General features: G+C 71.8%; 51 protein-coding genes, 3 pseudogenes and 1 riboswitch (1 of these 55 running past the window's edge). Of the genes and pseudogenes, 25 read left to right on the forward strand and 29 right to left on the reverse strand.

Annotated features, from left to right (window positions below; translation table 11 throughout):
* Positions 1–899: the 3' portion of a methyltransferase gene (locus ACF073_RS22730; RefSeq protein WP_392072696.1), read on the forward strand. Its footprint begins 127 nt before the window's first position; the window shows 899 of its 1,026 coding nt (coding positions 128–1,026); its start codon lies beyond the left edge, outside the window; the stop codon is at positions 897–899.
* A 66-nt stretch (positions 900–965) separates the two neighbouring features.
* Here ACF073_RS22730 and ACF073_RS22735 read toward each other — a convergent pair whose 3' ends face one another.
* Positions 966–1,817, reverse strand: coding sequence for a LysR family transcriptional regulator (locus ACF073_RS22735; RefSeq protein WP_392072698.1), 852 nt, complete (start codon positions 1,815–1,817; stop codon positions 966–968).
* Positions 1,818–1,912: 95 nt separating this feature from the next.
* On the opposite strand from ACF073_RS22735, the gene ACF073_RS22740 reads away from it, so the two are divergent.
* On the forward strand, positions 1,913–2,644 hold the full coding sequence (locus tag ACF073_RS22740) for an SDR family oxidoreductase (protein WP_392072700.1): 732 nt from the start codon (positions 1,913–1,915) through the stop codon (positions 2,642–2,644).
* Between the two features lie 184 nt (positions 2,645–2,828).
* Here the strand turns inward: ACF073_RS22740 and ACF073_RS22745 are convergent, their stop codons facing one another.
* Both ACF073_RS22745 and ACF073_RS22750 read right to left on the reverse strand, forming a co-directional pair.
* A complete protein-coding gene (locus ACF073_RS22745; RefSeq protein ID WP_392072702.1) occupies positions 2,829–3,914 on the reverse strand; it encodes an LLM class flavin-dependent oxidoreductase in 1,086 nt (361 codons plus the stop codon).
* Between the two features lie 100 nt (positions 3,915–4,014).
* A complete protein-coding gene (locus tag ACF073_RS22750; RefSeq protein WP_392072704.1) occupies positions 4,015–4,386 on the reverse strand; it encodes an ArsR/SmtB family transcription factor in 372 nt (123 codons plus the stop codon).
* Between the two features lie 330 nt (positions 4,387–4,716).
* Here ACF073_RS22750 and ACF073_RS22755 point away from each other — a divergent pair, with 330 nt between their 5' ends.
* From ACF073_RS22755 to ACF073_RS22775, 5 genes are all read left to right on the forward strand, one after another.
* Complete coding sequence (locus tag ACF073_RS22755) at positions 4,717–6,189, forward strand: MFS transporter (RefSeq protein WP_392072705.1); 1,473 nt, start codon at positions 4,717–4,719, stop codon at positions 6,187–6,189.
* Between the two features lie 876 nt (positions 6,190–7,065).
* Positions 7,066–8,592 carry a methionine--tRNA ligase gene (locus ACF073_RS22760; protein WP_392072707.1) on the forward strand — a complete coding sequence of 509 codons (1,527 nt, stop codon included), beginning with the start codon at positions 7,066–7,068 and terminating at the stop codon, positions 8,590–8,592.
* Positions 8,593–8,888: 296 nt separating this feature from the next.
* Positions 8,889–10,448 (forward strand): sodium:solute symporter, encoded by a 1,560-nt coding sequence (locus ACF073_RS22765; protein WP_392072709.1) that lies wholly within the window; start codon positions 8,889–8,891, stop codon positions 10,446–10,448.
* A gap of 109 nt (positions 10,449–10,557) precedes the next feature.
* Positions 10,558–11,727: an anhydro-N-acetylmuramic acid kinase gene (locus tag ACF073_RS22770; RefSeq protein ID WP_392072711.1), complete on the forward strand. Its 1,170-nt coding sequence runs from the start codon at positions 10,558–10,560 to the stop codon at positions 11,725–11,727.
* Between the two features lie 161 nt (positions 11,728–11,888).
* Complete coding sequence (locus tag ACF073_RS22775) at positions 11,889–13,520, forward strand: phosphodiester glycosidase family protein (protein WP_392072713.1); 1,632 nt, start codon at positions 11,889–11,891, stop codon at positions 13,518–13,520.
* Between the two features lie 340 nt (positions 13,521–13,860).
* Here the strand turns inward: ACF073_RS22775 and ACF073_RS22780 are convergent, their stop codons facing one another.
* The 3 genes from ACF073_RS22780 to ACF073_RS22790 form a co-directional block, all read right to left on the reverse strand.
* Positions 13,861–15,372: a carboxylesterase/lipase family protein gene (locus ACF073_RS22780; protein WP_392072715.1), complete on the reverse strand. Its 1,512-nt coding sequence runs from the start codon at positions 15,370–15,372 to the stop codon at positions 13,861–13,863.
* Positions 15,373–15,543: 171 nt separating this feature from the next.
* Complete coding sequence (locus ACF073_RS22785) at positions 15,544–16,065, reverse strand: SixA phosphatase family protein (protein WP_392072717.1); 522 nt, start codon at positions 16,063–16,065, stop codon at positions 15,544–15,546.
* Positions 16,066–16,161: 96 nt separating this feature from the next.
* Complete coding sequence (locus ACF073_RS22790) at positions 16,162–16,380, reverse strand: hypothetical protein (RefSeq protein WP_392072719.1); 219 nt, start codon at positions 16,378–16,380, stop codon at positions 16,162–16,164.
* Positions 16,381–16,831: 451 nt separating this feature from the next.
* Between ACF073_RS22790 and ACF073_RS22795 the strand changes: the two genes are divergently transcribed.
* Positions 16,832–18,970, forward strand: a complete 2,139-nt coding sequence (locus ACF073_RS22795) for a trehalose-6-phosphate synthase (RefSeq protein ID WP_392072721.1) — start codon at positions 16,832–16,834, stop codon at positions 18,968–18,970.
* Positions 18,971–19,024: 54 nt separating this feature from the next.
* Here the strand turns inward: ACF073_RS22795 and ACF073_RS22800 are convergent, their stop codons facing one another.
* Positions 19,025–20,239, reverse strand: coding sequence for a cytochrome P450 (locus tag ACF073_RS22800; RefSeq protein WP_392072723.1), 1,215 nt, complete (start codon positions 20,237–20,239; stop codon positions 19,025–19,027).
* A 201-nt stretch (positions 20,240–20,440) separates the two neighbouring features.
* Between ACF073_RS22800 and ACF073_RS22805 the strand changes: the two are divergent.
* A pseudogene (locus ACF073_RS22805) lies at positions 20,441–20,814 on the forward strand (metalloregulator ArsR/SmtB family transcription factor); the annotation flags it as partial.
* Positions 20,815–20,997: 183 nt separating this feature from the next.
* On the opposite strand, the gene ACF073_RS22810 reads toward ACF073_RS22805, so the two are convergent.
* Positions 20,998–22,425, reverse strand: a complete 1,428-nt coding sequence (locus ACF073_RS22810) for an alkaline phosphatase family protein (RefSeq protein WP_392072725.1) — start codon at positions 22,423–22,425, stop codon at positions 20,998–21,000.
* A gap of 271 nt (positions 22,426–22,696) precedes the next feature.
* Positions 22,697–23,680 carry a phosphotransferase family protein gene (locus ACF073_RS22815; protein ID WP_392072727.1) on the reverse strand — a complete coding sequence of 328 codons (984 nt, stop codon included), beginning with the start codon at positions 23,678–23,680 and terminating at the stop codon, positions 22,697–22,699.
* A 110-nt stretch (positions 23,681–23,790) separates the two neighbouring features.
* On the opposite strand from ACF073_RS22815, the pseudogene ACF073_RS22820 reads away from it, so the two are divergent.
* Positions 23,791–24,030 (forward strand): annotated as a pseudogene (locus tag ACF073_RS22820) (TetR/AcrR family transcriptional regulator); the annotation flags it as partial.
* Between the two features lie 35 nt (positions 24,031–24,065).
* The gene (locus ACF073_RS22825) at positions 24,066–24,461 is read left to right on the forward strand and encodes a contact-dependent growth inhibition system immunity protein (protein WP_392072729.1); all 396 of its coding nucleotides are present in this window, start codon (positions 24,066–24,068) and stop codon (positions 24,459–24,461) included.
* Positions 24,462–24,473: 12 nt separating this feature from the next.
* Here the strand turns inward: ACF073_RS22825 and ACF073_RS22830 are convergent, their stop codons facing one another.
* The 3 genes from ACF073_RS22830 to ACF073_RS22840 form a co-directional block, all read right to left on the reverse strand.
* Positions 24,474–24,863: a VOC family protein gene (locus ACF073_RS22830; protein ID WP_392072731.1), complete on the reverse strand. Its 390-nt coding sequence runs from the start codon at positions 24,861–24,863 to the stop codon at positions 24,474–24,476.
* Positions 24,860–25,153 carry an ArsR/SmtB family transcription factor gene (locus tag ACF073_RS22835; RefSeq protein ID WP_392072733.1) on the reverse strand — a complete coding sequence of 98 codons (294 nt, stop codon included), beginning with the start codon at positions 25,151–25,153 and terminating at the stop codon, positions 24,860–24,862. Before ACF073_RS22835 ends, ACF073_RS22830 begins: the two co-directional genes overlap by 4 nt.
* A gap of 78 nt (positions 25,154–25,231) precedes the next feature.
* Entirely contained in the window at positions 25,232–25,546 is a 315-nt protein-coding gene (locus ACF073_RS22840) for a hypothetical protein (RefSeq protein ID WP_392072735.1), read from the reverse strand.
* 366 nt (positions 25,547–25,912) lie between these two features.
* Here ACF073_RS22840 and ACF073_RS22845 point away from each other — a divergent pair, with 366 nt between their 5' ends.
* From ACF073_RS22845 to ACF073_RS22855, 3 genes and pseudogenes are all read left to right on the forward strand, one after another.
* A complete protein-coding gene (locus tag ACF073_RS22845) occupies positions 25,913–27,118 on the forward strand; it encodes an acyl-CoA dehydrogenase family protein (protein WP_392072737.1) in 1,206 nt (401 codons plus the stop codon).
* A gap of 172 nt (positions 27,119–27,290) precedes the next feature.
* Positions 27,291–28,391 (forward strand): annotated as a pseudogene (locus ACF073_RS22850) (hypothetical protein); the annotation flags it as partial.
* Positions 28,392–28,708: 317 nt separating this feature from the next.
* A riboswitch (TPP riboswitch) is annotated at positions 28,709–28,804 on the forward strand.
* Positions 28,794–30,194 carry a purine-cytosine permease family protein gene (locus tag ACF073_RS22855; protein WP_392072739.1) on the forward strand — a complete coding sequence of 467 codons (1,401 nt, stop codon included), beginning with the start codon at positions 28,794–28,796 and terminating at the stop codon, positions 30,192–30,194. It overlaps the preceding riboswitch by 11 nt.
* Positions 30,195–30,378: 184 nt before the next feature.
* Here ACF073_RS22855 and ACF073_RS22860 read toward each other — a convergent pair whose 3' ends face one another.
* The 5 genes from ACF073_RS22860 to ACF073_RS22880 all read right to left on the reverse strand — a co-directional run bounded on the left by ACF073_RS22860 (position 30,379) and on the right by ACF073_RS22880 (position 35,243).
* On the reverse strand, positions 30,379–31,701 hold the full coding sequence (locus ACF073_RS22860) for a phosphatase PAP2 family protein (RefSeq protein WP_392073155.1): 1,323 nt from the start codon (positions 31,699–31,701) through the stop codon (positions 30,379–30,381).
* Positions 31,702–32,031: 330 nt separating this feature from the next.
* The gene (locus ACF073_RS22865; RefSeq protein ID WP_392072741.1) at positions 32,032–32,676 is read right to left on the reverse strand and encodes a CatB-related O-acetyltransferase; all 645 of its coding nucleotides are present in this window, start codon (positions 32,674–32,676) and stop codon (positions 32,032–32,034) included.
* A 192-nt stretch (positions 32,677–32,868) separates the two neighbouring features.
* Complete coding sequence (locus ACF073_RS22870) at positions 32,869–33,342, reverse strand: hypothetical protein (RefSeq protein ID WP_392072743.1); 474 nt, start codon at positions 33,340–33,342, stop codon at positions 32,869–32,871.
* A gap of 49 nt (positions 33,343–33,391) precedes the next feature.
* Positions 33,392–34,732: an MFS transporter gene (locus ACF073_RS22875; RefSeq protein ID WP_392073158.1), complete on the reverse strand. Its 1,341-nt coding sequence runs from the start codon at positions 34,730–34,732 to the stop codon at positions 33,392–33,394.
* Between the two features lie 64 nt (positions 34,733–34,796).
* Entirely contained in the window at positions 34,797–35,243 is a 447-nt protein-coding gene (locus tag ACF073_RS22880; protein ID WP_392072745.1) for a MarR family winged helix-turn-helix transcriptional regulator, read from the reverse strand.
* A 278-nt stretch (positions 35,244–35,521) separates the two neighbouring features.
* Between ACF073_RS22880 and ACF073_RS22885 the strand changes: the two genes are divergently transcribed.
* The 4 genes from ACF073_RS22885 (at position 35,522) to ACF073_RS22900 (ending at position 38,079) form a co-directional block, all read left to right on the forward strand.
* The gene (locus ACF073_RS22885; RefSeq protein ID WP_392072746.1) at positions 35,522–36,418 is read left to right on the forward strand and encodes an amidohydrolase family protein; all 897 of its coding nucleotides are present in this window, start codon (positions 35,522–35,524) and stop codon (positions 36,416–36,418) included.
* Between the two features lie 63 nt (positions 36,419–36,481).
* A complete protein-coding gene (locus ACF073_RS22890; RefSeq protein ID WP_392072748.1) occupies positions 36,482–37,051 on the forward strand; it encodes a GNAT family N-acetyltransferase in 570 nt (189 codons plus the stop codon).
* A gap of 33 nt (positions 37,052–37,084) precedes the next feature.
* A complete protein-coding gene (locus tag ACF073_RS22895; protein WP_392072750.1) occupies positions 37,085–37,591 on the forward strand; it encodes an N-acetyltransferase in 507 nt (168 codons plus the stop codon).
* A gap of 200 nt (positions 37,592–37,791) precedes the next feature.
* Positions 37,792–38,079, forward strand: coding sequence for a hypothetical protein (locus ACF073_RS22900; RefSeq protein ID WP_392072752.1), 288 nt, complete (start codon positions 37,792–37,794; stop codon positions 38,077–38,079).
* 42 nt (positions 38,080–38,121) lie between these two features.
* Here ACF073_RS22900 and ACF073_RS22905 read toward each other — a convergent pair whose 3' ends face one another.
* On the reverse strand, positions 38,122–38,586 hold the full coding sequence (locus tag ACF073_RS22905) for an SRPBCC family protein (protein WP_392072754.1): 465 nt from the start codon (positions 38,584–38,586) through the stop codon (positions 38,122–38,124).
* A gap of 46 nt (positions 38,587–38,632) precedes the next feature.
* On the opposite strand from ACF073_RS22905, the gene ACF073_RS22910 reads away from it, so the two are divergent.
* Positions 38,633–39,250, forward strand: coding sequence for a TetR family transcriptional regulator (locus ACF073_RS22910; protein WP_392072756.1), 618 nt, complete (start codon positions 38,633–38,635; stop codon positions 39,248–39,250).
* 59 nt (positions 39,251–39,309) lie between these two features.
* Here ACF073_RS22910 and ACF073_RS22915 read toward each other — a convergent pair whose 3' ends face one another.
* Positions 39,310–40,977 (reverse strand): TlrC/CarA/OleB/SrmB family ABC-F type ribosomal protection protein, encoded by a 1,668-nt coding sequence (locus ACF073_RS22915; RefSeq protein ID WP_392072758.1) that lies wholly within the window; start codon positions 40,975–40,977, stop codon positions 39,310–39,312.
* 286 nt (positions 40,978–41,263) lie between these two features.
* Between ACF073_RS22915 and ACF073_RS22920 the strand changes: the two genes are divergently transcribed.
* Positions 41,264–41,680, forward strand: coding sequence for a hypothetical protein (locus tag ACF073_RS22920; protein WP_392072760.1), 417 nt, complete (start codon positions 41,264–41,266; stop codon positions 41,678–41,680).
* A gap of 222 nt (positions 41,681–41,902) precedes the next feature.
* A complete protein-coding gene (locus tag ACF073_RS22925; RefSeq protein ID WP_392072762.1) occupies positions 41,903–42,046 on the forward strand; it encodes a hypothetical protein in 144 nt (47 codons plus the stop codon).
* 186 nt (positions 42,047–42,232) lie between these two features.
* Here the strand turns inward: ACF073_RS22925 and ACF073_RS22930 are convergent, their stop codons facing one another.
* Positions 42,233–43,021 (reverse strand): SAM-dependent methyltransferase, encoded by a 789-nt coding sequence (locus ACF073_RS22930; RefSeq protein ID WP_392072764.1) that lies wholly within the window; start codon positions 43,019–43,021, stop codon positions 42,233–42,235.
* A gap of 347 nt (positions 43,022–43,368) precedes the next feature.
* Between ACF073_RS22930 and ACF073_RS22935 the strand changes: the two genes are divergently transcribed.
* A complete protein-coding gene (locus ACF073_RS22935; protein ID WP_392072766.1) occupies positions 43,369–44,073 on the forward strand; it encodes a DUF2470 domain-containing protein in 705 nt (234 codons plus the stop codon).
* A 114-nt stretch (positions 44,074–44,187) separates the two neighbouring features.
* On the opposite strand, the gene ACF073_RS22940 is transcribed toward ACF073_RS22935, so the two are convergent.
* The gene (locus tag ACF073_RS22940) at positions 44,188–44,616 is read right to left on the reverse strand and encodes a VOC family protein (RefSeq protein ID WP_392072768.1); all 429 of its coding nucleotides are present in this window, start codon (positions 44,614–44,616) and stop codon (positions 44,188–44,190) included.
* Positions 44,617–44,855: 239 nt separating this feature from the next.
* Positions 44,856–46,373 carry a hypothetical protein gene (locus ACF073_RS22945; protein ID WP_392072770.1) on the reverse strand — a complete coding sequence of 506 codons (1,518 nt, stop codon included), beginning with the start codon at positions 46,371–46,373 and terminating at the stop codon, positions 44,856–44,858.
* 348 nt (positions 46,374–46,721) lie between these two features.
* On the opposite strand from ACF073_RS22945, the gene ACF073_RS22950 reads away from it, so the two are divergent.
* A complete protein-coding gene (locus tag ACF073_RS22950; protein WP_392072772.1) occupies positions 46,722–47,852 on the forward strand; it encodes an FAD-dependent oxidoreductase in 1,131 nt (376 codons plus the stop codon).
* Between the two features lie 117 nt (positions 47,853–47,969).
* Positions 47,970–48,173, forward strand: a complete 204-nt coding sequence (locus ACF073_RS22955) for a cold-shock protein (RefSeq protein WP_392072774.1) — start codon at positions 47,970–47,972, stop codon at positions 48,171–48,173.
* A 115-nt stretch (positions 48,174–48,288) separates the two neighbouring features.
* Here ACF073_RS22955 and ACF073_RS22960 read toward each other — a convergent pair whose 3' ends face one another.
* Both ACF073_RS22960 and ACF073_RS22965 read right to left on the reverse strand, forming a co-directional pair.
* Complete coding sequence (locus ACF073_RS22960; protein ID WP_392072776.1) at positions 48,289–49,737, reverse strand: catalase; 1,449 nt, start codon at positions 49,735–49,737, stop codon at positions 48,289–48,291.
* Between the two features lie 229 nt (positions 49,738–49,966).
* The gene (locus ACF073_RS22965; RefSeq protein ID WP_392072778.1) at positions 49,967–50,566 is read right to left on the reverse strand and encodes a TetR/AcrR family transcriptional regulator; all 600 of its coding nucleotides are present in this window, start codon (positions 50,564–50,566) and stop codon (positions 49,967–49,969) included.
* Positions 50,567–50,660: 94 nt separating this feature from the next.
* Between ACF073_RS22965 and ACF073_RS22970 the strand changes: the two genes are divergently transcribed.
* A complete protein-coding gene (locus ACF073_RS22970) occupies positions 50,661–51,074 on the forward strand; it encodes a DUF4345 domain-containing protein (protein ID WP_392072780.1) in 414 nt (137 codons plus the stop codon).
* 180 nt (positions 51,075–51,254) lie between these two features.
* Here the strand turns inward: ACF073_RS22970 and ACF073_RS22975 are convergent, their stop codons facing one another.
* The 5 genes from ACF073_RS22975 to ACF073_RS22995 all read right to left on the reverse strand — a co-directional run bounded on the left by ACF073_RS22975 (position 51,255) and on the right by ACF073_RS22995 (position 55,983).
* Entirely contained in the window at positions 51,255–52,184 is a 930-nt protein-coding gene (locus tag ACF073_RS22975) for a DUF4232 domain-containing protein (protein WP_392072782.1), read from the reverse strand.
* Positions 52,185–52,376: 192 nt separating this feature from the next.
* A complete protein-coding gene (locus ACF073_RS22980; RefSeq protein WP_392072784.1) occupies positions 52,377–53,609 on the reverse strand; it encodes a CaiB/BaiF CoA transferase family protein in 1,233 nt (410 codons plus the stop codon).
* A 6-nt stretch (positions 53,610–53,615) separates the two neighbouring features.
* Complete coding sequence (locus ACF073_RS22985) at positions 53,616–54,842, reverse strand: acyl-CoA dehydrogenase family protein (protein WP_392072786.1); 1,227 nt, start codon at positions 54,840–54,842, stop codon at positions 53,616–53,618.
* Positions 54,843–55,124: 282 nt separating this feature from the next.
* A complete protein-coding gene (locus ACF073_RS22990) occupies positions 55,125–55,592 on the reverse strand; it encodes a GNAT family N-acetyltransferase (RefSeq protein WP_392072788.1) in 468 nt (155 codons plus the stop codon).
* Between the two features lie 127 nt (positions 55,593–55,719).
* Positions 55,720–55,983, reverse strand: a complete 264-nt coding sequence (locus tag ACF073_RS22995) for a GlsB/YeaQ/YmgE family stress response membrane protein (RefSeq protein WP_392072790.1) — start codon at positions 55,981–55,983, stop codon at positions 55,720–55,722.
* Positions 55,984–56,163 lie beyond the last annotated feature (180 nt).

Consider the following 56,163-nt stretch of genomic DNA (forward strand, 5'->3'; position numbering starts at 1 on the left):
TCGCGGGCTTCGCCGCACGGCACGGGACAGCCGAGCGTCCCGCGGAGCTGCTGCTGACCGCGCTCGTCTCCCTCGACCTGCTGCGCCTGGACGACGACGGTGCGTACCACAACACCCCGTTGTCCGAGGAGTTCCTGGTCAAGGGGAAGCCGCGGTACTTCGGCGGCTGGGTGACGCTGGTCGACAAGCACGAGTACCCCGCCTACATCAAGATGCTCGACTCGCTGCGCGGCAACCGCCCCCACACCTGGGACGTGGAGAACCAGAAGTCGCTGTTCCAGTCGGACGACCCGGTGGTCAAGGAGCACTTCTGGGACGCCATGCACTCGCTGTCGGCGTACACCGCGGGCCAGCTCGGCGAGCACTTCGACTTCACCTCGGTCAAGACGCTGCTGGACGTGGGCGGCGGCGGTGCCGCGTACGACATCGAGCTGTGCAACCGCTATCCGCACCTCAAGGCGACCGTCTTCGACCTGCCGTTCGTGTGCGAGCTGACCGAGCCGCGGGTCGCCAAGGCAGGCCTCGCGGACCGGATCTCCTTCGCCTCCGGCGACTTCTTCGAGGTCGGCGGTGTGCCGAGCGGCTACGACGCGATCCTGCTCTCCAACATCCTGCACGACTGGGGCGTTCAGGACGCGCGCAAGATCCTGCGGTCCTGTGCGGAGGCGCTGCCCTCCGGCGGCGTCCTGCTCATCACGGAGTCCTTCGTCGGCGACGACAAGCGCGGTCCCGCGCCCGCGGCGCTGATGAGCCTGAACATGCTCGTGGAGACATGGGGGCGGAACTACACCGCCGCCGAGTACTCGGCCTGGATGGAGGAGTTCGGCCTCAAGCCGGAAGGCGTCACGCCGTTCGAGGGCCAGGGAGCCAACGGGGTGCTGGTCGCCCGCAAGCCCTGACCGGCCTCCGGCACATCTGCCGCACCGCACCACCGGCCCGATCGGCGCCGGCCGGGCGGGTGGGAGCTACCGGAGACGTGTCGCCGTCCGGATGAGGTCGGCGACGGCTCTGGAGCGGCTGTGCGGCGGCCAGGCGATCACCGTGGTGACTGCCGGCGCGTCCAGCACGGGCACGGCGGCGAGGTCACCGTGCAGTTGGGCTCGGCACGACTCCGGTGAGACCGCACAGGCACGGCCGAGCGCGACGAGCTGCAACAACTGTGCGTGGTCACGGACCCGCGGGCCGGGACCGGGCGGGTAGGTGCCGTCGGGGTCGGGCCAGCGGGGGAGGGGCAGGCCCGGCAGCCCGGTGATGTCGGCCATGCGCACATGGGCCCGGGCGGTGAGCGGATGCCCGGCCGGCAGCACCACGACCTGACTCTCCGTGCTGAGCTCTTCGGTGTGGAATCCGGCCGTCGAGTCGAACGGCCGGTGCAGCAGCGCCACGTCGGCCCGGCCCTCGCGCAGGAGTCGTTCCTGCTCGGCCGGACCGCACAGGAGGACGTCGACGGGGACCGCGCCTGGTTCGGCGGCGTAGGCGTCGAGCAGTCTCGCCAGCAGTTCTCTGGACGCGCTGGCCTTCGTGACCAGGACCAGGCCGGGGCGGCCGGTCACGGAGCGGGCGGCGCGGCGGGTGCGACGCTCCGCGGCCTCGACCGCGTCGAGCGCCGCCCGGCCCTCGACCAAGAGCACCGATCCGGCCTCGGTCAGCGTGACCGTGCGACTGGTCCGGTCCAACAGCACCGCCCCCAGCCGGCGTTCGAGCCGCTGGATCGCCCGTGACAACGGCGGCTGCGCCATCCCGAGCCGCTGCGCGGCACGCCCGAAGTGCAGCTCTTCGGCGACAGCGACGAAATACCGCAGTTCCCGGGTCTCCATCCGGCCACGCTATCCCGGATCGATACCCTCACGGTATCGCCGCGCACTCGATCGGTCTTGGACCCCGGCCGAGGCCCCCAGGCAGCATCGTCCCCATGACTGAACGGACGATCGCGCTGGTCACCGGCGCGAACAAGGGAATCGGCTACGAGATCGCCGCGGGCCTCGGTGCCCTCGGCTGGAGCGTCGGTGTCGGCGCCCGCGACGACCGGCGCCGAAGCGCCGCGGTGGAGAAACTGCGCGCCGCCGGCATCGACGCGTTCGCCGTACCGCTGGACGTGACCGACGACGCGAGCGCGACCGCCGCCGCACGGCTGATCGACGAACGGGCCGGACGCCTCGATGTGCTCGTCAACAACGCCGCCATCGCAGGCGACATGCCGCAGGAGCCCACCCGGATCGACCCCGCGACCATCCACACGGTCATGGACACCAACGTGATCGGCGTCGTCCGCGTCACCAACGCGATGCTGCCGCTGCTGCGCCGCTCCGCCGCACCGCGGATCGTGAACATGTCCAGCAGCGTCGGCTCCCTCACCCGGCAGTCAGGACCCGACGCCGAGCAGACGGCAGGCCCGGTGTCCGCGGCGTACGCGCCGTCGAAGACGTTCCTGAACGCCGTCACCCTCCAGTACGCCCGGGAGCTGAGCGGCACGAACATCCTGATCAACTCCGGCTGCCCCGGCTACGTCGCCACCGACCTCAACGGCTTCCGCGGCGTGCGCACCCCCGAAGAGGGCGCGGCGATCGCCGTCGAACTCGCGACCCTGCCCGACGACGGCCCCACCGGACAGTTCTTCGACGACGCCGGCGTAGTGCCCTGGTGACGCGCGCGGCGGCCCTCACCCGCCAGGCTGATGCCGCTGCGCCCACGCAAGGCCGCTGACCTGATCGCTCAGGTCAGCGGCCTCCTCGCAACAGACACCCTGCTGTGGGCCGACACCGCTGGGGCGGCCGGCCCGTCATGCGCTCGCCGGCCGCCCATGACCACTGGCCCTTCGCACCCTTCGCCTAGTCGGCGGGGCGCTCCCGGGCCCGTGCCGCGACGGCGGGGTGCACCGGGGGCTCGGCGACCCCGGCGGGCCGCTGGTTGGCGAACTCCTTGCGCAGCACCTGAACCACCTCACCGAGCATGTCCAGTTGCTCCAGCACGGTCTTGAGCGGCAGTCCGGCGTGGTCCATGTTGAACATCTGCCGTTGGTAGTCGCCGAAGTACTCACGGAAGCGCAGGGTCTTCTCGATCACCTGCTGCGGACTGCCCACGGACAGCGGAGTGATCTCCATGAAGTCCTCGAGGGACGGCCCGTGCCCGTACACCGGCGCGTTGTCGAAGTACGGCCGGAACTCCCTGATGGCGTCCTGTGACTTCTTGCGTATGAAGGCCTGCCCGCCGAGCCCGACGACGGCCTGGTCGGGGCGGCCGTGCCCGCTCTGCGCGTAGTGGTGCCGGTAGATGTGGATCAGGTCCTGGAAGTGTTCCTTCGGCCAGAGGATGTTGCTGGCGAAGAACCCGTCGCCGTAGTGGCCGGCCTGCACGGCGATCTCGGGGCTGCGGATCGAGCCGTGCCAGACGAACGGGGGTACGCCGTCCAGCGGCCGCGGCGTGGCGGTGAACTGGGTCAGCGGGGTACGGAACTTGCCGTGCCAGTCGACCACGTCCTCGCGCCAGAGCCGGTGCAGCAGCGCGTAGTTCTCCAGGGCGAGGGGGATGCCGAGCCGGATGTCCTGGCCGAACCACGGGTAGACGGGGGCGGTGTTGCCCCGGCCGAGCACCAGGTCGACGCGTCCGTCGGCCAGGTGCTGTAGGAACGCGTAGTCCTCCGCGATCTTCACCGGGTCGTTCGTGGTGATCAGGGTGACCGCGGTGGAGAGGATGATCCGCTCCGTGCGCGCGGCGACGTACCCGAGCAGGGTGGTCGGCGACGAGGGCACATGGGGCGGGTTGTGGTGCTCGCCGGTGGCGAAGACGTCGAGCCCGACCTCCTCCGCCTTGACCGCGACCCGGACCATGGCCTTGATCCGCTCGTGTTCGGTCGGCACCCGCCCGGTGGTCGGGTCCGGGGTGACATCGCCGACGCTGTAGATCCCGAATTGCATGGTGCGGCTCCTCACAGGTGTGGCGGTGACGACGGGTCGTGATGCCGCGCACCGGCTGTGGGGGAGGCGTGAGCCATGCCGATCCCGGATGATGCGCAGGTCAGGTGATGGAACGGGCCTGTCCGCCGGCGGGCGTGGAACGCGTGGCCTTCTCGAGCACCTCGTCGTCCACGGCCCCCGCCAGGATGGCGTCCAGCAGCCCCGGGTAGCGCGCGTCGAGATCCTCGCGCCGCAGTGACAGCAGGTTCTCCCTGCCGGAGGGGTGCTGCCAGATGACACCGCTCTCGCGCAGCACGCGCCAGTGATGCGTCATCGTCGACTTGGCTGTGATCCCCAGGATTCCCAGTACGCTGCCGCAGTTGTGCTCTCCGCCCGCGTCGAGCACACGGACGACGGCGAGTCGTACGGGACTGCCCAGCGCGGACAGCACGCTCTCGATCCGAATCTGGTCGCGGTCTGGATGGCGGCTCATATTCCCACAGTACCGCTACATACATACTTTCCATCCCCGGGTGGCGGCCGGGCCGGTCCCTGCCTTCTCTCCGGGTGCCGGAGCCATGGCGTAACACGCCCGTCCACGCCCCCGGGAGGCTTGTCGCCTGCATGAATCCCCTCTCGGTGCACCCGCGCCGGGCCGGATCGGCCGACGCGGCCCAATGGTTCGACTGTACTAAGGTTGCCGAACTAAGCAACGTACGTAAGAATACGAACAGTCGTAACGAAGCGGCGGCGTTCCGCGGTTGCCGGATATCCGCTCAAGCTCCGAGAACCACACCACCGGATCCCGAAGGGGCGCTCTGTCATGTCCTCTACATCCGCGCTGCACCGGGGGAGCACGGGCGGCGTCCCGCGTCACCTGGGCTGGACCTTGGCGCTGCTGGCCCTGGCACAGCTGCTGTACGGCCTCGATCTGAACATCGTGTTCGTGGCGCTGCCCGAGATCGGCAAGGATCTCGGCTTCCCCGGGCAGACCCAGCAACTGGTGGTCAGTGCCTACGTCGTCTTCGCCGGCGGCTTCCTGCTGTTCGGCGGGCGTGCGGCCGACCTGCTGGGCCGGCGCAGGATGTTCGTCCTCGCCCTGTCCCTGTACGCGGTGTCGTCGCTGGCCGGTGGCCTCGCGCCCAGCCCCGAGATCATCGTCGTGGCCCGCGCCGTCCAGGGCATCGCGGGCGCCCTGCTGCTGCCGTCCACGCTCTCGCTGATCAACACGCTCTTCGAGGAAGGTCCCAAGCGGAACCGGGCCCTCGCGGTCTGGGGCGGCGCCGGCGCCAGCGGTCTGACCATCGGCGCGCTCCTGGGCGGCATCCTGACGGAGAACTTCGGCTGGCCCGCGGTCTTCTACGTCAATGTGCCCTTCGGCGGCCTCGTCGCTCTCGCCGCGCTGTTCGTCATCCCGCGCGACCCCGCCCGCACCGAGCGCCGCAAGTTCGACCTCCCGGGCTCCCTCAGTGTCACCGGCGGTGCGACGCTGCTGGTGTTCGGCCTCGTCGAGGGCCCCGAACGGGGCTGGGGCGACGGTCTCGTGGTGGGCGCGTTCATCGTCTCCGCGCTGCTGCTGGCGCTCTTCGCCGTGGTCGAGAACCGCAGTTCCGATCCGCTGATGCCGTTCCGGCTCTTCCACAACCGCAACCTCACCGTGGGCATGCTCGTCACCTTCCTCTACATGGCGACCTTCGGCGTCCTGCCGTACTTCCTCACGGTCCTGATGCAGAGCGTGCACGGATACAGCGCCCTGCAGACCGGCCTTGGCTTCCTGATCCCGTCGCTCGCCATCGCCACCGGCACCCAGCTCGGGGAGCGGTTCGCCAGCCGGATCGGCACCCGCACCACCCTGATCATCGGCTTCGTCGTCGGCCTGATCGGCACGGTCGCCCTCGCTTTCGGGTTCGACGCCGACGCGAACTACGGTCTGCTGGTGCCCGGCCTGATCATCTCCGGTGTCGGCCAGGGCATCGTCTGGACCGCGATGTGGATCGCCGCCGCGACCGGCACCGCGCCGCAGGAGCAGGGCGTGGCCAACGGCATCGCCTCCACCGCCCTCAACATCGGCAACGCCATCGGCCTCGCGGTCTTCACCGTGATCGCCGAGGTCGGCACGGAGGGCAAGGCCGGCCAGGCGCTGAAGGCGGCCAAGGCGGACGGTGAGTTCCTGGTGGTGATGCTCACCGCGGCGGGCATGGTCGCCGGCCTGCTCGTCACGCTCGTCCTGAGGCGGCAGCAGGCGCCCGCGCCCGCCCCCGCACCCGGTGGCGAAGAGGCCCTCGCGGCCCGCTGATCTCCGGACGGCGGGTCCCCCGGGGGCCGGTAATCCCCCGCCCGGCTCCCACCCGCCGTCCGGTTCCCTTCCCTCCCTGCACTCGGTGCAGCGGCCCGGCACGTTTCCGGCCGCGGCGAGGTCTGCGCCTGCCGCCGCCTGATGTGCCGGGCCGCTGCCGGCATGTGCGGGGCTCGGGCGCATCACCAGGGAACCGCCCTGCCGCCGCGCCGCCGAACTCGGCTGCGCCCTGACCGCCGCCGTCCTCGAAGCCGCCGCAACGCAGGAGTAGAAGCGCGTGGCGGCGGACCCTCTCGGCCTCGTCGGCCAGACCTACGGCCGGACAGCGCGCGCCGAGCTGGAGCCCCTGCTGGCGGGCCTGTCATGAGCGACGGGCGGCGCCCGATGCGGCGGTCCCCGGCATCAGGCCCCGGACCCGCACACCGCAAGAGCGGATCGGCTGACACCTCCGGCTCACGGTGCCGCGACGGCGTGTTCGGTCTCGATGACGGTCGCGCCCGCCACCCGCCGGTGCAGGTGGCCGGCGCGCTCGGCCAGGTTCCGCTCCATCCTGGCCGCAGTTCGGTCTCGTCGGCGAAGGCGATCCGCGCAGGGCTCACGAGGACGGACCCCGTCACGGCGGCGCACCGTCCCTCTCGGATTCTCCGGCCGCCGTGCGACGGATCCGTACGGCCCGGACGTCGCCCGTGCCACGGAAACGGCGGTGCGATGTGCGCGCCGCGCCGCTACGCTGGCACACATGATCACGCTTTCGCCCCAGCACCCGATGATGCCCCGCCGACGGGGCTGCTGAGCACGGACGCGTACCGAATCCGAGGCCCCGGGACGGGGCCTCGGCTGTGTGCGATCAGGCCTCGCCACCCGGTGGGAGGACCGATGACCGCACGACGCCACTACATCACCACGACCATCCCGTACGTCAACGCCCGCCCGCACCTGGGCTTCGCCCTGGAACTCGTCCAGGCGGACACCCTGGCCCGCCACCACCGCCGGCGGGGCGAGCGGGTACGGCTGGTCAGCGGAACCGACGACAACTCCCTGAAGAACGTGCTGGCCGCCGAGGCGGCCGGCGTCGACGTGCAGACGTTCGTCGACCGCAACGCCGACGCGTTCGCCGCGCTGCGCGGCCCGCTGGCGCTCTCGCTCGACGACTTCATCCGCACCAGCAGCGACCCGCGCCACCGCGTGGGGGTCGAACGCCTGTGGCGCCGCTGCGCCGCCTCCGGCGACCTGTATCGCAGAGCGTACGAGGGTCTGTACTGCGTGGGCTGCGAGCAGTTCTACACCCCCGGCGAACTGGTCGACGGACGGTGCGCCGAGCACGGCACCGAACCGCAGCCCGTCGCGGAGGAGAACTGGTTCTTCCGGCTGTCCCGCTACGCCGACCGCCTGCACCGGCTGATCTCGGACGGCGAGTTGCGCATCGAGCCCGCCGCCCGCCGCAACGAGGTCCTCGCCCTGATCGAGGGCGGCCTGCGCGACTTCTCCGTCTCCCGCTCCCGCAGCCGCGCCCGAGGCTGGGGCATCCCCGTGCCCGGCGACCCCGGCCAGGTCGTCTACGTGTGGTGGGACGCCCTGGGCAACTACGTCACCAGCCTGGGATACGGCACCGGTGACACCGCCTACGACCAGTGGTGGGCGACCAGCGAGCGCCGCGTCCACCTGGCCGGCAAGGGCGTCGTACGCTTCCACGCCGTGTACTGGCCGGCCATCCTGCTGTCGGCCGGGCTCCCGCTGCCCACCGACATCCTGGTTCACGGCTACCTCACCGTCGACGGGCGCAAGATCAGCAAGTCCGCCGGCACCACCGTGGACCCGGTCGCACTGGCCGACACCCACGGCACCGACGCGGTGCGCTGGTGGCTCCTGCGCGAGGTGCCCCGGGTCGGGGACGCCGACTTCACCGTCGACCGTCTGACCGCGCGCGCCGACGCCGACTTCGCCGGCGGACCGGGCAACCTCGTCCACCGCATCGTGACCATGGTCCACCGCTTCCGCGGCGGTACGGTGCCCGCCGCCCCGCCGCCCTCCGGCGAGCCGGCGCTGGCGGACGTCTGCCGCAAGGTGCCGGGCCTGGTCGACGCGGCCCTGGCCGACTACGACTTCCGGGCCGCGATCCGTGCCGTCTGGAACGTCGTGGAGGAGGCCAACCGCTGTATCGACACCACCCGGCCCTGGGAACTGGCCCGGCGGGAGCGGCAGGGCGACAGGGAAGCGGCGGAGCGGCTCGACACCGTCCTGGCCGCCCTCGTCACCGCGTGCCGAGTGCTGGCCGGGGAACTCCACCCCTTCGTCCCCGATGCCGCCACACGGATCACCGCACAGCTGACCCCGGTCGAGGGCCGGCTGCCGGCGGCACGGCCGCTCTTCCGGCGGCTGCGGGAGGATGCGCGGCCGGGATGACAGCCGCCCGAGCCGGGGGCGCGAGGGGGTGCCCCCGGTCCGCGCGGGGGGAGGCGGCGGACGGGGCGTCAAGTCCGTTCCGGAGCAGCCGCTCCAGGGCGATCGGCGCCCGATGGCGCGCTCAGTGTGCGGCTGCCGGTGTGCGCCTGGCCGGGTGGTTGACGCCGACGGGGCGATGAAATTACTTTTCGGGGTATGAGTGGGAGGGAGAAGGAAACTTTCATTCACGGTGTGCGGGTGACGCCCCCGGTTCCCGCCGCGCCGTCTTCGCCGACGGCCGTTGCCCAGGAGTGAGCATGCGTCAACTCGACCTCTTGGTTGTCGTCGTCTATCTGGTGGCGATCGCCCTGATCGGACTGCGCCTGGCGGGCCGGCAGACGACGGCGAAGGACTACTTCGTCGGCGAGGGCCACATGCCCTGGTGGACCGTCTCCTTCTCCGTGGTCGCCACCGAGACCAGCGTGCTCACCGTCATCAGCCTGCCCGGCGGCGCGTACAGCGGGCAGGGCTTCGGCAACGTCGAACTGGCGCTCGGCTACGTCATCGGTCGGGTCGTCGTCGCGACCGCGCTGATCCCGCTGTACAAGCGCGGCGGCTTCGTCAGCGCCTACCAGTACCTCGGCAGCCGGTTCGGGCTGAAGCTGCAGGGGCTCGCCTCGGTGACCTTCGTCTTCACCCGGCTCCTCGCCGAAGGAGTCCGGTTGTTCGCCTCCGCCATCCCGATCAAACTGCTGCTCGACGAGTTCGGCGTGCACGCGAGCTTCCGCGTCATCATCATCGTGCTCACGGTGATCACCGTCGTCTACACCTACCTCGGCGGCATCAAGGCGGTCATCTGGACGGATGCCATCCAGATGGGCCTGTACCTGGGCGGCGCCCTCCTCGCCATCGGCGTGCTCGCCGGACACGTCGGCGGCGACGGCTTCCAGCGCGCCCTGCACGCGGGCCGGTTCACCCTCTTCGACACCGACTTCGGCCTCGCGCACATCCTCACCAGCCCGTTCGCCCTCCCCACCGCCATCATCGGCGGCGCCATCTTCGCGATGGCCAGCCACGGCTCCGACCAGCTGATCGTCCAGCGGGTGCTGGCCACCCGCTCGCTGCGGGACGGCCAGAAGGCCATGATCGCGTCCGGTGTCTTCGTCACGGTGCAGTTCGCCGCGTTCTCCCTCGTCGGCGCGCTGCTGTGGTCGTACAACCAGGGCAGGACCTTCACGGAGCTGGGACTGACCAGCTCCGACAACCTCTACCCGGACTTCATCCTGCACGGGCTGCCCGTGGTGGTCTCCGGTCTGCTCGTGGCCGGCATCCTCGGCGCGGCGATGGGGTCGCTGTCCTCGGCGCTGAACTCCATGTCGAACTCGACGGTCGCCGACATCATCCACAGCTTCTTCCGCGGCGAGCCCTCCGAGGAGTTCCTGCTCAGGCTGGCCCGGCTGATGACCCTGGTGTGGGCGGTGCTGATGGCCGTCTTCGCCTGCGTCTTCAGCACCAGTACCGGAAACGTCTACCTCACCGGTCTGACCATCGCGGGCTACACCTACGGCGCGCTCCTCGGAGCGTTTCTCCTCGGCCGGATGGTCCGGCGCGCGACCGAGCCCGACGCGGTCGTCGCGTTCCTGGTGACGGTCGGCGTCATGACGTACATCGTGCGCGAGGTCAAGATCGACGTCCGTACGGCCGGTACGGCCGTGCCCACCGCGATCGCCGCGCAGTGGCTCGTCCCCCTCGGTGTGGCGGTCACCCTGGCCGTGGGCGGTGTGGCCAGCCTGTTCCACCGGGCACCCGGGACCGTACCGGCCCCGGTGGGCGACGGCGGTCCCGACCAGCCGGCGGCGGCCGTCGCCCAGGAGTGACGAGGAAACCTTCGCGGCCCCTGTACGACGACGGCCCCCCGGGAGGATTCATGCACCAGCCGCAGCCGGTCCCGGCCGCCGCCCGGCGCGATCCGTGCCAGGAGGCGCCATGCGGGTGATCGGCCTGATGTCGGGCACCTCGTTCGACGCCATCGAAGCCGCGGCGGCGGACCTCACGCTGGACGGCGACAGCCTGCTCCTGCGCCCCCTCGGACACCTCTCCGTCCCCTACCCGGACGACGTACGCGACCTGATCGCCGCCACCCTGCCGCCGGCCGTGACGACCACGCGGGACGTCTGTGTCCTGGACACCGGTATCGGCCGGGCATTCGCCGACGCCGCGGGGCGCGCTCTGCGCGAACTGTGCGACGGCACCGCCGATCTCGTGGTCTCGCACGGCCAGACCCTGCACCACTGGGTCGAGGACGGCACGGTCCGCGGCACCCTCCAGCTCGGCCAGCCCGCCTGGATCGCCGAGGCGACCGGCCTCCCGGTCGTCTCCGACCTGCGCAGCAGGGACGTCGCCGCGGGCGGCCAGGGCGCACCGCTGGTCGCCATGACCGACACCCTGCTGCTGTCCGCGCTGCCCGGCACCCCCGCCGCACTCAACCTCGGCGGCATCGCGAACGTCACCGTCCTCGCGCCCGGCGCGGCTCCGCTGGCCTTCGACACCGGCCCCGCCAACGCGCTGCTGGACGCGGCCGTACGGCACTTCACCGAGGGCGCCGCCGCCTACGACGAGGGCGGACGCCGGGCCGCCGGGGGCCGCGTCAGCCCCGAACTGCTGCGCGTCCTCCTAGACGACGCCTACTACCGCAGGCCCGCCCCGAAAAGCACCGGCAAGGAGCACTTCCACCTGCCCTACCTGCACCGGGCGCTGGCCGCCGCGCCGGTTCCCGCCGTCGGCGACGTCCTGGCCACGCTGACCCGGCTGACCGCCGTCACCGTTGCCCAGGCGTGTCGCACCCACGGCGTCACCCAGCTCGTCGTCTCCGGCGGCGGCACCCGCAATCCGGTGCTGATGGCCACGATCGCCGAGGAACTGCCCGGCGTGCCCCTACGCCGCAGCGACGCCCTGGGCCTGCCGTCGGACGCCAAGGAGGCCCTGGCCTTCGCCGTCCTGGGCTTCCTGACCGCCCACGGCCTGCCCGGCGCCCTCCCGTCGGGCACCGGCGCCCGACGGGCCTCGGTGCTCGGCAGCATCACCCCCGGCCGGTCGCCCCTGCGCCTGCCCGAACCCGCCGTCCAGCCGCCCCGCCTGCTGCGGATCACGCGCTGACACCGCCGAGTTCACACGGCCGTCGTGGTGACGTCCGCTCGCCGGGCGCTGGTTGTCACCTACGGCCGGTGCAGTGGACCACCGTTGTCCCAGGCGCGCGCCGGACGGCCGGGCGGTACGTCGGTCCGGTCGTCCCCGAACCGTTCGTGAGGTGGATGTACATGGGGTACGCCCGCATCCGGGGAGCCGCCCGGCGCTCCGCTCGGGTCCGCGCACGACTCGCGGCGGGCGCCGTGCTCGCCATGACGGCGTCGGCCCTGCTGCCCGGCGCGGCGCGGGCGGGCTCCGCGCACGGCCAAGTGACCGAGCGGTGGACGACGCGGAGCCCCGCTCCCGGAGTCCTCGTGCGCACCGGTGTCATCCAGCGCCCCGGCGTGGAACATGCCTGGACGGTCACGGTCCAGGCGCCGAGCAGCACCCGGTGGACCGCGAACGATCCGGACGCACCCGCCACCTGGGCCGAGGCCGCCACCCGCACCTGGGCCCAGGACACGGCGCGCGAGCTGACCGCGGCCGGCCTCCGGCCCCGGGTGGAGCCCGTGCGGTGGCCCCGTTACGCCGACACTCCGCACGGACTGATGGGGTACCGGGTCCGGGTCGGCCGCTTCGCCACGCAGGAGGAGGCGAGGACGGCCGCCTCGGCGGTCACCGCGGCCGGGTTCCACACGGCCCTGTCCTGGACCGGGTACGACATCCAGGAGCCCGCCGACCGGGAGAACGTCCATGTCGCCGTGATCGACCCGAAGACCTTCGACGGGGTGGTCGAGGCCACCCATGACGGCAACGTGGCACAGCGCGAGACGACCTCGGCGGTGGCCCGGAAGCTCGGGTCGCTCGTCGGAGTCAACGGCGGCTTCTTCGTGCTGGCGCCGGGCGACGGCGTGCCGGGCACCGTGTCCGGGATCGGGGCCTACCGGGGCGAGCTGGAATCCATGGCGGCCGGCTCCCGCTCCGCCCTGATCATCGGGGACGGCGGTCACGACGTCCGGATCGCGGACCTGACCAGCACCGTCACCGCCCGGGCGGGCGAGGCCGGCTACCGGATCCAGGGCATCAACCGGGTGCCCGGCACGGTCCGGGACTGCGGCCGGCCCGGCGGCACGCCCAGCGAGCTGCCCTGGCAGGACGTGACCTGCCGGCTGGCCGATGACCTGGTCCTGTTCACCGCCGCCTTCCGCGCCGGCCTGCCGACGGGGCCCGGAGCGCAGGCCGTGCTGGACGCGTCGGGCCGCGTGGTCTCCGCCGGCGCGCGCGGCGGTCGCGTCCCGGCGGGCGGACGGGTGCTGCAGGGCATCGGCAGGGCGGCCGACTGGCTCACGGCGCGCGCCGAGCCGTACAGCCGTATCAAGCTCGGCGAGGACGTCCGTACCGCCGAGGGCAGGCGCATCGCACTCCGCGCCGACGACTCCGTCGTCAGCGCGGCACCGACGCTCGTGAAGGACGGCCATATCGACATCGACGCCGCCGCCGAAGGCGTGGTCGACCCGGCGTACACATCCTTCGGCTACGCGTGGGCCAACGTCCGCCAGCCGCGCACCTTGGCGGGTATCGACGGACGCGGACGGCTGATCCTCGCGACGGTGGACGGACGCCTGAAGAACGGGAGCGAGGGTTTCACCCTCTACGAGGCCGCCGCGTTCATGAGGTCGCTCGGTGCCGTCCAGGCGATGAACCTCGACGGTGGCGGGTCCACCGCGATGGCCGTCAACGGCCGTCTGGTCAACGAGCCGTCCGATGCCGCCGGTGAGCGCGCGGTCGGTGACACCGTGCAGGTCCTGCCGGCGGATCACTGACAGCGGCCGATGCCCCACCGCGGGCCGCGGGCGGGCCGCGACGCGCCGGCGGTACGGGCGCGCAGGGTGTGAAGTTGGCCCCCGCGTGGCCCGCCGTCCCGGGACGGGCGGGCCAACGCCTCGAAGGGCGTCGCCGCGGGGTAACCGGAACCTACGCTTCCGTCCGTGAAAAGGGAAGAGCCGTCTCGCCTCGGCCCCGGACACGCGCCCACGCTTCCGGAGCCCGCGGTCCGGCGGCGGGCCGGGAGTAGTCGCTCACCTGCGTGTTCACTCCGCGTCGGTGCGGAAAAAAGGGATATAGGGGACGTGTGTCGTCCGCGGTCACGTGACCTGTCACCGGTCACGCATCCGGAAGCCGAAGGGGCGAGAAGTCCACGTCGGCCAACAGGGTGCGGGCCGCGGGGGCCTGCGCCCCCGCGGGAGAGTCCGCGGTGTCCCAGACGTGCGGGCTCGCCGTCGGCCCGTTCAGGGGGGACCAGCCCGGATCCCCCGTGGTGGCGAAGTCGACCCACGCCCCCATCATGCGCCGGGACAGCTCATGGTCCGCGGCGTCGGGGCGACCTCCGACGAGGAACTCGGCACTCTTGCGGTCGAGAGTGCCGAAGGCGAAGGGGACGTCGGCGCAGTGCCAGGCGCGCACCACTCCCTCGGGGGCCTCGCGGTGGCGGGCGAAGCAGGACGTGAACGTTCGGCCACCGGCCTGTGCGTGCCGCTCCGCCAGCCGCCTGGTGTACTCGCTGAACAGCAGGTCGCCGAAGATCGCGAGGTAGACGTCGAGGACCGCGGCGGCGGGCATCAGCTCCCGGTATCCCGGCACCACGGCTTCGGGGAGCCGGAAGTCCTGGGCGAACCTGGCCAGTTGTGCGTCGGTGGTGACTTTCGCGGTACTGCCGACGGCGTCCATCAGCCAGCACTCCTCAGTGGTGTGGGACACCAGGAGGTCCACCGCCCTCGAAGTTCCGGCGGCCCGCCCGGACAGGGGGTCGCCGGGCAGGATCTCCCCGTCGACGACCGGACCGTAGATCACCGGGTTGTAGTGGCGGGGCCCGGAATCCGGATCCCGCCGGTAGCCGTCCACGACCCGATCGGAGGCCGCGACCAGCGCGTGCGGGGTCGCGGACGTCAGCTGCGCGGCGGTGGCGGTAATGCCGGCCGCCTCGGCGACCCTCCGGGTCGTCTCGGCCGCGAGTTCCGTCGAGTAGCACGGGCCGACGGCGCTGTGCGCGATGACCCGGCGGAACAGCCCGGCCGCCCGGTCCATCGCCATCAGACAGGCGGCCGAGGTCGCCCCGGCGGACTGCCCCGCCACCGTGACATTGGCCGGGTCTCCGCCGAAGGCGGCGATGTTCTCCCGCACCCACCGCAACGCCGCGATCTGGTCGAGCAGGCCCCGGTTCTCCGGGTACGGGGGCTCGGCGCCGGCCGGAATGTGACCGAAGCCTTCGAAACCGAGACGGTAGTTGAAGGTCACCACCACCAGCCCGGCACCAGCCAGGGCGGTACCGTCGAAGTCGGGCTGCGCGGAGGAGCCGAAGGTGTAGGCGCCGCCATGGATCCACACCAGGACCGGCACCTGGCCCGCACCGGATGCCGGAGTCCAGACGTTGAGTGTCAGGATGTCCTCATCGCCGGGCGACCAGGACGGCGCCCCCGGAAGCCACGCCGACTGCGGGGCCACCGGTCCGAAGTGCCCGCACTCACGGACACCCTGCCACGCCTCGACCGGGCGCGGCTCTCTGAAGCGGTTGGCCCCGAAGGGCGCGGCGGCGTACGGAATGCCGAGGAACGCCACGACATCGGGGGCCGGCCGATGGCCCCGGACCGAACCGTCCTTCGTCCTGCGGACATCCACGGGCTCCCCCCCAGCACACGCGACATGGTCGGCTGCCCGGAGCGCCACCGGCTCGGACAGTGTGTCTGACACGGCTCCCAGCCTGCCAGGGGGTGTCCGTCCGAACGCGGCCGGGTCGCTCCTGACCCTCCGCCAGGTCCTCGGCGTCCGCGCGGACCTGACGCGGCACCACTAGGCGTGCGGCGACCAGAAGGCGACCAGGTGTCCACTGCCGTGCTCAACGGCCTTCCAGGAGCCGCTGAAGGTGAGCACGGCGATCGCGGAGGTGGGGAAGCCGCTGCGGTTCATCCGTGCCAGCAGATCGCCGTCGACCTCGCCCGCGAGGGCATCGGCCAGCGCGTGCATCCCCGGGTTGTGCCCGACGACCACCAGATCGGAGACGTCGTCGGGGACCTCGTTCAGGACAGCGATCAGCTCGCCGAGCGATGCCTCGTAGAGACGCTCGTCGTGCACCGTCCTCGGCCGCTGGGACAGCTCGGGCTGCACCAGCTTCCAGGTGTCGCGGCAGCGTACGGCCGTCGAGCACAGGGCCAGGTCGGGGACGACGCCGGAGCCCGCGATCCAGCGGCCGGTCACGGGCGCGTCCCGGAGGCCGCGTTCCGAGAGGGGGCGCTCGTGGTCGTCCTGGTCGGACCAGTCGGCCTTGCTGTGGCGCATAAGGACCACGCGCCGCCGGATCGTTTCAATGCTCATAGCGGCCCATCCTCGCGCCTGAACAGCCTTCCACCAGGCCGAACGGCGCCGCATTCATCCGGGCGGGCCAACTCGGTGCGCACATCGGGCCCACGTTCACCAGCCCGGGTCATGGGTGATCGGGTCGATGCGGCCGTCGCCGCAGGGCGTGTGTGCCGGTGCCGGGTCGGAGAGGCGGCTCTGGATGTCGCGGATCGCCCGTCCGAGCCGAGCGGTGCGGGGCTCTTCGCTGCGCAGCAGGCGGGCGACCAGCTCCGCGGGCGCGTCGCGCGCGGCGGACTCCAGTTCGTCCAGTGCGGGATCGGCCTTGCGCATGAAGCCTCCGGGACAGTACGGCGGGGTGGGTGCGGGAGTGTCGGCCTGCCAGGTGATGTGGGCGCTGGATCCCCGGGGGCGTCCGCTCGGGCTGCCGACGGGGTTGATCTGCCCGAAGATAGCACCGTAAGCTCTCGGCTGGCTACTGAGCGTAGTCCCCGCGTGGCCGACGCGGTGAGGCCGACGGTCGGCCCGGCCGGGAGGGCGCCGGACAGCGCTCTGCCCTGGGATACAGCGCTCTGCCCCGGGATCAGGAGCCCGCGGGCCCTGTCCCCGGGTCACAAGCCCGCCCGGCGACGCCGAGGCAGTCGCCGGCCGCCGTCCGGTACGCCGCCGGGCAGGGCCCCCGTCCCCGGGACGGGCCCCGGCCGAGGCTCCCGGGCGGATGCCGGGGGCGGGTCCCACGGCTCCGTGTCCGGGCACGCGACCGGCACACGGTTGAGGAGGAGTGATGGACACCCTGCACCGTCGCACCGACCGCCCCACCGCCCCGGCACCGGCGCACACCGGTGCCCGCGTCCTGGTCAGCGATCTCGACGGCACCCTCCTCGGCGGCGACGAGCGCGCCCGCCGGAGGCTGCGGCACGTGCTGGCCCTGCACCCGGACATCACCGTGGTCTTCGCCACCGGCCGGTCCCTCTCCTCCGTGCGCTCGGTCCTCCGGAGCGACCCGCTCGTGCCGCAGGCCCGCTGGATCGTCGCCGACGTCGGCGCCAGCGTCGTCGACGGCACCACGCTCAGCCATGTCGGCACCCTGGAGGCCCGCCTGCGCGCCGGATGGCCCGGCACCCGCCGCGTACGCGCCGCGCTGCGGGGCTTTCCCGGTCTGGCCCACCAGGACGGCGTCGTCCAGGAAGGGCGCTGCTCCTTCTACCTGTCCCCCGAGCACCTGACCGGAGACCTGAAGGCGGCCGTGGCCGGCCTGGGCTGCTCGTGGACCTATTCCGCCGGCCGCTACTTCGACGTCCTGCCCCGCAACGCGAGCAAGGGCACGGCCGTACGGGAACTGGCCCGCATGCTCGGCTGGCCCGCCGGCGCGCTGCTGGTAGCGGGCGACTCCCTCAACGATCTCTCGCTCTTCGCCCTGGGCGCCCATGGCGTGATCATGGGGAACTCCGAGCCCGCGCTGGCCGCGTCCGCACCGTCCGGAGCGCACGTGCACCGTCCGGAACTCGACGGGGCGGCGGCGATCCTGTCCGCCATGGAACACCTGGGCTGGATCAGCCCGGCCGCACGCGTGGTCATCGGCTACCACCGACCGCCCCTGCACTGGTCCGACGGCCGCTGGCGGGCGCCCGCCAGCCCCAACGGCATCCTGCCCACCCTCACCGCCGCCCTGGCACCGCACACCCTCGCCGAGGGCACCGTGTGGGCGGCCGCACTCGTCACCGGACAGCCCGCCGCCCGGGACACCCCGGCGCCGCCGCGCACACCCCCGGAACCTCCCACCGCACTGCCCCTGGCCCTGCTGCCCGTCGCGTCCGGCACCTGGGCGGGCTACTTCCACGGCGCCTGCAAGGAGACGCTGTGGCCCGCCCTGATGTCCCAGCCCGACCTCATCCGCCACGACCCGCGGCACTGGGCCGACTTCGAGGAGGTCAACGCCGCCTTCACCGACCACATAGACGCCCATGCCGCGCACGGCGCCACCGTCTGGCTGCACGACTACAACCTGTGGCTCGTGCCCGGCCTCCTCAAGCCGCGCCGCCCCGACCTCAGCATCGGCATGTTCCACCACACCCCCTTCCCCGCCCCGGACACCTTCCGCCGCCTGCCCGCGGCCGACCAGCTGTGCGCCTCGCTCACCCACCTGGACTGGGCCGGATTCCACACCGCCGCCCACGCCCGCCACTTCGAACTGCTCCTCGCGGACGCCCCGAGTCCGCCCCGGGTCGGCGTCCACCCCCTGGGCATCGACCGCGGCGCCGTCGAAGCCCAGGCCCGACGGCGCGCGGCACGCCGCCGCCGGAGTGACGGCGGCCAGCTGGTCCTCTCCGTGGAACGGCTCGACTACGCCAAGGCCCCGGTGCACAAGGTGCGGGCCCTCGCCGCCCTGCTCGACCGCGCGCCGGACCTGCGCGGCCGCGTGCGCTTCCGGCTGATCTGCCCGCCGCCCGAACCGGGAATCCGCGCCTACGAGACGACCCGCAGGGAACTGGAGAAGGCGATCGCCGAAGTCAACTCCCGCTGGGCCACGACCGCCTGGCAGCCCGTCGACTACATACCGCGCTCGCTGCCCTTCCCGCAGATCATCGACAACTACCTCGCGGCGGACGTGTACTGGGTGACGTCCCTCGCCGACGGGATGAACCTCACCGCCCAGGAGTACGTCGTCTCCAGACGGGCGGCCGGGCACAGCGGCGTCCTCGTGCTGTCCCGGCACGCCGGAGCGGCGGAGCACCTCGGCGAGGCCGCGCTGCTGACCGACCCGGCGTCACCCCGGAGCCTGGTCGACACACTCCACCGTGCCCTGACGATGAGCGGACCGGAACGCCGCCGCCACAGCGCGCGGCTCGCGGCCCGGCTCAGCACGCCCACCCCGGCCGAATGGGCCCACGCCATCGTGCGCACGATCCCCGCCTCGGGCTGAAGGCGGACCGGCACAGTGGCGCGGGCCCGTGCGGTGGCCCTCAGAACCGGGAACTCACCAGGTGACGGGGAGGTGGAGCGGGAACCGGCGGATGGTCTGGGTGTCCCACGGGACGTCTTCGGCGGCGATGGCGAGCTCGAGGTCCGGGAACCGGGCGAGCAGACCGGTGAGCGCGGAGTCGAGTTCCGCCCGGGCGAGCGGTGCGGCGAGGCAGTGGTGTCCGCCCCAGCCGAACGTCATGTGCGGGTGGGTGGGGCGTTCGAGGTTGAGGTCGTGCGGGGTGGGGAAGATGGCGGGGTCGCGGTTGGCCGTGAGGTAGGACACGTGGACGTACTCGCCCGCCCGGATGAGGGTGCCTTCGACCTCGGTGTCCTTGAGCGCGATGCGCGGGATGCCGACACCCTTGCGGAACGGGATGTAGCGCAGGAGTTCCTCCAGCGCGGCGGGGACGCGTTCGAGGTCCTGGACGAGCGCGGCGCGCTCCTCGGGCCGGGTCAGCAGCAGATAGGCGATGTTGCTGATCTGGCAGGTGGCGGTGTCGTTGCCGCTGAGGATGAGGGTGACGGCCAGGACGGCCAGCTCGTCGTCGGTCAGCGGGTCCTGGCCCTCGGGGGCCGGCGCGGTGGCCATGGTGCTGAGCAGGTCCTGCCCCGGATTGCGGCGGCGCTGCGGCACCATCTCGGCGAAGTAGGCGCGCAGCCGGGCCTTGGCGTCGGCGGCGTCCTGGCGGGCGTCGGGGTCGGTCGACAGCAGCCGCATGGTGAGGGTGCGGAGCTCGTCGCGGTCGCCTTCGGGGACGTCGAGGAGTTCGCAGATGGTCAGGTGGGGGAGGGGCACCGAGAGGTGGGTCACCAGGTCGGCGGGCGGTCCCGCGTCGGCCATCTTGTTGAGCAGGCCGGACACGACGCGGTCCACGGCCGGCCGCATGGCGTTCACCCGGTCGCGGGTGAACGCCAGGGCAGCGACGTGCCGCATCCGGGTGGAGTGCGGCGGGTCCGTCACATTGATCGACTCCGGCGAGACGATGGGCTCCGGCGTCATGCGCGGGTAGTCCCGACCGACGATCGCTGCCCGGCTGAACTGCGGGTCGATGGTCACCTGGCGTACTCCGGCGAAGCTGGTGACCAGCCACGCCTCGGCCTCGCCGTAGGGCAGCCGGATCCGGCTGACCGGGCCGCGCTGGGCCAGGGCCTCGAGCGCGGGGTCGAACTCGAGCGCGTCACTGAAGTCGAAGGGGCAGGCGACCACTGACTGGTTGTGGGACGGCATACGGGATCCTTCGCTGCGGGGCAGGGCGGAGCGAGCGCCCCGGCAGCACGACGTGCCTCGTGCACCGGTGCCCGCCAGCGCGAGCATGGCACGCACAGGCCACGGCGGCCGTCGGGCGCTCCGGCGGGCCCGGCCGAGTCGTCCGAACGGATGCGGATCCGCGTCCACGCGCCGGCGCCGTGGACAGCGCGCGCCCGCAGGCTCCCCAGTGTCTTCGGCCGCCCGCAGCTGGTGGCGGTCCATGCCCCCGGGTGACAGCCGGTGGTGCAGTACCCCGTGGCCGAACCGGGCCCGGCGGAGCCGGTGTCGCTGGAAACGGTCACCCTTCGTCTCGACGCACTCTCCCATCCGGTACGGCTGCGGCTGCCGCGCACCCTGGCGCGCGGCCCCCACACCACCGGCGAGCTGGCCCACGTCTGGGAACTCTCGCCCCCGGAGGTCTCCCGCCACCTCGCCGTCCTGCGCCGCGCGGGCCTGCTCACGGCCCGGCGGAACGGCCGCCACGTCCGGCAACCCTCGACCTGCCCGGCCTGACGGCGCTGGGCACCGACCTGCTGGCGGCCGTACTGCGCTGAGCCGCACCGTGCGTCGGTGCGACCGGAGTGGAACACAGCCGTCCCCCAGCCGCGCGTGTCCGGCGCCCATGGGCGCGGACTCCGCCACCGTGTAATCGGCATGACCGGGCCCCGGCCTGATCAGGCAGTGGCCGGGGCCCGCGGCGAGGGCCCGGGCGTCGACGGCGCGGGCCCTTCCGGGTGTCATACGTGCGGGCGGCGGCCCTTCTCCTGGTGCGGGAAGGTCTGGTCCGCCCCCGGCAGGGTCGGCTTCGGGAGCGTCTCCACCTCCTCCTTCGCCTTCTCCAGCTGCTCCGCGGTGTCATCGGGCAGCCGGGGCGGCCGAGGACGGCCGTCGCGGAACCGGAAGGCGCTGGTGAAGTCGCCGAAGGCGGTGCGCCGCCAGTCGCTGATGTTCGGCTCCCGCACCCCGGTGAACCGTTCGAGGAACCGCAGCGCCGAGGTGTGGTCGAACGCCTCCGAGGCGACCCATCCGCCCACGGTCCAGGGCGAGATGATGATCGCCGGAACACGAAAGCCGCCGCCGATCGGCAGGCCCTGGATGTACTCGTCCGGCGTGCCCGCGGGCGCGGTGGGCGGGGGCACGTGGTCGAACAGGCCGTCGTTCTCGTCGTAGTTGAGGATGAACGCGGTCTTGCGCCACACCTTCGGGTTCGACGCGATCGCCTCGATCTTCGATGCCACGAAGTCGGCGCCGGCCGCCGGCAGGTAGTCGGGGTGCTCCGACTGGTAGCTCGTCGGCATGATCCAGCTCACCGCCGGAAGCCGGTCGTTGCGGGCGTCGTCCTCGAAGGTGCCCTCGGGCTGGGGGCGTACGCCGCGCTCGTACAGGTCGGAGCCGGGCCGCGCGTTCTTGAACGCGGCGAACTGCTCCAGCATGTTGCAGCCGTAGTCGTCGTCCTGCTGGTACACCTTCCAGCTGACCCCGGCGGCCTGGAGCCGTTCCGCGTACGTCGTCCACCGGTACGGCGTGGGCGCGGTGTTGCTGATGATCGGACCGCCCCGGGTGCCGCCGGGGTCGATGGTGCCGGTCATCCACATCAGGCGGTTGGGCCAGGTGGGGCCGAACACCGAGCAGAAGTAGTTGTCGCAGATGGTGAAGGTCTCGGCGAGCGCGAACTGGAACGGTATGTCCTCGCGCGTGTAGTAGCCCATCACATAGGGGCCGTTGACCCCGTCGGCCTTGCGGTGTGCGGGCAGCCACTGGTCCATCTTGCCGCCGTTCCACGCCTGGTGCTGCACGGACCAGGCGTGGCTGGTGGACGGGATGGCCTGGGCGCTGGTCGTACGGGTGTCGAGGTGGAAGGGCAGCAGATAGCCCCTGGGGTTCACGGCGTCGGGCTGGTAGAAGACGCTCCGCCCCGTGTCGAGGGCGAGGGCGTTCGGGTCGTCGAAGCCCCGGACGCCCGACAGGGTGCCGAAGTAGTGGTCGAAGGACCGGTTCTCCTGCATCAGCATCACGACGTGCTCGATGTCGCGCAGCGAGCCCGTGGCGGGCGGCCCGGCGGCGACGGCCTTCTGGACGCTCGGCGGGAGGAGCGAGAGGGCCGCCGCGCCACCCAGCGCGCCCGCGGCCGAACCCAGGAGTCTACGGCGTGTCAACTCAGCCATGACGGCCCCTTCTTGAGAGGAGAAGCTCTGTCGGAAGCACGGCCGGCCCGGCCGGAAGGCGGGCCACCGCTTATCCTTCGCCCGTCACCGCGGGGCGCATCAGGGATGGGCGGTGAACATGCGGCCAACGTGCGGGAAGGGCTTGGCCAAGCCGTGACCCCCCACGCCCGGACGTCGCACGGCTGTTGCCGTCCGTTGAGAAACACCCGGCGGGTGCGGGGATTCGGGCGCGCGCCCGGGCGGACAGGTCCCCTCCGCGCCGGCCGCGTGCTCAGCCGTACCGGCGGAAGAGCGCGACGAGGTACCGCTCAAGGCGTTCGGTGAGCACGGCCGGTGTCAGGTCCGCCCTGCCGAGCTCCCGCCACGGCTCGGCGACCTTCTCCGCGTCCGGCGCGTAGGCCAGCGCGTCCAGCACCCGCCAGTACAGGTGGTCGGCGGGGTCGTCACTGAGCAGGCCGCCGGCGGCCGCGTAGTCGTCCGCCAGCCGCATGCCGGCGCGTACCCCGTGCAGCAGAGCGAGCGCGGTGGAGCAGTGCGCCACGTCCAGGTCGGCGGGTCCCCAGGACGTCTCCACCCAGTCCACGACACCCGTGACGGCCAGGTCGTGCCCTTCCCCGCCGAAGAGCACGTTCCCGGGGTGGAAGTCACGGTGCAGGAAGCGGGGCCGGTACGGCGGGGGCGGACGGCGGATCACCTCCACCGCGCGTTGCCACACGTCCGGCCGGCTCGGGCTCCCGGGAAGCCTCACCCGCTCCGGACCGGTCCACGCCTCGTAGTCGCGCGGCCGCGCGGCCTCCGGGACGGACAGCCCGTGTATCGCGACCAGTTGCGCGGCGAGCAGCTCGCTCTCCCGATCGAGGTCCGTCCCGTCCAGCCGGAGACGCCCCGGGAGCAACGACATCAGCAGCGACGGATGGTCGCAGTGCTCTGCGTCCGCGTCGACGCCATGAAGACGCGCGGCCGGCACGTTCGTGCCGGCGAGCAGCCGCAGTACGTCCGCCTCCCGCGTGAGCAGCCCCCACGCGTGCTTCACGTAGAACGGTTTGACGAAGGACCGAAGCACGAGGGAGTACGGTTCGTCCGCTCCCGCGACCTCGATGCGGCGCATCTGCGAGGTCCAGCCGCCGCGCAGTCCCACCACGGCATCGATCCGGTCCCCGGGCCGCAGGCTCCGCTCCACCCACGCCCGGGTACGCGCCCACCCCGCGGCATCCGCCCCGGTCGCACCCGTCGCCGCACTCCCGCCCTCAGCCATGACAGCAGCCTAGTGATCGCGAAGGGCCGCCCCGGTGCCGTTCGAGAAGCTGGTCGTCAGTCGTGGGAGGCCATGAAGCCCAGCATGCGGCGGTTGATCTCGCTCGCGTGCTCGCCGCGCAGCCCTTCATCAGCGACCCCGATGCCGCCGAGGGTGCCTTGGTCGCACTCCTGCGCCAGGCGGAGGAGCGCGATCTGCTCCGCCCCGGTACGGACGGGCGCGAGGAGGCCGTCGGCCTGCTCGCCATGTCGGCCGGGCTCGGCACCGGCGTTCTCGTCGGCCAGCGCAGCGCGGAGGCGGCCGCCGCGGTCCTGAACCACCAGCTGGACCGCATCTTCCGGCAGGACTGAGGCGGCGCCGGCGGTCGGCGTGGGACGATCCACCGGTGACTTCGCACATCGACCGCGACCGCTCCCTCGAACAGCTGGAGCGCGACCGCTGGCCGGACCCGCCGGGTGACGCGACCCGGCTCGTGGCGACCGCGCACGCGCTGCGGCGCAAGCCCCTCGGCGAGTTGACGGTCGCGGACATGCGGCTGCTGATCGGCCAGAACGTGGGGCTTGCCCACCTTTTGCCGCTGGCGTTCGAGGTGCTGCGAGCGGACCCGATGGCGGAGGGCGACCTGTACGCGGGCGACCTGCTGGCCGCCGTGCTCAGCCGGGGCGGCGAGGTGTGGAGCGCGGTACCCGAACTCGGGCGCGAGCTGCGCCTGATCGTCTCGGAGCCGAGTGGCCTGCCGCTGGACCTGAAGCGGGCGGCGGAGCGTTTTCTGGCCCGGTAGGCGGCGGGCGCCCTACTCGCTGTGCACGATCTGGATCAGGTTGCCGCAGGTGTCGTCCAGCACCGCGGTGGTGATCGTGCCCATCTCCAGCGGTTCCTGGGTGAAGTACACCCCCAGTGCGCGCAGTCGGTCGAACTCCGCCCGGACGTCGTCCACGGCGAAGGAGGCGGCCGGGATGCCGTCGTCCACCAGTGCCGTCTTGTACGGCCGTACCGCGGGATGGCCGGAGGGTTCGAGGAGCAGTTCGGTGCCGCCGGGTTCCTCCGGGGAGACCACGGTCAGCCACCGGACCGTGTCGCCCAGCGGGACGTCGTGCTTCTTCACGAAGCCCAGCACCTCCGTGTAGAAGCGCAGCGCTTTTTCCTGGTCGTCGACGAAGACGCTGGTGAGGTGGATCCTCATGGGGTGTCCTCCGGTGCGTGAGGGCTGAGCCACCGGGTGACGATGCGCTCAAGCGGCTCGGTGGTGAGGTCGTGGAACTTGAAGCGGCCCTGGCGCCTGGTCCGGATCAGGCCCGCGCCTTCCAGTACGGCGAGGTGCTGGCTGATCGCCTGCCGGGACGAGCCCAGACCGTGCTTGGTCGTCAGCCGCGCGCATATTTCGAACAGGGTCTGACCGTTCCGCTCCGTCAGCTCGTCGAGGATCTTTCTGCGGGTGGGGTCGGCCAAGGCCTTGAAGAGGTCGTCCGGCACCTCCTCACCATAGGCAAGTGCCGGCTTGCCTATCAAGTCGGGCGGGCTCAGGAGGCCCAGGTCTCCCCGCCCTCGCGGTCACTTTCCGTACGCGGTGCGGCGGACGCGGCGGAAGTGGCTGGGGCCGGCGTACGCCATGGCCGCCGTGCGCGGTGGCTGCGGTGGGGCGGCGACGGGGGAGCGGGCCCGTACCAGGCCGCTCAGCAGCGTGGTCAGCGTCGCGCGCGCCGCGTCGGTGCCCGCCGGGCCGGGCTGCCGGGAGAGAGCCCGGGCGGTGTCGAGACGGGCGAGCAGCAGCCGGGCCTGCGGGGCCGGGGCGGGAGCGACGGCCAGGGACGGCAGCCGGGGGAGGTGCGGGTGGTCGAGCAGGCCGGCCCAGGGGACGATGAGCACCTGGCAGTCGGTCGGCGCCGTGTACCCGAACTGCCGGTGAGCCCGTCGGAGGTGCGGTGGGCGGGCAGGCGCAGCTGCCGTACCTGGGCGAGATGGCCGAGCCGGTGCCACCACCGCTCGTGTCGTGCGCAGCTCCTGCCGGTGCGCGTGGTTCAGGGGCACTGGACGTCCGGTGCCGCCCGTCCGCCGTGTCCGTCGCCGCATCCTGTGTCACGGATGTCCCCCGTGGTGGCACCGGCGTTCGTTCCGGCGCCCGTGTGGCACTTCCCGCGCCGCTGTCCACGCGATGAGCGCGTCCCGCGGATACCGGGGGCGGCTCATGACATCGTGTGCCGTCCCCGATCCCGCACCCGAGGGAGCCCTGCCGTGAACCCGCCCCTGCTTTCCCCCTCGCTGGCCGATGAGACCGGTGTGCGTGCCGAGTTGACGGCGACGGCCGGCGGGCTCGTGCCCCTTCTCGCCGGGCAGGCGGCGGAGGGCGAACGGTTGCGCAGGGTGCCGGACGAGGCCGCCCGTGCCCTGCGCGAGGCGGGCATGTTCCGTCTCGGCACACCGCGCGCCTTCGGCGGCTTCGGGGCCGGGGTGCGTACCTGCATGGAGGTGACGGCCGAACTGGCCCGAGGTGACGCCTCCGCCGCGTGGATCGCGACGATCTACGCCGGGGGCAGCCTCGTCGCCTCGCTGATGGACGACCAGGCCCGTACGGACGTCTGGGGCCGGGACCGGGACACGGCGGTCGCCGCATCACTGACCCCGTCGGGCGGCGCGGTCGCCGCCGAGAACGGCGATCTCGTCGTGACGGGCCGGTGGGGCTGGGCCTCGGGCATCGACCACGCCGGCTGGGTGGTCCTGGCGATCGCCCCGAGCGCGGCGGACCAGCCGCCGGTGATCGCCCTGGTGCCGGTCGCCGAGGTGACGGTCGAGGACACCTGGCATGTCGCGGGTATGGCCGGCACCGGGAGCAACTCCCTCGTCGTCGACCAGGTGAGGGTGCCGGCCCACCGGACGCTCAGCATGGGAGGTGTCCTGGCCGGTGCCTACGCCGGCCGCCACGAGGGCGAGCCCCGCAACGCCGTCGCGGTCTCCTCGATGCTCGCGCTCACGGTCGTCGCCCCCATGCTGGGCATGGCCGGGGCGGCCCTGGAGCTGGCCCTCGCCACGGCGGCCCGCAAGCCGATGGCCCTGACCGTCTACGCGCGCCTCGCCGACTCGCCCAGCGTCCAGCTCGCCTTCGCCGACGCGGCTTCCCTCGTCGACACCGCCCGACTGCACGCCTACCGGGCCGCCGACGACCTCGACCACGCCGCCGCCGAGGGCCGGGAACTGACGGTCGGTGAGCGGGCCCGGGTCCGTATGGACACCGCCGTCGCCGCGATCCGCAGCCGCGAGGCGGTGGACCGCCTCGTCTCCGTGTCGGGTGCGAGCGCCTTCGCCCTGGCCAACCCCCTCCAGCGGATCTGGCGCGACCTGGGCACCGCGTCCCGCCACGGCGTCGTCAACCCCGACCTCGGCCGGGAGATCTACGGCCGCAGCCTGCTGGGCATCACCGAGCAGCCCACCTTCCTCGTCTGAGCCGACGGACGCGAACGGGGCGGAGACGGCGGACGGGTCACCCCGAGGCGAGCGCCGGGCACATGACGTCCCGTCAGTGATCGCTGCGGTCACCCCCCGATCCTGTCGCGAGCCTTGACAGGGGCGGCGGCACGGATCAGCCGTTGGCAACGTTGTCAGACAACGTTTCCAGCAGTCCTTCGACCGCGTCGACCTCGTGTGGGAACAGGCCTACGCGGCACGGTTCGTGGTGCAGGTCTCCTCCGACGACTCCACCTGGACCGATGCGAAGACCGTCGACAACACCGCCGTACCCCTGCCTTGCGACAACGGCGACGCCAGTCTCCATGTCGCGGAGTTCACCGCACGGACCAGCCGGTACCTGCGGATCAGCTGCGGCCTGCGCAACACGAGCTGGGGCAACTCGCTGTGGTCCCTGTCCGTGATCGACAGCCGGAACCCGGGCACGGACCTCGCACGGCACCGCACGGCCACCGCCTCGACCGAGGACCACGACCACCCGGCCGCCCACGCCACCGACGGCGGCCCCGGCACCCGCTGGTCCCCGCAGTACGAGGACCACCTGTCCCACCCGGCCTGGCACAGCACGGTCTGGCAGACGTGCGACTACGACTTCGACGTCAACGGCACCTACTACGGCGCCCGCAGCGCCTGCGAGCCCCTGCATGTCCAGGCGGACCCGCTGAAGTGGCAGGTCCTCGCGGTCAACCACACCGCCACCGCGATGAAGGGCGTCACGGTCACGGCCCGCGCCCACGACCTCGCGGGCCGCCCCCTGGGCACCCCGAGGTCCGCGAGGCTCGACATCGCCCCGTCCTCCACCGCACCGGCGTTCACCGCCGGACGGCCGGACGACGTGCCCGCCCTGCACCTGCTGCGGCGCACCCTCGAAGACAGCGGGGGCCGGGTGCTGTCCCGCAACACCTACTGGCGTCACCGCACTCCGGAGGACATGAGAGCGCTCAACACGGTGCGGCAGGTCAAGCTGTCGGTCTCGGTCACGAGCCTCTCCCGCACGGGCCCCCGTCACCAGCTGACCGCCACCGTCCGCAACCGCGGCCCCGCCGTCGCCGCCATGGTCCGTCTCTCGCTGCTGGACGGCCGGGGCGAGGGCCGCGTCCTGCCGACCCTGTACAGCGACAACTACCTGTGGCTCCTCCTCGGCGAGTCGCGCACGGTCACTCTGTCCTGGCCCGCCGAGGCCCTGCGCTCGGGCCGCCCGGCCCTGCGGGCGCAGGCCTACAACAGCGCACCGGCGAGGGCGCGTTCCTGACTTCGTCCCCCCCATCCGCCGTCCTCGGCGAGTCGCCGGATGCCCACCCTCGCGGCGGGCCGGGTCGAGGTCGAACCTCGTCTCCGAGAGTGAAGGCCCGTCCGCCGGTCCCGGGGCCCGTCCCCTCTGTCCCGGGCCCCGTCCCGCCGGTCCGAAGCTGCCGAGCGCGGTGCGCACCGCCGGGACGCGGGGTGGAGCCGGCCCGGCTCTCGGAGGGGCCGCCGCGCTCGCCGTGTCGGGATCGCGGTCACCCGGTCCGCGCGGCCCCCCTCACCCCGGCCGGAACCGGCCACCGATCCGGGCTATTCTGGCCGGCGTACCTGGACACGGGGTGCCCCCGCACGGGGGCTGAGATCACACCCGTTGAACCTGAACCAGTTAGGACTGGCGGAGGGATGTCGTATGTCGTTGCCGTACGCCCATGAAGAGACGGCCGTCGCCGAGGTGCGACGCGTCTTCGACGGCCGGATGCCGGCGGCCCCCGGCGATCTGCGGGTGGAGACGCGCGGGATCACACCGGTGCCCGAGGACGCCCGCTACGGCGGTCCCCGGCGCCTCTTCACCGTGTGGTTCGCCCCGAACCTGACGATGACCGGCGTGTTCAGCGGCACCGTCGGGGCGGCCCTCGGTCTGGACTTCGCCACCGCCTTGCTGGCCGTGGTGCTCGGCACCGTGGTCGGTGCGGTGCCCACGGCTTATCTGGGGACCTGGGGAAGCCAGACCGGAGCGGGCCAGCTGCCGCTGGCGAGGCTGGCCTTCGGCCGGGCCGTGGCCCTGCCGGGCGCTCTGCAGTGGCTGTCGTCCATCGCCTGGGACGCGCTGATCGGCCTGTTCGGCGGGGACGCGCTGGCCCAGCTGTGCGGCTGGCCCTTCTGGCTGGGTGTCCTGGTGATGCTGGCGGCCCAGGGGGTGCTGGGCGTGATCGGGTACGAGGCGATCCACCGGTTGCAGACGGTGATGACCTTCGCGCTCGCCGTCGCGTTCGTCGCGTTGGCGGTGAAGCTCGCGCACGGCACCCAGCCCACGACGGCCACGACCGTGCACGGCGCCGATCGGGCCGGCGCGTTCGTGCTGACCTGCGCCATCGCTCTGAGTCTCGCTCTCTCGTGGGCCCCCTACGCGAGCGACTTCAGCCGCTACCTGCCACGAACGGCATCCCGGACGCGCATGTTCTGGTGCACCCTGCTCGGTGTCGGCGTGTCCTTCGTCGCGGTACAGGCGCTCGGCCTGTGGGGGGCCGCGCAGTTCACCGACCAGAGCGCCCGTGGTGTGGACCGGCTGCTCGGCGGCGGTGCGCTCGGCGCGTTCGGGCTCCTCGCGGTCGCTCTCGCGGCGCTGTGCAGCAACGCCATGAACGACTACAGCGGGTCGCTGGCGCTGCAGACCGTCGGCGTGCGGGTGCCGCGGCCGGTCGCCGCCGCGCTCGCCGCGCTGCTCGGGTTTCCGCTGGTGCTGTGGATGCACGCCGCCGACACGACGGCCCGCTTCCAGAACGTGCTGCTGTTCGTCGGCTACTGGATCCCCGCGTTCGTCGCGATCGTGATCGTCGACTGGGCGGCCCGGAAGAGGGCGCGCGGCGGCCGGCCGATCGACCTGCGGGCGGAGGAGGCGGAGCCGCAGCCGTGGTGGCCGGCTCTCACCGCCTTCGTCGTCGGGTTCGCCGCCGCGGCGCCGTTCATGAGCACCAGCCTGTACGTGGGTCCGGTCGCCCGGGCCCTGCACGGCGCCGACCTCGCCTACCCCGTGGCGTTCCTCGCGACCCTGCTCGTCTACACGCCGTTGCGGATGCCGCGCCGGACCTGACCGAGCCCCGCCAGGGGCACTCGGGGTGCGACGCGGAACGCCCCCCCCAGAAGGTGGTCCGCGAGGTCCCCGGATGCGACGGGCTCGGTGTGCCCGTCGCCTCACGCGCGTCGCCCCGGACCGCTGCTGCGGTCCGGGGCGACGGGTGTGAGCGGGCCCGGCGGCGCCGGGCGGTTGCTCGCTCTCAGCCGGAGACGGCGGCCATGGCCGGTTCCGGTTGCGGCACCGGGGCGGCCTTCGGTTCCCACAGTCTGGTGGTCCGTGCGTAGAGGTAGATCACCGAGGCCATCGCCAGAATGACCAGCGGTCCGAACACCCACGGATGGTGTGCCATCGGCAGCGACAGGTAGCGGTACGACAGCAGGAGCGCGGTGAAGACCGTGGCGCCGTAGGCGACCAGTTGGGTCCCCGACTGGTCCCAGCCCCGGGCGAGCGAGCGCAGCGCCGCCTCGATCGTGAGGGTGAACACCACACCGGCGACGATGTCGGCGCCGTAGTGGTAGCCGAATCCCAGTGTCGCCCCGAGGGTGGCGATCAGCCAGAACGTGCCCGCGTAGCGCAGAGCGCGGGGTCCCTTGCGGGAGTGGATGAATATCGCGGTGGCCCACGCCGTGTGCAGGCTGGGCATGCAATTGCGGGGGGTGATCTCGTCGAACGGGATCGAGTGCGGCGCGATGACCGGGGTCGGGGTGTCGGGCCACAGGTCGGCCGTCGCCCAGTGCCCGCCGTCGGCGCCGTAGGCGAAGATCGGTCCGACCACCGGGAAGATCATGTAAATGGCCGGCCCGAGGAGGCCGATCACCAGAAACGTGCGGACCAGGTGGTGGTCGGGGAAGCGACGCTCGACCGCCACGTTGCGCAACTGGTACAGGGCGACGGCGACCGCGGCCACCGCGAGCTGGATGTAGACGTAGTCGAGGACATGGGCGCCGACCGTGCCGGTGGCCTCGACGATGCGCCCGGCCAGCCACGACGGGTTGCCCAGCGCGTGATCGGCGGTCGCCACGTACGGGTCGAGCACCGTCGGGCGGGTCTTGGAGGTGATGAGCAGCCAGGTGTCGCCGGTCTTGCGGCCGGCCACCAGCAGCAGTCCCAGCCCGACGCCCTTCAGCAGCAGGACTCGTTCCCGGCCCGTGCGGCGCGTGACCGCGAGGACCGCGCAGCCGAGGAGCACCCACAGGGCGCCGTTGCCGAAGAAGTGGCCGTGCGACACCTCAGCGCCGACCGCCCACCGCACCAGCAGGAAGACGACGTCGATGCCTATCGCGACACCTGCCGCGATCAGGCGTTGCCGCCAGGTGAGCACCACCATCATCAAGGCCATGCTGGCGTAGAGCAGCGGCCCGGACTTGGGGGCGAATATCACCTCTTTTGCCTGATTGGTGATGGGCCCCGGCTGGCCGTAATGGCGAGCGGCGATCTCCAGCATGATGAGGAACCCGAGGGCCACCACGCCTGCCGCCGTCCACAGTATGACCCGTGGCCGACGCCACGCGGTGGACTTGATTCTGTTGTTTATTCGCGAAGAATCGCGCGACGGTATAGGTATCAAGTGATCGGCCGATGTGTTTGAATTTTGTTGAATTTTAAGGTGAACGGGTCACTCTTCACGCCGGACGCATGTTCTTCCGGTGGCGGACAGGTGATCGTAGCGTGCCGTTAGTTGGATCATGCTAGCGGAGTGCCGTGAGCGGATTCCGCCGAGTTCGACAGGAGTGTCTGCTCGACGAGGCCGGCCACGGCCGGGTCGTTGACCTGGGTCAGGCGGTGCCCGCGGGCCGCCGGCTCACGGGTGGTCGCGTGTGCTTCCGCCGACCGCGGCGCGCGCCCGCCGCGCCTACGGGACGTCCGGCGCTGCGGCCTCCAGATCGGCGACACTGCCCGACATGATCGTCCGCACATGCTCGGTGATGTGCTCCGCCGGCCAGTCCCACCAGGCCACGGCCAGCAGCCGGGCGATGTCCTCGTCGTCGTAGCGGGTGCGGATGAGGCGGGCGGGATTGCCTCCGACGATGCCGTAGTCGGGCACGTCACGGGTGACCACGGCGCCGGCGGCGATGACCGCGCCGTGTCCGATCCGTACGCCGGGCATGATCGTCGTGCCGTGGCCGAACCAGACGTCGTTGCCGACGACGGTGTCGCCTCTGTTCGGGAGTCCGGCGAGCAGGTCGAAGTGGTCGGCCCAGGAACCGCCCATGGTGGGGAACGGAAAGGTCGACGGGCCGTCCATCCGGTGGTTGGCGCCGTTCATGATGAACCGCACGCCCGTGCCCAGCGCGCAGAACTTGCCGATGACGAGTTTCTCGGGCCCGTAGTGATAGAGCACATTGCGCGTCTCGAACGCGGTCGGGTCGTCCGGGTCGTCGTAGTACGAGTACGCGCCGACCTCGATCAGCGGGGATCTCACCAGCGGTTCGAGCAGCACCACCCGCGGTTGTCCGGGCATGGGATGGAGGACCGTGGGGTCGGCGGGCACAGGCATGACGAACGTTTCCTCCGAGGCCGGGGGAGAGTGACCGACCCATGATCGCGCCACGGAGCCGTCCCGGACACCGGTTTACCGCCCGCACGCGCGCCGGGGCCGCCGGCACCCGCCCGGCCCCGGCCGGCACCCGCCCCGGACCCGGCAGGCTTCCGCGTCGCCGCCCACCGGGTCCGGTCCCGAGCCGCCTCGCTAACGCATCGGGCCGCACTCGTCGACCAGCACCGTGGGTTCCGACAGGAAGACATCCTGGCCGACCGGGCCGTAGGCGATGTTGAACGTGTCGAGCCAGTACGACCAGCCGCGTATACCCAGGGCGCTGGAGAACCGGTAGTTCAACTGCCATCGGACCCACTGGCCCGGCCGCAGTCGAACCGCCGGGGGCCTGCGCGGTCGGGGCGGCACCGCGAACAGCGGCTCCACGCGGGCGTGCACCCGGAGCCGGTCGCCTTCCTCGCGCAGGCTGACGCCGGTATCGCGGAGGCTTTTCCGTGTCGCGCGCGGCGCGAACCCCTCATGCTCGGACATGCGGACGAAGTGGGCGAAACGGGAGGAGGTGTCGGGCAGCATGAAGCCCAGCGGCGCCGTGTTCCGGCGAGCGGCGGCCTCCCCGCCCCGTGACTCCTTCGTCCAGGACGTCTTGACCCACTGCACCGTGATCTCCACCGCACCTGTCCTTCCCTCCCCGCGAGCCTACGAGGTTTCCCGCGCGTGCTCAGGCGGCGGTGCCGCCGGGCTCCGTGCGGCCGAGGGTGCGGTCGAAGACGGTCAGCAGGAGGTAGAGCACACCGGCGCCGAGCATGACCCAGGCGAGCCGGTGCATGCCGGCCGTGTCGGCGCGCTGCCCGAAGGACGCGGCGGTCGCGGAGGAGGCGACCATCGAGCCGACGTAGGCGAAGGTGCGCAGCAGCCCGGCCGAGGAGGCGGTGCGCTCGGGGTCGGCCTGGAAGTAGACGGAGTTCTGCAGGGCCAGGTTGTTCAGCCCCTGCGGGACGCCGAAGACCAGGGCGACGAGGAGCAGCGTCCACAGGGGGCTCTTCCCGGTGAGCGTCAGCATCACCAGGCACGCGACGATCTGTCCGGCCGCGCCGACGAGCAACTTCCCGCGTACGCCCGTACGCCGCCCGGAGACGATCGATACACCGATCGCCAGCAGGAACATGGGGATCTGCACCAGCCCGGCGTGGAAGGGTGTCAGCGCGTACCCCTCCTCGGTCCACTGGCTGAAGCCGTAGAGGAAGGAGTAGGCGACGACGTAGGCGACGAGCGCGCGTGCGTAGGTGGCGAGGAGCGGGGTGTTGCCGCCGAGTACCCGCAGGTCGATGAAGGGCGTGGCGGCCCGCAGCTCCCGAGCGGCGAACGCGGTTCCCGCGACGGCGACGATCACCAGCAAGTACCAGTCCCGCAGGCGCAGGTCCATCAGGAACAGCAGCAGTGCGACGAGCGTCGCCGCGAACAGGCCCATCCCGGGCAGGTCGATCCGGGCGGCCAGGCCGGCACGCCGTGGGGCCCCGTCCGTGCCGGTCGGCTCGGGCAGCCGCCACAGCCCCAGCAGTAGGGCGGCGACCGCCAGCGGCACGTTCAGCGCGAAGGTGGCACGCCAGCCGCCCACCGCGATCAGCAGGCCGCCCAGCAGCGGGCCGATGACGGCGATGGTCTGGTTGGCCACCGCCAGTGCGGTCAGCATCCCGCCGGGGCTGTCCCGTCCGGTGCGCTTGGCCTCGCTGCGCAGCAGTGCCATCGCGGAGGGGTAGCCGGCACAGGTGCCGAACCCGAGCAGGACGCGGGCCGCGATCAGCACGCCCAGGTTCGGCGCCAGGGTGCCGACCACGCCGGCGGCTCCGACCAGGGCGGTGCTCAGCAGGAAGAGCCTGCGCGGTCCGAAGACATCGATGAGCCGGCCCATGACCGGCTGCCCCAGCGCGGTGGCCAGGTAGAGGGCGGAGACCAGCCACGCGGTCTCCGAGACCGGCGTGCCCAGGGCGTTGCCGATGGGCACGAGGGCCACGGAGATGATCGTCGAGTTGATCGGGTTCAGGACCGAACCCAGCATCATCGGCGGCAGCAGCCGCCGGTCGAAGCCCGGCTCGCCCCTCTCCGGTATCGCGCCGGTCGTGGAGTCAGTCACGGGTCAGCCGCTCCAGTACGGTCATGGCGGCGATCACGGCTTGGCGTTCGTCCTCCGTGCACCTGTCCTGCAACTGTCCGGCGAGCCATTCCGTCCGGGCCTGCCGCCCCTCCTCCACCCGGCGGCCGCCCTCCGGGGTCAGCGTGATCAGCAGCCGCCGCCCGTCGCCCGGGTCGGGGCTCCGCTCCACCAGTCCCAGCGCGGCGAGCGAGGCGACCGTCGCCGTGATCGACTGGTGCCGCACCCCTTCGGCGGCGGCCAGCTCACTGGCCGTGACGCTTCCCCGGTCGGACAAACGGGCCAGCAAGGAAGCCTGACTCAACGTGATGTCCTCGACCTCGGAGGCGCTCAGGATCCGGCGCCGCAGGCGGCTGATGACCGCACGGACCTCGCGCGAGGCCCGCACCGCCGACGGCGACAGGCTCGGGTTGTCACTCATGCCGTCGACGCTAACTTCTACAGTCTTACCTGTCCAGTTTTGCCTGTACAGCATGGACTGTATGAATGCCCGCCGCTTCGCGGGTACGGCTCCACGCCGCCGCTGACGCATCGCCAGACCGCGAGACGCACGCGCCGTACCTGCCGCCCGTACTCCGCAACCGGGGCCTCGCGTGCAGCAGCGCTTCGCGGCCATGACACCGTGGCGTATCCGGGGTACTCCCCGGTACTCCCGATGCGCCACGACCGCGGAGCACCGCCACGAATGCGAGAGGGCAGATGACTCAAGCACACGAGTCGACGAGCGAGTCAGCCGAAGTCCGCCGGTTCTGGCAGCGGCTGGGGCTGCCGGGGCTGGTCGACGTCCACACCCACTTCATGCCCGAGCGCGTGCTGCGCAAGGTCTGGAGCTACTTCGACTCGTTCGGCCCCGCGGAAGAGGCCCCCGTGTGGCCCATCACCTACCGCACCGAGGAAGCCGAACGACTCGCCGTCATCAGGGATTTCGGCGTCCGCGCCTTCACATCCATGCTCTATCCGCACAAGGCGGGCATGGCCGAGTGGCTCAACGGCTGGGCCGCGGACTTCGCGCACCGGACCCCCGACTGCCTGCACACCGCGACCCTCTTCCCCGAGGCGGGAGTCGAGTCCTACGTCCGGCGGGCGGTGGAGGCGGGCGCGCGGGTCTTCAAAGCGCATGTCCAGGTGGGGGCGTACGACCCGGCCGACGAGGCACTCGACCCCGTCTGGGGGCTGCTGGCCGAGGCGGGGATCCCCGTCGTGATCCACTGCGGCTCGGGACCCGTGCCCGGCAAGCACACCGGACCCGAACCGGTCGGCCGCGTACTCGCCCGGCACCCCCGGCTGCGGCTGATCATCGCTCACATGGGGATGCCCGAGCACGAGGACTTCCTCGACCTCGCCGAGCGGTACGACGAGGTGCGGCTCGACACGACGATGGTCTTCACCGACTTCGCCGAACGGCTCGCACCGTTCCCGCGGCGCGCACTGCCCCGTCTGGCCGGCCTCGGTGACCGGATCCTCCTCGGCAGCGACTTCCCCAACATCCCCTATCCGTACGTCCATCAGCTGGAGGCCCTGGAGCGTCTTGAACTCGGCGACGAGTGGCTGCGACACGTCTGCCACGACAACGCGGCCCGCCTGTTCCGGCTGTGACCCCGGCGTCGGTTCCCCGCACCCCGTTGCCGTGCCCGGTACCGCCGACCAATCATGGCTGTCATGGAACGACCGAGTCAGATCATCGAGTGCGGCGACTTCGTCCTGCGACGCTGGCGAGGGCAGCGGGACTTCGCTTCGGCGTTCACACTGATCGAGGAATCCCTCGGCCATCTGCGTCCGTGGATGCCGTGGGTCGCGGAGCACGGTGAGAGGAACACGCGGGACTTCCTCGCGAAGGCCGAGTCGAGATGGGCGGCGGGGGAGGCGTACAACTACGCCATCACCAGGGGCGGTACGCCCATAGGCATGTGCCAGGCCTACCGCTGGGCCGAACCGCCGGGGTGGCGGCTGGGGTACTGGCTGCACCCCGCCGCCGTCGGACAGGGCATCGCCACGAGAGCGACAGAAGCCATGGCCGCCGAGATGTTCGCCCTGCCGGACGTGGAGTACGTGGAAATCACGCACGACCTGTCCAACACCTCCAGCCGTGGGGTTCCGCACCGGTTGGGCTTCACCGAAGTGGGGCGCGAGCAGGTTCCGCCCGCCGAAGCCGCCTCGGGCAGCGGCATAGAAGTGATCTGGCGCCTGAACCGCCCCGTGCCTGCTCCCCACGGCACTTGCGCTCCCTGAACGCCGGGACCGACCGGCTGTAGCCTCGGCCCCATGAGCTGGCTTCCCGATGACTTCGTTCATCCCGAGTACGTGCCCGTGCCCGACACCGCGCTTCACCTGCGGCCGATCAGGGAGGCGGACACCGCGATCGACTACCCCGCCGTGATGGGCTCCCGAGAGCGCCTGTGGGAGATCTTCGGCCCCGCCTGGGGCTGGCCCGACGCAACGATGACCTACGAAGAGGACCGCGTCGACCTGTTGCGGCACGAGAAGGAGATAGCCGCGCACCAGTCGTTCAACTACGCGCTGCTCGACGAGGGGGAGACGAAGCTCCTCGGCTGCGTGTACGTCGACCCGCCCGAGCGCACGGGCTCCGACGGGGAGGTCTGCTGGTGGGTGGTGGACGACCTCGTCGGCGGCGAGGCGGAGCGCGCGCTCGACGCGCTGGTGCCGCAGTGGATCGCGGCGGCCTGGCCCTTCCGGCAGCCCCGCTATCTGGGCCGCGACATCTCCTGGCAGGACTGGCTTGCGCTGCCGAGCGCCCCGAAGACCGTCTGATCGCCGTGTGAACGCTCCGGCCGGCCCGTCGCCCTCCCGGACGCGGGCCGGCAGGCCGGCCCGGCACCGGCGCCCACCCCCGCCCGGCTCAGCTGCCCGTCCTCCACCTGGGGGATTCCGGGATGCGGTACGTACGCGCTTCCGTACGGTCGGTTTCAAGGCCGGGATGTGCCTTGGCCTGCACGTACAGGAGGTTCGTCATGCGCCGCATCGGCTCCACACTCGCCACACTCGCCGCCGCCGGGCTGCTCACACTCGCCGTTCCCGGCTCGGCCTACGCCGCCAACGGGTACCTGGAGATCAACGGAGTCGTCCACGATCACCCGAAGGGCTGCTACGAGGTCCTCCAACTGTCCACGGTCTTCAACTTCACGGACATACCCGCCCTGGTCCACAACGTCCCGGGCTGCCAGAGCGACTTCGTCCAGATCATCCCTCCCGGCTTGGCGGCGGAGGTGCCCGGAACCCACAGCATCCTCATCCGCTGACGCCTCGGCACCTCGGCGGCCCAGGAACCGGAGGCCTCGCCGTCAGGTGCCGGGGGCGGACACATGGCGGGCCAGCTCGGTCGCCAGGCGCCGCATGACCGTGCGGTTCGCGCGTCGCATGGTGGCGCGGACGGCGGGTGCCAGCAGACGCTCGGCGAGAGGGGCGCGCACCCAGGCGTACGTGAACGAGACGAGGCTGCCCTCGGTCGCCAGCGGTTCGATGGTGTAGGTGCCGTGGGCCAGGCGGCGGCCGGTCGCGCTGACGTTGCGCTCCACGATGCGCCGTGGCGCTTCGGCCTCGACGACCTCGATCGTGATGTCGGTCCTCGTCCCGCCGAGCGCGGCGGTGACCGTCGCGCCGGAACCGATGCCGCGGCCGGGGCCGTTGTAGCGCCAGTCGGACAGGTAGTGGTCGGTGAAGCGCTCGTGGTGGGCGATGACATCGAGGAAGTCGTAGACCTGCTCGGGCGTCTGCGGTACGTCGATCGACACGGTGACAGACTTCATGTACCACACGGTACATGCGGCATGTACCAGTCGGTACACTCGCGGCGTGGTGAATTCCGAGGACGCGGACGGCACGCGAACCGGCGGCGGGGCCGCGCTGATCGCGGAGGGCGACCGGCGTGCCCGACTCGTGGACGCTGCCGTCGACCACGTCGCGGCACACGGCATAGCGGATCTGAGCCTGCGCGGTCTGGGCGCCGCGATCGGCGTCAGTCATCGCATGCTGATCCACTACTTCGGCTCCAAGGAGCAGTTGCTCGTCGAGATCGTGCGGACCTCGGAGCTGCGCCGGCGCGATCTGCTGTCCCGGCTCCGCCTGGACCCCGGCCTCTCACCGGCCGATGCCGCGCGCATGCTGTGGCAGCAGTTGACGGACCCGGCGCTGGCCGGTCAGGAGCGGCTCTTCTTCGAGCTCTGCGGACACGCGCTGCGAGGGCGCCCGGAGGCCGCCCCGTTCCTCGAGGGACTCGTGGCGGACTGGCTGGAGCCGCTCGCTGCCGCCGAGGCGGCAGCGGGAGCGGACCCTGTCGCGGCCCGCAACCGCGCCAGGCTGGGTCTCGCCACCGTCCGCGGTCTGCTGCTCGACCTGCTCGCCACGGGCGACCGCGCCGGCGTCGACGCGGCGATGGAGGAGTTTCTCCGGCTGTTCTACGGTTCGGAGTGAGGCGGCAACTGGTTATGGGCAGACGCGGTGCCGCCGCCCCTCGGAGGCTGACGCGCGCTTCAGCCGGCCGCGGCCTCATGGATCTGTGCGACGTGGCCGGCGTCCAGTTCCATGTGTCTGCCGGTGAAGCGGTCGCGCATACGGCGGTCGTGGGTGACGACGACGACCGCGCCCGGGTAGCCGGCCAGGGCCTGCTCCACTTCCTCGACCAGGGCCGGGGAGAGATGGTTGGTCGGCTCGTCCAGCAGCAGGAGGTCGACGGGTTCACTGACCAGACGGGCCAGGTCGATCCTGCGCCGTTGTCCGTAGGACAGCTCGCCCACCTTCCGGCGTAGGTCGGCGGGGCTGAACAGCCCGAGGGCCAGGAGGCGGTCGATGTGCTCCTGCAAGTCACCTCCGCCTCCGCCTCCGTCTCCGCGGCCGTGGGCGAACGCCTGCGCCACCGTGAGTCCGCCCGGCCACGGTGTCTCCTCCTGCTTCAGGTGCCCCACCCGGCCCCGGGTGCGCACCGTCCCCTCGTCGGGCCGCAGCTCACCCGCCAGCACCCGCATCAGCGTGGTCTTGCCGGCCCCGTTGGGTCCGGTGACCAGCAGTCGGTCCGCGCCGCCGATCCGCAGGGACGGCACATGCAGTCGGTCCTTGACGCGAATGCCGGTGAGGTCCGCCGCGCTCCGCGACGTCTCACCGTCGGCGGTGGACATGCGGGCGGCGAACACCAGTGGTTCGGGCGGTGGCGCCACAGGACGGGCCGTCAGCCGTTCCACGCGCTCCTTCGCGTTGCGGATGCGCACCATCGCGCCGTGCCCACGGCCCCGGGTACGGAAGCCGCCGTGGCCGAACACGGCGAGCGGCAGCTTGCGGGGGATCCCGTCGAGCCGGGCCACGTTCGTGGCGGCCAGCTTCCGGTTGCGCGCCAGCTCCGTGCGCCAGTCGGCGTACTCCCGCAGGCGGCGCCGGCGCTCGGCGGCCTTGCCGGCGAGGTAGCCGCCGTAACCGTCGCCGTACCGCGTCACCTTGCCCTCGGCCACCTCCAGGATCGTGGTGGTGACCCGCTCCAGGAACACCCGGTCATGGGTGACCGCGAGGACCGTGCCGCGATGGGCCCTCAGGTGTGCCTCCAGCCAGGCCACCGCCTGGTCGTCCAGATCGTTGGTCGGCTCGTCCAGCAGGAGCAGCTCCGGCTGGGACGCCAGGGTGGCGGCCAGCGCCAGCCGCGACCGCTCACCGCCCGACAGCGTGCCCAGGGGCCGGTCCCGGGCCAGACCCGGCAGCCCGAGTCCGTGCAGGGCGATGTCGACGCGGGCGTCGGCCTCGTAGCCGGCGCGCGCCTCGTACCGCGCCACCAGGCGGGCGTAGGCGTCCAGCGCGGTGGCGAGTTCCGTCCCTGTCAGGCCGGCGAGCCCGGCCTCGGCATGCCGCATCCGTGCCTCCAGCTCGCGCAGCTCGGCGAGAGCCATGTCCACCGCGTCCTGGACGCTGGACTCGCCGGGCAGGGCCGACGACTGGGCGAGATGGCCGAGGCCGCCGGGCGCGAGCACGGTCAGCTCGCCGTTGTCGGGCCGGTCCTGCCCGGCGATCAGCCGCAGCAGGGTGGATTTCCCGGCACCGTTGTCGCCGATGACGCCGGCCCGCTCGCCCGGCTTGACGCTGAAGGACACGTCATCCAGGACGACGTGGTCGTCGTAGCGGCGGGTGATGTTCTGAAGGGTGAGTTGTGCGGTGAGCATGAAGTCCCCTGTTCTCGGCCAGGCCGTGGGCACGGGCGGATGGACGCGTCCGCGCACGCCGGAGCCACTCCGCGGCACGCAGGACAGGCGGCATCACGGGAGGGGGGAGCGGAAGCGCGGAGGAGAACGTGCGACGGCGGAGCCGAACTCAACGCGGTCGCACGGGGACTGTCACAGAGAACCCATGCGCAGCACGCTAGGCGGGGAAGTCGCATACCCGCAAGCCGTTTTCAACGGCGCCTGCTGCGCCGAGCGGCCTGTGCCCGGAGGAGTAGGGTCGGGTCACATGACGACATGGGGGCTGGTCATAGAGGCGACGGTGGGCACCGGGGACAGCAAGCACATGGAGGCCCATGTGGTCGCGCATGTCACCGGACCGCGTGCGGAGGCGCTCGCCGAGCTGGAACGCCGGGCGCGGAGTTTCTCTCCCGAGCACCCCCGGAGTCCCAGGCGCCGTCGGCTCCTTCGCGAGGGGGACGCGTTCCTGCTGGTCATCGACGGGACATGGCAGTCCTTCGTCACCCGGTTCACGGTGGCGGAGCTGCTGGAGGACTCCGCCGCGCCGGCCGTACCGGAACCCGCGGCGGAGGTGCCGCCCCTCCCCGCCGCCGTACCGGCCGAGCCGGCGGAGGAAGAGGTCGAGCGGTACGCGGACGGAGTGCCGGTCAAGCCGTCGTGGCTGGGGCGCGGCGACCTGCGGTGAGCGGTCCGCGACGAGGGCGGCACACCGCGCGCGTTGACAGCCCGGGCACCGCCGCATCGGTCACCAGGCTCTGAGCGCCGGGGCGGTCACTGCGGCTGTCCGGTGCGGGTGCTGCCACCGAGCGACTGAATTCGCGGGCCCAGCCGCGTGTCCGGAAGGGCCCCGGTGGCGCTCGCGAGGAGGGTGGTCGGTACCGTCACCGTCCGCCGTCGAGGAGGAACCGTGAAGCGTCGCGTCTTCACCGCCTTGGCCGTTGCCCTCGCAGGGCTGATGCTGTCCGCGGGAGGGGCCGCGGCCCGGGACGGGTACGGCGACAGCGAGAGCAACGACTGGAACTTCCCGCTCACCAACATCGGCCTGCTGTGACGCGCGGTTCGGCCCCGGATCCGGGACGAGCCGTGCTGCCTCCCCGCGCATGCCGCGCGGGGAGGCAGGGGGCGGACCGTCTCCGGCCGGCGGCTGTCGTGGAGTTCCTCGCCGCACAGACCGCACCAGGGGGCAGTCGTCCACGTCGGGCGCGAGGGCGTACCCCTCGGCCTCGGTGAGCGGGGCTCAGGAGAGGCGGGCCACTCCCGCGTAGATACCGCTTCCCTCCGGTTCCGCGGACGGGGCGGAGGTGACCCACTCCGTCGCCGTCACCAGGCCGGGCGGCACGAGTTCCAGGTCGTCGAAGAACCGCGCCACCTCGGTCCGGGTCCGGAAGCCGAGCTGGATGCCGCCCTTCGCGTACTCCTCGGTGACCTGCGCGGCGAGCTCGGGATAGAGGTCGGACGCGGCGTGGGACAGCACCAGATAGCTGCCCCGCGGCAGCGTGGCCACCAGGCCCCGGACGATGTCGTGGGCGCCCTGCTCGTCAGTGATGAAGTGCATCAGGGCTATCAGCGACAGTGCGATGGGACGGTCGAAGTCCAGGACCTGCCTGGCGTGCTGGACGATGCCTTCCGGGTTCCTCACGTCGGCCTCGATGTAGTCGGTCGCGCCTTCGGCACGGCTGACCAGCAGGGCCTCGGCATGGCGGAGGACGATGGGATCGTTGTCGGTGTACACGATCTTCGCTGTCGGCAGGATGCCCTGGACGATCTGGTGCAGATTGGGTTCGGTCGGGATCCCCGTGCCTATGTCCAGGAACTGGTCGATGCCCTGTTCGGCGAGCCACGCGGCGGCGCGGTGCATGAACTGACGGTTCTGCCGTGCCGCGTTCTTCGCCTCGGGCGGCAACTGGCTGCCCACCGCCTCGTCGATCGGATAGTTGTCCTTGCCGCCCAGCAGCCAGTCATAGACTCGCGCGGGGTGTGCCCTGCTGGTGTCGATCGGCTGAGGCGGCTGTGAGGCGGTCGTCATCGCAACTCCGTGGCGCTGGTGAAGGGATCAGGCCAGTACGTGATCACTTTACTCGGGTGCGGGGTGCCGTCCGGGGCGGCCCCGCACCCGCAACCGCCGTCCCGGCCGGGCAGGTTGGCCCCGTGTGTCCCTCGGGCCGGGAGTCCGCTCAGCCGCTCGCCCGTGTGGTCGACGGATCGGGGCACTCACCCATGCCTGGGGCGGACACCGTACCGCCGCACCGGTGGCCGAAGCTCTCTCCCGTTCCGTGCGGCTGCTCAAAGCCTCGGTCGACCAGCTCGTCACCGAGGGGCCGATAGGTTAGGTTAGGCAAACCTAAGTGACTTCATTGGTCCTGGAGGATCCGGATGCGCCGTTCCCGTGCCCGTGCCACCGCACCCACAGCCCCTGAGCGCGTCCGCTCGATCCTGGCCGCCGCTCATTCGATGACCGTGGTCTGCGACGGTCTGCAGACCGAAGTCCGCCGCCTCGACGGCACCGGAGCCATGGGGCGCTTCCATCTGCACGCCCCGTCCGAAGAGGTCGAGGTGCCGTCCGGCCCGCGGATCCCGGTCCGGCTGGAACTCACCGACATCGCCCCCGCGCCCGTACGCGACAGGCTGCGCGCCCGCCTCACTCTGACGGGGCTCCTGGGAGAGCCGTACGACCCCCAGGGCACGCAGAGCACCTGCATGGAGTTCGGGCAGGCGGTGCTGGAGGACGCCGATGGGCGCGCGTTCGTGACACTCCAGGAACTGGAGGCGACCGGACTCGACCCCATGGCGACGAGCGAAGCAGGGCTGCTGACCCATCTCATGGACGACCACCGCGAACTCGTTCCCCTGCTCCTGCGGCTCGTACGACCGCTCCCGGACGGCGGAGTGCTGCGCGCGCTGCCGGTGAGCATCGACCGCTACGGCCTGACGCTGCGTCTGGAGTACCCGAGCGGCCACCGCGATGTCCGGATTCCGTTCAAGACGCCCGTGAACCACGTCGACCAATTCGGCATCCAGATGCACGCCCTGGCGTCGGCGGCGCGTCGCCTCTCCCACGCCGGTCATCTGCCGGCCTGATCCGCGGGCCCGCACCGCTCGGTTCGTCCGCAGCCGGCCACTCGCCCCGCCCCACGCCGTAGCGGCAACCGCGAGCCGATGTCCGACCGGCCGTCAGGCCGTCATCGACGCCGCTCAGTCGATACAGAACTCGTTGCCCTCGATGTCCTGCATCGGGATGCACGAATCGACGCCGTCATACAGGGTCTGCACGTGCACCGCGCCGAGCGGGACCAGTCGTGCGCACTCGGCCTCAAGCGCGGCGAGACGCTCTTCGCCCACGAGTCCGGTGCCGACCCGCACGTCGAGGTGCAGCCGGTTCTTGGCGGCCTTCCCCTCGGGGACGCGCTGGAAGTACAGGCGCGGTCCCACGCCGGAGGGATCAACGCAGGCGAACCAGGAGTCTTGCTGCTCAGGCGGCTGCGCGTGCTTGAAATCGTCCCAAGTGGCGAACCCCTCCGGCGGCGGCGGTACGACGTACCCCAGCACCTCGCACCAGAAGCGGGCGAGGCGCTCAGGTTCCGCGCAGTCAAAGGTGACTTGGAACTTCTTGATCGCTGACATCGGCGTACCGTACCAGGGGCTCTGCCGCGGGTATCGGGCGAGATCATGCCTGGGGAAGGAGTACGTCAACCGCCCCGAGCGCCGGCTCCGGGACGACCACGAGCGGGGCAACGTGCACGCGTGGCCCCGGACCTGCTGTTGCCGAGGCCGACGCCCCCGACAACCCCATACCCCAGGAAGTGATCGACTTCTTCGCCCGGCAGGAGCGGACCTCATGAGCCGCTGACCGAGTCACGCGGTCACATCCGGCGCGTCAGATCCGACACCACGGCCGGCGGCAGGGACGGGTTGGCGGCTGCCGCTTCGACCACCCGCCAGTCCCCGTCGCCGAGCAGTTCCGCGATCGCCGACGGGGGAAGCGCCGGGTGGCCGGCGGCCCATGGCCTCGCCTTCCGGTCCGCCAGGCAGGCCAGCAGCGCCGGAGCCGTCGCCCGGGGATGCCGGGCGACCTCGCGGAACACCTTGTGCACCGGTGGCTCGTGCCGGGTCAGGTCCTCCAGCAATGCCGGAGGCGCGTCCGGATTGGCGGCCACCTGGGCGAGGACGCTGACGCCGTGACGGTCGATCATCGTGCGCAACCGCGCCTCGGACAGCCCCGGGTGCCCCGCCACCGACTTGGCCACCTTCGCGTCGGGATCGTCGGCCAGCCGGTCGCGCGGTCCGGGCGGCAGATCGCGCCGTCGAGCCACGAGCATCCGGGTGACCGGGTCCGTTGACGTGGCCAGCGCCGCGACCTCGTCGGGAGAGGCGACGGCGATCCTGGGCAACAGGGTGGCACCGATCCTGGTGGTCCGGGCCAGGCCGGCGAGGACGTCCAGCGGTATGCCGGGATGGTGGGCGAGTGCGCGGCGCACGTCGGGGTCAGGGTCGTCGGCGAGCACCCGGATGAGGCCGTCGTGGATCGCGGGGTTCCCGGCGAGGTCGCCCCGCACACCGGGAACGGGATCCGAGGCGAGCTGTTCGCACACGTGCGGGGGAAGGTCGGGGCGCGTGGCAAGCGCCCAGCGCAACAGTGCCGAGGGATGGTCCGCGAAGGCGACGACGGCCCGGGTGGGGGTCGCGGGGTTGCGGAGCGCCGCCTCCCGTATGCCGTGGACGGTGGATTCGTGGGAGCCGTCGCAGGCGGCGCCCGGCGGCAGTTCGCAGTCGAGCCGCGGGCACTCCGGATCGTGGACGAACGGCGGCCGTTCCTGGTCGCAGACCAGACACCGCCGTGGCGCGGGGAGCCCCTCCCCGGTGACGAGCGAGGCCAGTACGGCCGGGGGCGTCGCCTCGTTGGCCGCCACCGCGAGGCGGACCTCGGCGTGCGGATGCCCGGCGAGCCTCGCGGCGGTGTGCGGGGTGGCCCACCGGGCCAGCTCGGCGACGACGCTCACCTCCGGGTCCGCCGCGAGCGTCTCCACCACGTCGGACGGGAGGCGGGGGCAGGCAGCCAGCTTCTCCCGGCGCTCGCGGGCCGGATCCACCGCGAGGAGACGTGCCCACTCCGCGGGGCCGGTGCCCCCGTCCAGCAGGGCCAGGGCGGCGTCCGGCTGCGCGCCTGGGTCGATGTCGGCGGCGGTGAGGCGGCCCTCGTACGCGAGCAGCGCCGCGCTGCCCTGGACGCGTGCCGCCAACGCGACCGCCTGGCTACGGCTGAGGTCCGCGCGACCGGCGAGGTCCGTGGCGATGTCGTCGTCCGCGACGGCTATCAGCCGGTCGACCGTCTCGGACGTCAGGGCGGGGTTGGCGGCGAGCCCGCACAGTATGTGGTGCACAGGAGCATCCTGCCCGGCGCGGGAGGCGCGGGCTGGCACATTTCGGCCTGGAGCAGCGCGGGGGAGGGGCGGACCGCGGGCGATGCGGGGGCGGCCGGCTGACCGCGCGCCGGGCCGCGGACCGTACCGGCATCTGGAGGCGGAGCCGGCGAACCCGGCGCACGCTCGTTCGAGGCGTCGGCCCGGGCCGCTCGTATCGGTGTTCTGTAGGCCCGATGCCGGCCCGATGTCGGCGCTACTCGGTGCTCGTCTGCGGTTCGTCGGCGGTTCGTCGGCGGGGCCTGGGAGCTTTCAAGGAATCCCGCCGGGTGCACGTCCGGCGGCCGTACGACATACAAGGGGATCACCATGACCAGCGACGTCACGATCATCGGCGCCGGGCTCGGAGGACTGGCTCTCGCCCGCGTCCTGCACGTCCACGGAATCCCCGCCACGGTCTACGAGGCGGAGCCCTCCCCGACGGCGCGCGCCCAGGGCGGCATGCTCGACATCCACGACCACAACGGACAGCGGGCTTTGCGGGCGGCGGGCCTGACGGACGAGTTCCGCGCCCTCGTCCTGGAGGGCCGCGAGGCGACCCGGGTCCTCGCACCGGACGGGACCGTTCTGCTGGACGTACCGGACGACGGCACGGGCGGACGCCCGGAGGTGCAGCGCGGCGAGCTGCGCCGGATCCTGCTCGAGTCGCTCCCGGCCGGCACGGTCCGCTGGGGCCGCAGGGTCAGCGGCGTCCGGGCCCTCGGCGGGGGACGCCACGAGGTGGCGTTCGCCGATGGCACCGCCGTCACCACGAGCCTGCTGGTCGGCGCGGACGGTGCGTGGTCACGGGTCCGCCCGCTGCTCTCCGACGCCGTACCCGAGTACATCGGCCGGTCGTTCATCGAGACCTACCTGTTCGACGGCGACACCCGGCACCCGGCCACCGCGAAGGCGGTCGGCGGCGGGGCGCTCTTCGCGCTCGCACCGGGGAAGGCGATCCAGGCACACCGCGAGAGCGGCGGCGATCTGCACACCTATGTGGCGCTCACCGAGTCCCAGGAGTGGTTCGCCGCGATCGACTTCACCGATGCCGCCACGGCCGCCGCGCGGATCGCCGCGGAGTTCGCCGGCTGGGCCCCGGAGCTGACCGCGCTGATCACCGACGGCGACACCGCGCCGGTCCTGCGCACCCTCCACGCCCTGCCGGTCGAGCACCGGTGGGACCGGGTGCCCGGGGTGACCCTCCTCGGCGACGCCGCCCACCTCGCGGCCCCGAACGGCGAGGGCGCCAACCTGGCCCTGTACGACGGCGCCGAACTCGGCAAGGCCCTCGCCGCGCGTCCCGACGACGCGGAGGCCGCGCTCACCGAGTACGAGCAGGCACTGTTCCCCCGCAGCGCCGCGGCCGCCGCCGACGGCGTCGAGCTTCACGAACTCCTCTTCGGCGAGGCCGCGCCCCACGGCCTGATCAGCATGTTCGCCGGACGCGGGCAGGGCTGACGCGTCACGCGGGCGCCCTTTGCGCGGACCGGAGTTTCGGGTGATCCAGCGCGGGGATGATCTCCGCGCCGCCGGTATCGATGGGGTGGCGGCGCGGTTTCCCGGGAAGGCAACGCGATGGCACAGGGCACGGTGAAGTGGTTCAACAGTGAGAAGGGCTTCGGGTTCATATCCCCCGACGAAGGCGGCCCCGACGTGTTCGTCCACTACAGCGCGATCCAGGGTTCCGGCTACCGGAGCCTGGAGGAGAACCAGCGGGTCGAGTTCGAGATCACCCAGGGACAGCGCGGCGCGCAGGCCGATCAGGTTCGGGCACTCTGACCGGACGAGGTCGACCGTCGCGGCGGTGGAGCGGACCCTGCTGTCCCTGTCCGCTCCACCGCCACGCGTCACTCCGTCACCAGGGCCACCCGGTGCCGCTGCCCGCTGCCCGCTGTCAGCCGCCGTTGACCGCGGAGGCGATGCGGTCGCCGACCTCCTTGTCGATGTTGCGCCAGTACTGCACGGCGCGGTCCATCACCGGACGGCTCACCCCCTCCAGGAGGTGCCCGGCGACGTTGGAGACCAGGCGTGCGCGGGCCGCGTCGTCCAGCACGTGGCGCACCATCGTCCCCGGCTGTCCGAAGTCGTCGTCCTCGCGGTGCGCCGTGTAGGCCTCGCGGACCATCTCACCCGCCGCCCGCCAGCCCGCGATGTCCCCGTACGCCTCGGGGGACGCGGCCGGGCCGCCGTAGGAGTTGGGGGCGTAGGGCCGGGCGGCGCGGCTCGGCTCGTAGCGCATGGCGCCGTCCTTGGCGTAGGAGTCCACCGTGACATGCGGCCGGTTCGGCGGGAGCTGCGCGTAGTTGGCGCCGATGCGGTAGCGGTGGGTGTCCGGGTAGGAGAAGAGCCGGCCGAGCAGCATCTTGTCCGGTGACGGGCCCACGCCCGGCACCATGTTGGACGGCTCGAAGGCGGCCTGCTCGATGTGGATGAAGTAGTCCTCGGGGTTGCGGTTCAGCGTCATCCGCCCGACCTCGATCAGCGGGTAGTCGCCGTGCGGCCACACCTTGGTCAGGTCGAACGGGTTGAACCGGTAGTCCGGTGCGTCCGCGAACGGCATGACCTGCACGTACAGCGTCCATGACGGGGCGTTGCCGTTCTCGATGGCTTCCCACAGGTCTCGCCGGTGCAGGTCCGGTGCCTCCCCGGCGAGCCGGTCGGCGTCCGCCTGGGTGAGGAAGTCGATGCCCTGGTCGGTCTTGAAGTGGTACTTCACCCAGAATTTCTCGCCGCCGCCGTTGATCCACATGTAGGTGTGCGACCCGTAGCCGTTCATGTGGCGGTACGTCTTCGGGATGCCGCGGTCGCCCATCAGCCAGGTGACCTGGTGGGCGGACTCGGGGGAGAGGGTCCAGAAATCCCACTGCATGTCGTGGTCGCGCAGTCCGTTGTCGGGGCGGCGCTTCTGGGAGCGGATGAAGTCCTGGAACTTGATCGTGTCGCGGACGAAGAAGACCGGCGTGTTGTTGCCGACCAGGTCGTAGTTTCCATGCTGCGTGTAGAACTTCAGTGCGAATCCACGCGGGTCGCGCCAGGTGTCCGGGCTGCCCTGCTCACCGGCGACCGTGGAGAAGCGGGCCAGCATCTCGGTGCGCTTGCCGGGCTGGAACAGGTCGGCCTTGGTGAACTGGCTGACGTCGTTGGTGACCTGGAACTCACCGTACGCGCCGCTGCCCTTCGCGTGGACGACCCGCTCCGGCACGCGCTCCCGGTTGAACTGCGCCATCTTCTCGATGAGGTAGTGATCCTGGAGCAGGATCGGCCCGTCCGCGCCGATGGTCAGCGAGTGCTCGTCGCTCTCGACCTGGATGCCTGCGTTGTTGGTGGTGTACGGGGTGTCCATCGGCGTCCTCCCGACTCCTGAACGGTGCGTTTCATACCTTTATGTCCGAAAGGAAGTCAACAGTGGTGCCCTCCGATCGGCAACAAGGGACGCCTACCCGCTCCATGTGGATCAATCCGGCCGAATGGTCCGCAGGGCCGCGCCCGTCCGGTCGCCGCGCCTTCGCGCGGTGCAACGCCTCGTTCCTCCAGGTGACACCCGCGGCGTCCGTGTCGGGCCGTCGGGGCGGCTACGCGTGTGTCGGGTCCTCGGCGAGCAGCGGGCGGAGAGCGCCGAGGAGCGCGCCGACGCAGGTGTCGCGGAGCTGGGTGCGGGTGCAGGTCTCCTGGGTGAGCCAGTCGACGCAGAGGACCTGGACGAAGACCAGCCAGCTCTTCAGGACGGCGGACACGGCCTCGCGGGCGCCCGCGTCGGTGAACGGGACCACCGCCAGCAGCCGGGTGCGGAGCGCGTCCAGCTCGTTCGCCATGATCGACTGGACCACCGGGTCGCCCGCGAGGACGCGGTTGGCGGCGAGGACGGCATTGCGGTTGGCCGTGAAGTAGTCGAGATGGACGTCCATGCCCTGGATGAGCTGCTCCTCCAGGGAGTCGGCGGGGTCGAGCAGGGTGTCCGCGAGCAGCTGGTCGGCCGCCTGTTGGTAGATGGCCGCGAAGAGGGCCTGCTTGCTGGGGAAGTGGCGGTAGAGCAAGGCCCGGGAGACGCCAGCCTCCTTGGCGACCTCCTCCATCATCACGTCCTCGTAGGGCCGTGCGGCGAAGAGCCGGGCACCGACGGCGAGGAGTTGGGCGCGGCGGTCGGCGGGGGCGAGGCGTCGGCGTGGAGGCACGAACGCAGACTACTTGACATGTGTCTACTGGCGCGGTGACTCTAGTAGACGCATGTCAACTAAGACGCTGGGTCGAGGTGGGCTGGGAGGGATCATGGCAAGGGCTCTTCGGGCACTCGCCCAGCTGATGGGCTGGGCCTGCGTGCTGATCGGTGTGTTTCACGTGGTTCTTGGCAACGCGGCGATCCCCGGTGCGAGTTCCGCCGGCGCGACGGTGGACAGTTGGGGCCGGTTCATGGGCGCCGGCTTCGCCGGATACGGTCTTGCCTGGCTCTGGGCCGCCCGGCAGCGACCTGTCCCGGCCGGGGCGGTGCGGTGGCTGGCCGGCGTCTTCCTGCTGGGCGGCGTGGGCCGGCTGATCTCGCTCGCCGTTCACGGCTGGCCGCAGTGGTTCCAGATCGCCCTCGCGGTCATCGAACTCGGCCTGCCGCCAGTCCTCTTCTGGCTGGCCGACGCGGAGGAGCGGGCGTTGCGGGACGGCCCGCGGACCGCGCCCGCCGTGCCGTGAGGTCAGTCCAGGTCCCGCCACAAGGCCCCGACGCCTGTGGCGCAGCGGCGCACCGGACGCCTTGCGCGCCGTCCGGTGCGCGGTCGGGTGCGCCGTCTGGTGCGTACCAGCCGTGCCGGCCCGGATCGGCCGCTGCGCGGGCCGGCGCTTCCGCCCCCGCGCCGGTGCCGGGCCGCCGTCCTACTCCGGTGCGCGGGTCCACGCGCGGACGGCCAGCTTGCCGGTGGTGCCGAGGTCGAGGTGGGGCGTCACCGTCACCGGATCGGCGCCCCGCTCGGCCCGGACCCTGACGTACGGGACGTCGACGGGGGTGCCGGACTGGGTGGTGTTGCGCCACATGAGGCCCGAGAGGGCGCTCTCGCCCGGCTTCAGGACCAGCGGGCGGGCCGGATCGTCGAATCCGGTACCGGTGCTGATGCCGCCGCTTCCGTGGGTGATCCGGATGCCGTGGACGGGTGACAGGTCCTCGTCCAGCAGCTCCAGGAGAGGGTAGCCGTCGAGGGTGTAGGCGCGCGAACCGCAGTTCTCCAGGCGCAGCCCCACCACGCGCAGCCCCATCGCGGCGTCTCCGTCATCGGCGGTCAGACGAATGCCGGAGGACGGGCACTTCCCGGACTCCGGCGGCGCTTCGGCGGCGGGCACCTTGGTCACCCGGGAGATCTTGACGCGGGTCACGGGGGACGCTCCGGGGGCAAGTGCCCCCAGCCGGACCGTGCCGCGCACGGTCGCGCCCGCTCCGACCGAGCGCACGGTCTCATGTCTGTTGCCCATGACCTCACCGCCGTCGTCGGTGAAGTCGAACAGGATCGTGTACGTCATCGCGGCGGCACCGTCGTTGGTGACCTCGTAGGCGGCCGAGATCCCCGCATCACCGGTGGGGAGGGGGTCGGCGTGGACGGAGACCCCGTCCGAGCCGGCGCTCGGGGTGGGTGTGCCGGTGGGGATGGTCACCGAGGTGATCCGGACGCCGTACACGGGCGGGGTGGTGGCGGGGGACCCGGACGCGGGGGCGGACGCGCCCGTGCCGGGGGCGCCCGAGACCTCGGATCCGCACGCGGTGAGCAGGAGGAGTGCGGCGGCGGCCGGGAGGAGAGAGGTGGCTCTGCGCATCCGGTCACCTCATCAGGGGCGCGAGCGCTGGGCCGTGACGGAAGCCACAGTTCCGGTCACGGGCGTGTCACACCTGAAGCGGCTGACGTCACGTCAGATCCCGCTGAACGGGACGCTGGTGGGAGCGTCCGGACACTTGTCAGCGCCTGCCGCCGGCGTCACCTCCGCCGCGAACCGTCCGTCCAGTCACTCTCACGGCGAGTCCGCCGCCTCCGGTGGCCCGGGGATCGCTCCCTGGGCGCGCAGCTCGGCGATCGCGGCGGGATCGAAGCCCAACTGGGCGAGGACCTCGTGGTTGTGCTCGCCCAGGTCCGGTGCCCGTTTCGCCGGCACCTTCGGCACCCCTCTGAGGGTGACCGGGCTGCTGATGGTGTACTCCAGCCCGGTGACGCCCTCCAGGGGTACGACGATGTCGTTGACGCGCAGCTGCGGATCCCGCGCGGTCTGCTCCGGTGTCTGGATGAGGCTGTAGGTGACGCGTTCCCGGTCCAGGGCCTCCTTCCAGTACGCGAACGGCTGCGAGCGGAACTCGGTGTCGAGCAGTTCGGCCAGCGCGGCCGAGTTCTCGACGAAGCCCTCGATGTCGGCGTAGCGAGGATCCTCAAGCAGCTCGGGGTGCCCGATGGCCCGGGTCAAGCCCGGCCAGCGCGAGGCCGAGGTCACCAGCATGAACCACACGTCGTCCGCGCACTGATAGGGGTTGGTCAGCGGATTCGCCGGTGCCTTGTGGTCGTGCAGCTGGAACGGCGTGCCGTCCGCGAGGGCGCCGGCCACGAGCGTTCCCGTCGACCAGACGCCCGCCGCGAGCAGCGACGTCCCGACACTGGCCCCTTGCCCCGTGCGTTCACGGCGGTACAGGGCGGTCACGATCGCCGCGTAGACGGCGATCGCCGACATGTAGTCGCCGCTGCCCCAGACCGGCATGGTCGGTGGAGCGCCCGCGTCCCGGGTGGAGGCCAGCAGCCCGCTGCGTGACCAGTAGGCGGTCAGATCGAAGCCCGGCTGGCCGGCGTCGGGGCCGGCGTCCCCGAAACCCGTGATGTCGGCGTAGACGACCTGCGGATTCCAGGCCGAGACCTCGTCGTAGCCGAGGTGCAGCTTCTCGCGTGTGCCGTGCGGAAAGTTGGTGATCACGACGTCGGCCCACTCGACGAGCCGCTTGAGGATCTCGGTGGCCGCCGGTGACTTCAGGTTGATCACCATTCCGCGTTTGTTGCGGTTGGTGAGGTGCCAGGCGTAATTGGCCTGGGCCCGGGGGCTGGGCGGAACGGAACTCAGACCCCGCTGGGGATCGCCCTTCCCCGGCGGCTCGACCTTGATGACGTCAGCGCCGAAGTCGGAGAGCATGGTGGCCGCCGCGGGTCCCGCGATGAAACTCGACGCGTCAAGGACCTTCAGACCGGCGAAGACGGATTCGGTCGCCATCGCCCGTCACCTCACGAACGCGCTCAGGCCGCCGGTGACGGCGCGTCCGACGATCAGGGTCTGGATCTCCCGCGTGCCCTCGTACGAGTAGATGGCCTCGGCGTCGGCGACGAAGCGGCCGATGTTGTAGTCGAGGATGATGCCGTTGCCGGCCAGCAGTTCCCGCGCCCAACCCACGCTCTCCCGCATCCGGGCGGTGCAATAGGCCTTGGCCAGCGCGGACTGTTCGTCGCGGTACACCCCGGCGTCCTGGAGCTGGGCCAGCCGCGTCACCATCCCGCAGGAGGCCGTGGCGTTGCCGAGCATCCTGACCAGCAGGTCCTGCACGAGCTGGAAGCCCCCGATGGGCCGGCCGAACTGCTCGCGCTCCTTCGCGTACTGCAGGGCGATCTCGTACGCACCGAACATCACCCCCACCGCCTGCCACGCCACCCCGCTGCGCGTCGCGCGCAGGATCTTCGCGGTGTCCTTGAAGGAGTTGGCGTTCTCCAGCCGGTTCGCCTCCGGAACGCGGCAGCCGTCGAGGACGATGTCCGCGTTCTGCACGATCCGCAGGGCCATCTTGTTCTCGATCTTCGTCGCGGTGAACCCGGGGGTGTCCTTCTCCACGACGAAGCCCAGTACGTGACCCGTCTCGGTGTCGCGGGCCCAGACGACGATCAGATCGGCGAACGTCGCGTTACCGATCCACCGCTTCGAACCGTCCAGGATCCAGTGGTCGCCGTCGCGGCGCGCGGTCGTCAGGAGACCGCCGGCCACGTCGGAGCCGCCGTGCGGCTCGGTCAACGCGAAGGCGCCGATCTTCTCGAAACGGCTCATCGCCGGCAGCCAGCGCCGCTGCTGCTCGTCGGAGCCGCAGTTGAGGACGGTGCCCATGGCCAGACCTGTGTGCACGCCCGCGAACGTCGCCAGGGACGCGTCGAAATGCGCGAGCTCCAGTGCGATGAATCCCGAGAGAAGGTTGCTCGGTCTGGCTTCCGGGGAGTCGGGGTCGGCCCAGTCCACCAGACCGAGGCTGCCGAAACCCTCGACCAGCTGGAAGGGGAACTCGGCCCGCGCCCAGTAGTCGTTGACGATCGGGGCGGCCTGCGTGCGGAGAAACGCGCGGATCGCCTCGATCTTGGCCCGTTCGCCGTCCGACAGCAGGTTCTCGTGGGCATAGAAGTCGGCGGGCAGCAGACCCTGGTCCAGGTAGGGTCCGGACGGTGCCGGCAAGGCAGATGTAGTGCTCATCATGTCTCCTGGACTGTGGGGGAGGGGTCGGAGATCCCGCCCGCCGGCGCTCCGCACGCATGGCTCCGCAGCTTGACGCTTCGATTAAACGCACGCGGCGACCCGTGGCCCGGACCTGCGCCGCACGGGCACGCCGTGTCGCCCCGGACCACTCGATTGGCCCGGGGCGCCGCTACGGCGGAGCCGAGGCCCCGCTGGTGGCCGGGGCCCCTCATCCGTGTCGGGGCGGCACCGGTCAGGCACGTACGCGTGCGCCGCCCGGTGCATTGCCGGTGCTGGACCTCACCCGCGGGGGATGCCGGGAATGCGGGGGAGGTCGATGGAGCGGCGCTCCTCCAGGACTCGGAAGCCGGCGCTCGTGTACAGGTTCATCGCCACCTCGTTGCCGCCCCACACGGTGGACATCAGCGCCGAGTCGCCGGCCGCGAGCGTTGCCTGTTCGCCGGCCGCCATCGCCGCCCGGCCGTACCCGTTGCCGCGGTGCTGCTCGTGGAGGTGCAGCGAGTAGCCGCAGGTGACGCCCGGGAGGTGGTCGTGCCGCAGCCGGCCGGTGCCGATCTGCTCGCCCGCCGCCTCGAACACCAGGAACGTGTTGTCGGGCGTCGCCAGGCCCTCGGGAACCAGCTCGGTGAAGTCGCGGTCGGCCTTGCGTACGGCGTCCTCGGGGCTCAGGACTCCCGCCCGGACGACGTCGCCGACGCAGGCGGCCCTCTCGGAGGCGAGCCAGTCGGGATATTCGGCCGGGGTCATCGGCCGCGCGGTGACGCCGTCGGCCCCGACCGTGCCGCAGCAGAGCGTGCCCGCCCCTGCCGGCCCCGTACCGCGCCGTCCCACGAAGAAGGCGGCTCCCGAGGAGCCGCCTTCTTCGTACCCGGAGTCAGCGTGAGCGTCCCGCCAGCACACGGTAGAGCAGCAGCACGATCACGGAACCCACGATCGCGGCGATCCAGGTGGAGAGGCTGAAGAAGCCGTTGATCGAGTGGACCCCGAAGATCACCTTGCCCAGCCAGCCGCCGAGCAGCCCGCCTACGATGCCGATCAGCATCGTCACCAGGCAGCCGCCCGGGTCCTTACCGGGGGTCAGTGCCTTCGCGATGGCGCCCGCGATGAGGCCGATCAGGATCCAGGCGATGATGCCCACGAGGGTGGTCCTTCCGTTGCGCTGTGCTGATGTCGGTGCCCCCGGGGCGGCGGCTCCGACGTACTTCCGGATATCCCGCATGGCGCCGCGATATGCGGGACCAAGGTCCTCACTTTCGCTCCCGCCGTGAAGTCGCGGGCGGCCCGGCGACCGGACACGGCCGCCGGCCCGAGGGCTGCC

It is taken from the genome of Streptomyces sp. NPDC015171, from assembly GCF_043079545.1.
Classification (GTDB): Bacteria; Actinomycetota; Actinomycetes; order Streptomycetales; family Streptomycetaceae; genus Streptomyces.

Coding starts and splice junctions, on each gene's coding strand:
- ACF073_RS22735 (WP_392072698.1), bottom strand. CDS start 1,817: ATGGAGACCCGGGAACTGCGGTATTTCGTCGCTGTCGCCGAAGAGCTG.
- ACF073_RS22740 (WP_392072700.1), top strand. CDS start 1,913: ATGACTGAACGGACGATCGCGCTGGTCACCGGCGCGAACAAGGGAATC.
- ACF073_RS22745 (WP_392072702.1), bottom strand. CDS start 3,914: ATGCAATTCGGGATCTACAGCGTCGGCGATGTCACCCCGGACCCGACC.
- ACF073_RS22750 (WP_392072704.1), bottom strand. CDS start 4,386: ATGAGCCGCCATCCAGACCGCGACCAGATTCGGATCGAGAGCGTGCTG.
- ACF073_RS22755 (WP_392072705.1), top strand. CDS start 4,717: ATGTCCTCTACATCCGCGCTGCACCGGGGGAGCACGGGCGGCGTCCCG.
- ACF073_RS22760 (WP_392072707.1), top strand. CDS start 7,066: ATGACCGCACGACGCCACTACATCACCACGACCATCCCGTACGTCAAC.
- ACF073_RS22765 (WP_392072709.1), top strand. CDS start 8,889: ATGCGTCAACTCGACCTCTTGGTTGTCGTCGTCTATCTGGTGGCGATC.
- ACF073_RS22770 (WP_392072711.1), top strand. CDS start 10,558: ATGCGGGTGATCGGCCTGATGTCGGGCACCTCGTTCGACGCCATCGAA.
- ACF073_RS22775 (WP_392072713.1), top strand. CDS start 11,889: ATGGGGTACGCCCGCATCCGGGGAGCCGCCCGGCGCTCCGCTCGGGTC.
- ACF073_RS22785 (WP_392072717.1), bottom strand. CDS start 16,065: ATGAGCATTGAAACGATCCGGCGGCGCGTGGTCCTTATGCGCCACAGC.
- ACF073_RS22790 (WP_392072719.1), bottom strand. CDS start 16,380: ATGCGCAAGGCCGATCCCGCACTGGACGAACTGGAGTCCGCCGCGCGC.
- ACF073_RS22795 (WP_392072721.1), top strand. CDS start 16,832: ATGGACACCCTGCACCGTCGCACCGACCGCCCCACCGCCCCGGCACCG.
- ACF073_RS22800 (WP_392072723.1), bottom strand. CDS start 20,239: ATGCCGTCCCACAACCAGTCAGTGGTCGCCTGCCCCTTCGACTTCAGT.
- ACF073_RS22810 (WP_392072725.1), bottom strand. CDS start 22,425: ATGGCTGAGTTGACACGCCGTAGACTCCTGGGTTCGGCCGCGGGCGCG.
- ACF073_RS22815 (WP_392072727.1), bottom strand. CDS start 23,680: ATGGCTGAGGGCGGGAGTGCGGCGACGGGTGCGACCGGGGCGGATGCC.
- ACF073_RS22830 (WP_392072731.1), bottom strand. CDS start 24,863: ATGAGGATCCACCTCACCAGCGTCTTCGTCGACGACCAGGAAAAAGCG.
- ACF073_RS22855 (WP_392072739.1), top strand. CDS start 28,794: ATGTCGTTGCCGTACGCCCATGAAGAGACGGCCGTCGCCGAGGTGCGA.
- ACF073_RS22865 (WP_392072741.1), bottom strand. CDS start 32,676: ATGCCTGTGCCCGCCGACCCCACGGTCCTCCATCCCATGCCCGGACAA.
- ACF073_RS22875 (WP_392073158.1), bottom strand. CDS start 34,732: ATGATGCTGGGTTCGGTCCTGAACCCGATCAACTCGACGATCATCTCC.
- ACF073_RS22880 (WP_392072745.1), bottom strand. CDS start 35,243: ATGAGTGACAACCCGAGCCTGTCGCCGTCGGCGGTGCGGGCCTCGCGC.
- ACF073_RS22885 (WP_392072746.1), top strand. CDS start 35,522: ATGACTCAAGCACACGAGTCGACGAGCGAGTCAGCCGAAGTCCGCCGG.
- ACF073_RS22890 (WP_392072748.1), top strand. CDS start 36,482: ATGGAACGACCGAGTCAGATCATCGAGTGCGGCGACTTCGTCCTGCGA.
- ACF073_RS22895 (WP_392072750.1), top strand. CDS start 37,085: ATGAGCTGGCTTCCCGATGACTTCGTTCATCCCGAGTACGTGCCCGTG.
- ACF073_RS22900 (WP_392072752.1), top strand. CDS start 37,792: ATGCGCCGCATCGGCTCCACACTCGCCACACTCGCCGCCGCCGGGCTG.
- ACF073_RS22905 (WP_392072754.1), bottom strand. CDS start 38,586: ATGAAGTCTGTCACCGTGTCGATCGACGTACCGCAGACGCCCGAGCAG.
- ACF073_RS22915 (WP_392072758.1), bottom strand. CDS start 40,977: ATGCTCACCGCACAACTCACCCTTCAGAACATCACCCGCCGCTACGAC.
- ACF073_RS22920 (WP_392072760.1), top strand. CDS start 41,264: ATGACGACATGGGGGCTGGTCATAGAGGCGACGGTGGGCACCGGGGAC.
- ACF073_RS22930 (WP_392072764.1), bottom strand. CDS start 43,021: ATGACGACCGCCTCACAGCCGCCTCAGCCGATCGACACCAGCAGGGCA.
- ACF073_RS22935 (WP_392072766.1), top strand. CDS start 43,369: ATGCGCCGTTCCCGTGCCCGTGCCACCGCACCCACAGCCCCTGAGCGC.
- ACF073_RS22940 (WP_392072768.1), bottom strand. CDS start 44,616: ATGTCAGCGATCAAGAAGTTCCAAGTCACCTTTGACTGCGCGGAACCT.
- ACF073_RS22950 (WP_392072772.1), top strand. CDS start 46,722: ATGACCAGCGACGTCACGATCATCGGCGCCGGGCTCGGAGGACTGGCT.
- ACF073_RS22955 (WP_392072774.1), top strand. CDS start 47,970: ATGGCACAGGGCACGGTGAAGTGGTTCAACAGTGAGAAGGGCTTCGGG.
- ACF073_RS22960 (WP_392072776.1), bottom strand. CDS start 49,737: ATGGACACCCCGTACACCACCAACAACGCAGGCATCCAGGTCGAGAGC.
- ACF073_RS22970 (WP_392072780.1), top strand. CDS start 50,661: ATGGCAAGGGCTCTTCGGGCACTCGCCCAGCTGATGGGCTGGGCCTGC.
- ACF073_RS22975 (WP_392072782.1), bottom strand. CDS start 52,184: ATGCGCAGAGCCACCTCTCTCCTCCCGGCCGCCGCCGCACTCCTCCTG.
- ACF073_RS22980 (WP_392072784.1), bottom strand. CDS start 53,609: ATGGCGACCGAATCCGTCTTCGCCGGTCTGAAGGTCCTTGACGCGTCG.
- ACF073_RS22985 (WP_392072786.1), bottom strand. CDS start 54,842: ATGAGCACTACATCTGCCTTGCCGGCACCGTCCGGACCCTACCTGGAC.
- ACF073_RS22990 (WP_392072788.1), bottom strand. CDS start 55,592: ATGACCCCGGCCGAATATCCCGACTGGCTCGCCTCCGAGAGGGCCGCC.